Genomic DNA, 56,762 nt, shown 5'->3' with positions numbered 1-56,762 from the left:
TCTGGACGGCGCTGGCCGCCCGCCTCAGCGGGGTGCGGTTGTCCGCGGCGATCTGGTGGGGACTGGTGCTCGCCGTGCTCGGCGTCGCCCTGATCGCCGGGGTGGACGTCACCGTCAGCCTGCGGGCGCTGGCCGGCGACGGGCTGGCCCTGCTGGGGGCGATCTGCGCCGGCGGGTACGTGCTGGCCGGGGCGCGGGCGCGGCAGCGGCTGTCCACGTCGGCCTACGCGGTCGTCTGCTACTCCGTGTGCGCGGCGACGGTCGCCGTCGCGGCCGTCGTCGCCGGGGTGCCGCTCGAGGGCTTCGCCGCTCGGGACTGGCTGCTGATCGCCGCGATCACGTTCTGCGCCCAGCTGCTCGGGCACACGCTGCTCAACCTGGTGCTCTCCTCGGTCGGCCCGACGATGGTCAGCCTGGTGGTGCTCCTCGAGGTGCCGGGCGCACTGCTGTTCGCCCTGGTGCTGCTCGGCCAGGTGCCGCCGCTGCTGGCGCTGCCCGGGGTGCTGCTCGTCGTCCTCGGGGTGGCGCTGGTGGTGCGGGCCAGCCGGCCGGAGACCCTGGTCGAGCCCGCGACCTGAGCCACCTGCGGCCTGGCTACCCTCCGAGGACCGAACCGACCCCAGCCGTGTTGTCCGCCCACCCCACCATCCCGACGGAGGCACCGTGGCCGAGCTCCGATCCCGTCGTTCCAACCTCGCCGTGCCGGGCAGCAACCCCCGGTTCCTGGAGAAGGCGAAGGGCCTGGGGGCCGACCAGGTGTTCCTGGACCTGGAGGACGCCTGCGCGCCGCTGGCCAAGCCGGGGGCGCGGAAGAACATCGTCGCGGCGCTCAACGAGGGCGGCTGGGGCGAGAAGATCCGCACGGTCCGGGTCAACGACTGGACGACGGAGTGGACCTACCGCGACGTGGTCGAGGTCGTGGAGGGCGCCGGCGCGAACCTCGACTGCATCATGCTGCCCAAGGTCGTCGACGCGGCCCAGGTGCAGGCGCTGGACCTGCTGCTCACCCAGGTCGAGAAGGCCAACGGCCTCGAGGTCGGCCGGATCGGCATCGAGGCGCAGATCGAGAACGCCCAGGGCCTGATCAACGTCAACGCGATCGCGTTCGCCAGCCCGCGGATCGAGACGATCATCTTCGGGCCCGCCGACTTCATGGCCAGCATCAACATGAAGTCGCTGGTCGTCGGCGCCCTGCACCCGGACTACGCCGGCGACCCGTTCCACTACATCCTGATGCAGATCCTCATGGCCGCTCGCGCCCGCGGCGTGCAGGCCATCGACGGCCCGTTCCTGCAGGTCCGCGACGTCGACGCGTTCCGCGAGGTCGCCAAGCGCTCGGCGGTGCTCGGCTTCGACGGCAAGTGGGTGCTGCACCCGGGCCAGATCGACGCGGCCAACGAGATCTACGCGCCCTCCCAGGAGGACTACGACCACGCCGAGCTCATCCTCGACGCCTACGAGTGGCACACCTCCGAGGCTGGCGGTGCCAGGGGTTCGGCCATGCTCGGCGACGAGATGATCGACGAGGCCAGCCGCAAGATGGCGCTGGTCATCGCGGGCAAGGGGCGCGCCGCCGGCATGCGGCGGACGTCGTCGTTCACCCCGCCGGAGAGCTGAGCGCCCCGACGACGCGCGCCGGGGGCGCTCCCGCTGAAGTCCGGAGGCGCTCCCGGCGGCGTCGCGAGACGCTCCGGCGGCGCGGCGTAGTCCCACGGGGACGGCGGGGAGCCCTCCGGTCACTCGGGGTCACGGAACGGCGACCCTCCCCGTACGCCGGGACGAACTCCTCTGCCGTCTCCGACGGTCGTCCCGGAACCGTGTCGGTACCGGAACGGGAGCGGGGCTGTGCCGACGGAGGTGGGAGATGGCGGGCAACGTGTTCGCGGCCACCAGCCAGGACGCCGAGCGGTTGCTCCGGAGTTCCGGTGGCAGGCCCACGATCCAGATCGTCTTCGACATCGCTGAGGACGTCACCAGCATCCAGAGCGCCGGACTCGACGGTGCCGACGTCGTGCGGTTCCTGATCGCACTCGGCAGGAGCCTCGAGCGAGACGCCTGACCGACCGCCTCAGGGGCCGAAGGAGACGCTCGACAGTGACGCGAGCGCGACGAACCACAGCACGATGCCGAGCACCACCAGCGCGCAGGCGATCGCCCCGACGATGATGCCGGCGAGGGCCAGGCCGTCGCCCTCCTCGCCGGTCTCCCGGATCTGCCGGCGCGCCGCGATGCCGAGGACCAGCCCGGCCGGGGCGAAGACGAAGGCCATGACCAGCGCCAGGATGGCGAGGGTGTTGGTGGGGCGCCGGTAGAACCCGGGCGGAGGTCCGTAGCCGTAGCCCGGCGGCGGCCCGTAGCCGGGGGCGGGACCGTACCCGGGCGGGCCGTAGCCCGGCGGGGGCGGTGGAGGCGCCGGCGGGGGGTCGCCCCGGTACAGCCCGTCGTCCGTGGTGCTCATCGTGTCCTCTCGTCGCGGCCGGTCAGCGGTCGACCGCTGCGCCGGGGAGGGCGGCCATCCGGGCGGCGACGGCTCGTGCCGCCGTCGCGCCGACCGCAGGATCCTCCGCGATGAGCACCGACACCACCGCGCCACGCCCTTGGGCCAGGACGTCCTGCGTGGTGCCGTCCTCCAGTCGGTAACGCGCGAGCACCACGGTCCCCGCGAGGCCGTCGACGACCGGGGGCTCCACCAGGACCCGGTCGCCGGCCGGGCAGGACTCGAAGGCGTCGCGCAGCTCGGTCAGCGCCAGCTCGCCGGACGCGGCCGAGTCGTAGGCGATCGCCTCCGACACGACCGTCGCGGTGCCCTGGGGGTCGATCCCGACGACCGGGTGCTTGGTCGTCCGGTGCTCCTCGGAGGCGAAGGCGACGCCGCAGATGCCCGACAGGCTCGGGTCGTCGGACAGGTCGCCGTCGGCGACGGGGTTGGCCTGCACCGACCAGCCCGCCGGCAGGTCGGCCGCCCGCAGCGCGACCGCCAGGGCCGCCTCGTCGGGGGTGGTGACGGCCGCCGGGTCGGCCGACGCGGCGGCGGACTGCTCGGCCTCGGCCGGGGCGGGCTCCTCCGGTGGGGTGTCGTCGGCGGCGCCGCAGCCGGAGAGCAGCAGGGCGGCGGCGAGCGCGGCGGCCAGGGACCTCACCCCGGCGACGCTAACCCCGCCGCCCGGGGTGACCGGGACCACACCGGGCCGTCGGGGGCGGTGGCTCATACTCGCCGGTAACCACGGACACCGGAGTCCCGGAGGAGCGACGCGATGACCCGCCTGGCCCAGACCGCCGACCTGACCGACATCCAGCAGGAGATCCTGGCGACGGTCAGGCAGTTCGTGGACAAGGAGATCATCCCGAACGCGCAGGAGCTCGAGCACGGCGACGTCTACCCGCAGGAGATCGTCGACGGGCTCCGGGACCTGGGGGTCTTCGGGTTGACCATCCCCGAGGAGTACGGCGGCCTCGGTGAGTCACTGCTGACCTACGCGCTGGCGGTCGAGGAGATCGCCCGCGGCTGGATGAGCGTCTCCGGCGTCATCAACACCCACTTCATCGTGGCGTACATGGTGGTGCAGCACGGCACCGAGGAGCAGAAGCGGAGCCTGCTGCCGCGCATGGCCACCGGCGAGGTGCGCGGGGCGTTCTCCATGTCCGAGCCGGGGCTGGGGTCCGACGTCGCCGGCATCCGGACCCGGGCGGTGCGCGACGGCGACGGGTACGTCGTCGACGGCCAGAAGATGTGGCTGACCAACGGCGCGAGCTCGACGCTGGTCGCCGCGCTCGTGCGCACCGACGAGGGCGCCGAGAAGCCGCACCAGAACCTCACGACCCTCCTCGTGGAGAAGCCCGCGGGCTTCGGCGAGGTGCTCCCGGGGCTCGCCGTCCCCGGCAAGATCGACAAGATGGGCTACAAGGGCGTGGACACCACCGAGCTGGTGTTCGACGGCTTCCGCATCGGGGCCGAGCACGTCCTCGGGGGGACGCCGGGCCGCGGCTTCGCGCAGATGATGGACGGCGTCGAGGTGGGCCGGGTCAACGTCGCCGCCCGTGGCTGCGGCATCGCGCTGCGGGCCTTCGAGCTGGCCATCGACTACGCCCAGCAGCGGGAGACGTTCGGCAAGCCGATCGCCCAGCACCAGGCGATCGCGTTCAAGCTCGCCGAGATGGCCACCAAGGTCGAGGCCGCCCACGCGATGATGGTGCGGGCGGCACGGCTCAAGGACGCCGGCTCGCGGAACGACGTCGAGGCCGGCATGGCGAAGCTGCTGGCCAGCGAGTTCGCCGCCGAGGTGACCCAGGAGTCCTTCCGCATCCACGGCGGGTACGGCTACTCCAAGGAGTACGAGATCGAGCGGCTGATGCGCGAGGCGCCGTTCCTGCTCATCGGCGAGGGCACCAGCGAGATCCAGAAGACGATCATCAGTCGGGGCCTGCTCAAGGAGTACGCGATCGAGCGCTGACGACACGACCGCGGGCCCCCCCCCGCGGGGGCGGGGCCGGGGGGGGGGGGCGGGCGGGGGGGGGGGGGGGGTGGTGGGGGGGGGCGGCCGCGGCCCGACCCGCGGCCGCGGCGCCCCCCCCCCCCCCCACCCCCCCCCCCCCCCCCCCCCCCCCCCCGCCCCCCGCCCCCCCCCCCCCCCCCCCCCCCCCCCCCCCCCCCCCCCCCCCCCCCCCCCGGCGCCTGTCCGCGTCCAGGAGACCGCCCCCGGCTGTTGGGCTTGAGTCTCCGCCTCCCCCGCCGATGACCCCTCCGAAGCGCGTGCAGCGCCGGAGACGAGAGAGAAGAGCAACCGTGGACGGACTGGACGACATCGTCGAGGAGTTCCTGGTCGAGAGCCACGAGAACCTCGACCAGCTGGACACCGACCTGGTCGCCCTCGAGCAGGAGCCCGACTCCCGCGAGCGGCTGTCGAGCATCTTCCGCACGATCCACACGATCAAGGGGACCAGCGGCTTCCTGGCGTTCCACCGCCTGGAGGAGGTCACCCACGTCGGGGAGAACATGCTGTCCCGGCTGCGGGACGGCGCCCTGGCGCTGACCCCGCACCGGACGAGCGTGCTGCTCCAGATGGTCGACACGGTCCGCTCGCTGCTCGCCTCGATCGAGGCGACCGGCGGCGAGGGCTCGGTCGACGTCTCCGCCGTCGTCGCGGGGATCAGCGCCGCCATGGAGGACGGGCCCGCCCCCGAGCCGGCTGCTGCGCAGGCCGTCGTGGACGAGGTCGCCGACGAGCCCGTCGCCGAGGTCACCGACGAGCCGGCCCCCGAGGCGGCGGGCGGCACCGGCGCGACCGGCACCGAGCGCGCCACCACCGAGGCCACGAAGGCCACCGAGGCCACGAAGACCAGCACGGCCACGAAGACCAGCAAGGCCACGAGGACCAGCAAGGCCACGAGGACCACCGAGGCGCCGGCCGCCGAGGCCGCCGTCCCCGCCGCGGCGCCCATCGCTGAGGTGCCCGCCCCTCCGGCCGGACCCGCCGTCCCCGCCCCCCGGCCCGCCGTCGAGGCGACCACCCCCGAGCGGGACGCCGCCGAGGGCGACGCCGCCCCCGTGGCCGAGAACGGTGGCGGCCAGGCCCGCCGCGCCGTCGCCGACAGCACCATCCGCGTGGACGTCGACCTGCTCGACGAGCTGATGCTGCTCGTCGGGGAGCTGGTGCTCACCCGCAACCAGATCGTCCAGTACGTCGGCCGCTCCAACGACACCGACCTGGTGCGCGCCTCGCAGCGGCTCAACCTCATCGCCAGCGAGCTGCAGGAGGGCGTCATGAAGACGCGCATGCAGCCGATCGACCACATCTGGTCCAAGCTGCCGCGCGTCGTCCGCGACCTGGGCCTGCAGTGCGGCAAGTCCGTCCGCCTGGAGATGGAGGGTCGCGACACCGAGCTGGACAAGACGCTGCTCGAGGCGGTCAAGGACCCGCTGACCCACCTGGTCCGCAACTCCGTCGACCACGGCATCGAGGAGCCCGCGGTCCGCGCCCAGCTCGGCAAGCCGGCCGAGGGCGTGCTGTACCTGCGCGCCAAGCACGAGAGCGGCCAGGTCGTGGTCGAGGTGGCCGACGACGGCGCCGGCATCGACCCGGCCCGGGTCGGGGCCAAGGCCGTCGAGCGCGGCCTGGTGTCGCAGGAGGCCCTCAACCGGATGGGCCCGCAGGACGTCCTGCAGATGATCTTCCTGCCGGGCTTCTCCACCGCGGCCAAGGTCACCAACGTCTCCGGCCGCGGCGTCGGCATGGACGTGGTCAAGACCAACATCGAGGCGATCGGCGGCACGATCGAGGTCGAGTCGGTCCCGGGCAAGGGCACGGTCTGCCGGCTGCGGATCCCGCTGACCCTGGCGATCGTCCCCGCCCTCACCGTCGAGTGCGCCGGCGACCGCTACGCCATCCCGCAGATCAGCCTGCAGGAGCTCGTGTCGCTCGACGCCGAGAAGGCGGCCAACGCCGTGGAGGAGGTCGGCGGCGCACCGGTCTACCGGCTCCGCGGCGAGCTGCTCCCGCTGGTGCGGCTGACCGACGTCCTGGGGCTGACCTCCGACCGGCACGACGGCCACGTGGTCATCGCCGTCCTCCGGTCGGAGGGCCGGCGCTTCGGTCTCGTCGTCGACCGCGTCATCAACACCGAGGAGATCGTGGTCAAGGCCGTCGGCGGTCAGCTCAAGGCGATCGGCCTCTACTCCGGCGCGACCGTCCTGGGCGACGGCACCGTGGCGCTCATCCTCGACGTCCAGGCGCTGGCCCGGCGCGCCCTGCGCACCGAGACCACCGAGCGCCAGGAGTCCCGCGAGGCGGCCCTGCACGCCGCCGCGACCGACGCCGAGCGGCAGCGGATGCTGCTGGCCGCGATCGGCGGTGGCCGCCGCGTCGCCATCCCGCTGGACACCGTCACCCGCCTCGAGCAGGTGCGCACCGAGTCGGTGGAGCGGGTCGGCAACCGCGAGGTCGTCCAGTACCGCGGCGCGATCCTGCCGATCGTCCGGCTCGACCGGCACCTGGGTGCCTACGGCGAGACCGACCGCGAGGTGCTCGAGGTGATCGTCTACTCCGACCACGGCCGCAGCGTGGCCATCGTGGTCGAGGAGATCCTCGACATCGTCGACGGCGAGGCCGCCGTCCGCAGCGACATCGACGACCTGGGCCTGCTCGGCTCGGCCGTCCTCGGCGACAAGGTCACCGAGCTGCTCGACGTCCGTGCGGCGATCCTCGCCGCCGACCCCGCCTTCTACACCGCCACCGCGACGCCGGACGGCGTCCCCGGCTCCCTCCTGGAGGTCTGACGTGCCCGTTGCGACCGACCCGACCGCCCCGGCCATCGGCGGTCAGCTGGCCACCTTCTGGCTGGACGGCGACCTCTACGGCGTCGAGGTGGCGCACGTGCAGGAGGTGCTGCGCAGCCAGGGGCTGACCCGGGTGCCGCTGGCCCCTGCCGCCGTCGCCGGCCTGATCAACCTGCGCGGGCAGGTCGTCACCGCCATCGAGCTGCGGGAGCGGCTCGGCCGGCCGCCGCGGCCGGCCGACACCGACGCCGTGGTGATCGTCGTCCGGCTGCACGGTGAGGCGGTCAGCCTGCTCGTCGACGCGATCGCCGACGTCGTCGACGTCGACCCGGCCGACTTCGAGGCGCCGCCGGACACGCTCGACGGCTCCGCGCGCGAGCTGATCCGCGGGGCGTTCAAGCTCGACGGGCAGTTGCTGCTGGCCCTGGACGTGCAGAAGGCCGTCAGCGCCTGAAGGACCCCCCGCGGGCGCGGCCGGACTCCCCCGGCGGCCGACGCCCGACCCCCCCCGACCCCCGGTCGGGTGGCCTCCCTCCGAGGCCACCTGGCCGGGGGTCGCGGCGTTCCGGGGCGATCACACTGCGCGACCATGCGCTCACGCCTGCCCGCCGGACACGCAGGGAGCCCGCCCGGACCGTCGTGCGATCGGGTGACGGTGACGTGGCGCTCTCCCGCGATCACGGTCAGCATGGGTCGACCTCACCTCGGGGGATGTGGAAAGGGAGGCGCTGTCGTGCCGTACTCGCTGGTCAGTGCCGCCACACTCGGCTTCGACCTGGTCCGCCTGCCGGCCGGCCGGGACGTCGCCGACGCCCTGCTCGCCGGCCTGGCCGCCGACGCCGCCACCCTCGAGCACCTGGCCGGGGTGCACCCCGCCGCGGACCGCGACCGCGAGGAGCGTGCCGTGCTCGCCGTCCGCGCGCGCAAGGCCCGCGAGATGGCCGTCAGCACCCCGCACGTGCGCAACTTCGTCGTCGACCCGCTGGTCACCGACCGCGCCGCCGTGCTGGTCGACCAGCTGCAGCGCAGCACGATCGGCGACGCCGCCGCCCTGGAGCGGGTGCTGCGGGAGGACGTCCTCGGGCCCGAGCACCCTGCCGTCGCCCTGGTGGACGACGACACGCTGGCCGCCGCCGCCGACGTCCTGGCCGACGCCGCGATCGGCTCCTGGGCCGCCGCCGTCCTCCCGCCGCTGGTCCGCCGTCAGCTGACCGGCCCCCTCGCCGTCGCCAGGGCCGCCGGCATCGTCGGGACCCCCGCCCCGGACCTGGGCCCGGCCACCGGCGAGCTCGCGACGCTGCTCGACGACCTCCGCGGCCTGGACGCCGCCGGCCGCGCGCGGTGGCAGGCGGCCGTCGACGCCGCCCGGGCCGAGCGCCGGCCGTGGGCCACGGCCATGCACGAGGCGTCGTGGGCCGCGCACGTCTCCGGGCGCACCCGCACCCTGGCCACCGCGCAGCTGCTCGCCGTCCAGGCGTTCCTCGACGGGGGCTTCGACCCGGGCGCGGCCGCGGCAGGCACCTGGAACGCCGTCGCCGGCTGCGTGCAGGGCATCGTCATGGGCGACCTGCTGGGCAGTGACTCCCTCGCCGTCCTCGCCGCTCCGGTGAGCTGAGCACCCCCGCGCGCGGAATCTGCACAGTGGTGGCCATCAGCGGCTGACGGCCACCAGCGTGCAGATCTCGCGCACGACGGGGACCTGCCGAGCGGGAGCTCAGTCGCCGTCGGGGTCGGGGAGCCGGCTGCCGGCGGGCAGTTCGGCGCCGGCCTCCACCGCGGCCTCCCGGCCGACGAGGGTGATCTCGCCGTCGCCGCCGACCGACGCCCGCTCGCCGACGTCCACCCGGTCGTCGAGGACGGAGCGGACGACGGTGGCCCCGGCCCGCACCCGCGCGCCCGGCAGCAACACCGAGTCCACCACGGTGGCCCCGGCCTCGACGACGACGCCGGGGGAGAGGACCGAGCCGCTGACCCGGCCGGCCACGCGGGTGCCGCCGGAGACGAGGCTGTCCTCGACCTCCGCGCCCCGGAGCACCCGAGCGGCGCTGTGCCGACCGCCGCGGGTGTGCACCGGCCAGCGCGGGTCGTCGAGGTCCACCGGGGGTTCGGGGGACAGGAAGTCCTGGTGGGCGGCCCAGTAGGCGGGCACCGTCCCGACGTCGCGCCAGTAGCCGGTGAACGCGTGGGCGCGGGCCAGCCCGTCGCGGGTCTGGGCGGGCAGCAGGTGGGAGCCGAGGTCCTCGAGGCCGTCCTCGCCGTGCTCGGCCGCCAGCGCCTCCAGCCGGTCGAGCGTGGGGCGGGGGGAGAAGACGAAGACCTCGTTCGTGGCGGTGGTGGTGCGCGGCTCGTCGGGCTTGTAGGCGTAGTCGCGGACCCGGCCGTCGTCGGCCACCTCCACGACGCCGTAGCGGGCGGCGTCGTCCTCGGCGACCTCGGTGGTCACCATCGTGACCTCCGCCTCGGAGTCCAGGTGTCCCTCGACGACCTCGCGGTAGTCGAGCTTGTAGACCGCGTCGGCGCTGACGACGACGAGCGCGTCGGGGTCGAAGTCCCGTACCAGGGGCGCGTACCGCCACAGCGAGTTCGCCGTCCCCGACACCCACCCGGCGCGCTCGGTCCCCTGGTAGGGCGGCAGCACCAGCAGCCCGCCGGCGGTCCGGTCGAGGTCCCACGGCCGGCCGTTGGCCAGGTGCTGGGACAGCGACGTCGGGTGGTACTGCACCGAGACCCACACGTCGGCGACGTGCGAGTGCTGGCAGTTGCTCAGCGGGAAGTCGATGAGCCGGTAGACGCCGGCGAAGGGGACGGCGGGCTTGGCGCGCTGCTCGGTCAGCAGCTCGAGGCGACCTCCCGCGCCGCCGGCGAGGACGAGGACGAGCACACGGGGGAGGGCCATGGCCCCGGGCTACCCGGGATCGGGCCCTTCACCCACGCCGGCGCGACGGGCGGGCGGTCCGGGCCGGTGCTCAGGGGCGGTCGGTCAGGTAGCCGCAGGCGCGGTCCTCGTGCAGCCCTGCCCGGCACAGGGCAGCGACCAGGCCCGACACGAGCAGGGCGAGGAGGAGCCACACGATGGCGACGGCGAGCAGCACGGGCGCGAGGATGCCAGAGGCGGCCGACGCGCCGGTGACGCGGGGCTGAACTCCCCGCGAGCACCGAGGGCTCTCTGGCGCTCTCTCGCCGCAGCGCTGGAGAGCGCCGGACGGCCCTCGACCGCCCGTCCGGGGCCCCGGGCCCTCTGGCCGCCCGGCGCACGTGCCGTGACGCGCCGCGGGCGGGGTGCCACGCCGCGCCGGGGACGCGCCCCGGCCCCCGGGGGATGTGACGCGCCTCACGCGTGTCTCCCGGGGTCGGCGGCGCGCCGGTCCCATCCTCGGCGCCCCGGAACGAGGACGCGGAGGTCCCCATGCTCGCCAGCACCGCCCGGTCGACCTGCCCGACGACGACCCCCTCGTGGGTCCGCCACCCCGTGCCGACGCGGTGGCTGACCTTCGGGGACGACCTGGCCGCGGAGCTCGACCGGGCCACCGCCGGGCTGCGCCGTCCGGGGGACACGGTCGGGGTGAGCGAGAAGGTCGCCGTCCTGCTGACCGGTCGGGCCATCCCCAGCGAGCGGGTCGTCCCGGGCCGGCTGGCCCGGTTCCTCTCCCGGCACGTCCGGACCGTGGGCAGCAGCTGCGGGCTGTCCATCCCGGAGAAGATGCAGCTGGTCCTCCAGCGGCAGGGCCGCGTGCGGGTGCTCGCCGCGGCAGGCTGCTGCCTGCTGCTGCGGCCGCTGGGCCGGCACGGCTCCTTCTACCGGGTGGCGGGCGCCTTCGCCCGCGACCTCGACGGCATGCGGCCGCCCTACTTCGACCTGCTCCTGCCGCCCCTCGACCCGATGGCGGCCCGGTTGCTCGCCGAGCGGCTGGAGGGCCGGCTGGGCGTCGGGGTCGCGATCGTCGACGTCAACGACCGCGGCGGCTCGGTGCGAGCGGTCTCCGGCGGCGCGCTGCCGGCCGAGGAGCTCATGGCGGCGCTGCGGGACAACCCGATGGGGCAGGGCTCGGAGGGGCGGCCCTTCGTCGTCGTCCGGCGGTCACCGGCGGGTGACCAGCCCGCGGACGGCGCGTCCCAGCTCACCGAGCTCACGGCAGCGGAGGGCCCAGAGCACCAGCAGGTAGACCGCCACGCAGCTCGCCGCGGCCGCCGCCGTGCCGCCGAGTCCGCCCCAGTGCCGCGCCAGGAGCGCCGTCGGTACCGCGGCGCAGGCCGCCGCCGCGGCGACCTGGGCGCAGCAGCGGCCCAGGCCGGCCAGTGACAGCCCGCCGCCGGCGCTGCGCAGCCGCCACAGCGACAGCCCGGCGACGAGCAGCAGCGACACCGACGTCGACACCGCGAGCCCGACGACGCCGAACCGCAGCCCCAGGGTGAGGTCGCCGACCACGTTGACCACCATGCCCAGCACGCCCAGGGCCACCGGGGTCCGCGAGTCGCCGAGGGACAGGAACGCCCGGGTCGCCGGCTCGCGGAGGGCCAGCCCCACCAGCGCGGCGGCGTACCCGGTCACCGCCAGCGCGGTGAGCCGCACCGCCTCGGCGTCGAAGGCCCCGCGCTCGAACAGCAGGGCCACGACCGGCTCGGCGGCCGCGCACAGCAGCACCACGCACGGGGCGACCAGCACCAGCAGGACGCCGCTGCTCCGCCGCAGCAGGTCCTCGAGGTCGCGCGTCCGGCCGGGCCGGGCGGCCGCGGCGAGGGCGGGGTAGAGGGTGGTGGCCACCGTGGCCACGACGAGGGTGTCGGCCAGCCCCACCAGCCGCCACCCGTAGTTGAGCGCGGTGATCGCACCTTCCCCGACCGACGACCCGACCGCGCGGTCCACGAGCGTGTTCACCTGCGAGACGGCGCTGCCCACCAGCAGCGGCGGCACGAGCGCCAGCATCTCCCGGAAGCCGCGGTCGCGGACGTCCAGCGACGGGCGCAGCGACTGCCCGACGGCCAGCAGCGGCGGCAGCTGCACCAGCAGGCGCAGCCCGCTGCCCACCACGAACGCGACCGCCAGCGCCGTCACCCCGTAGGCCCGGCCGAACGCGACCGCGCCGACGATCAGCGCGAGGTTGAACGGGATCCCCTCCACCGCGGCCCAGCCGAACCGGCGGTGCCCCTGCGCCGCCCCGGCCAGCACGTTCGTCGCGGCGATCAGCGCGGTGGCCGCGACCACGATCCGGGTGAGCCGGACGGCCTCCTCGGTGGTCGCCGCGTCGAACCCGGGGGCGAGCGCCGCCACCAGCGGCCGGGCCAGCACCGCCATGACGACGGAGGCGCCCAGCATCACCAGCACGGTGACGGTCAGGGCGACGCGCACGCTGTGCTGCCCGCGTCCGGGGTCCCCGTCGGCGACCGAGCGCGCCACGGTGGGGACGACGGACTTCGCCACGGCGCCGGCCATGAGCGCCAGCACCAGGTTCATCAGGCCCTGGGCGACGAAGTAGGCGTCCAGCGACGAGCCGACCCCGAAGACCGCGGCGAGGACGACGTCCCGCAGGAACCCGAGGAGCTGGCTGCCGAACGTCAACCCGGCCACCAGCGCGGTCGAGCGGGCCAGACCTCCTCGGCTCACCCGGGGCATCCTGCCGCCCCACCGGGCCGACGGCGACGCCGGACCGGCCGGAGCGTGTCGGGCCGTGCCGGCCGAGTGGGGGACGCCGACCGGCCGATGGGCCGGGGACCTGTCGACAAATGCCGCGAAATGGTCGGTCAGCGCCATTCATGATCGCGCAGAAAATTGCTGGGAAAGGTGCCTGGATCGGCTCAAGTGCGAGAGCGGGACGGCCGACAACTCGGGGGACAGGCACCGTCTTCGGACGCCCGCCGCGGGAACTGCGGTGGCGCGCCCCCGCGCCGAGCGCGGCCTCCGGGCGACTGCCGGTACGGACAGACAGCGCAACCCCGTGGGTCGTCACGGGGAGACGGAGGACGCATGGACCCGATCCGGGTGATGGTCGTCGACGACTCGGTGGTCGTCCGCAAGATCGTGACCGACGTCCTCTCGGGGGACCCGGCGATCGAGGTGGTCGGGACCGCGGTCAACGGCCGCATCGCCGTGCAGAAGCTCGCCTCGCTCGAGCCGGACCTCGTGACCATGGACATCGAGATGCCGGAGATGAACGGCATCGAGGCGGTCCGTGCCATCCGGGCCACGCGCAGCCGCGTGCCGATCATCATGTTCAGCACGCTCACCGAGCGCGGCGCCGCGGCCACGCTCGACGCGCTGTCCTCCGGCGCGAACGACTACGTCACCAAGCCCGCCAACGTGGGCAGCGTCGCCGCGTCGATGGAGAGCGTGCGCGAGCAGCTCATCCCCAAGATCAAGGCGCTGACCGGCCGCCCGGTCACCCCCGGCCCGGCCCGCGCCGCCGCGCCCGCCCCGGTGCGCGTCGCCCCGCCGGCGCCCCGCCAGGGTGCGGTCAAGCACCCCGCCGTCCTCGTGATCGGCTCGTCCACCGGCGGTCCGGAGGCGCTGGCCCGGCTGCTGCCGGTGCTGCCCGCCTCACTGCCGGTGCCGGTGCTGCTCGTGCAACACATGCCCCCGGTGTTCACCCGCCAGTTCGCCCAGCGGCTGGACCGGCTCTGCGCGCTGCGCGTGGTCGAGGCCGTCGACGGCACCCCGCTGGCGCCCGGCACGGTGCACCTGGCCCCGGGTGACCACCACCTCACCATCCGCGGCACCGGCCGCGGCCTGGCCACCCGGCTCGACCAGGGCCCGCCCGAGAACTTCTGCCGGCCTGCCGTCGACCCGTTGTTCCGGTCCGCGGTCGACGCCTACGACGGCGCCGTCCTCGGTGTCGTGCTCACCGGCATGGGCTCGGACGGCCGGCTCGGCGCCGGTCGCGTCCGGGACGCCGGCGGCGCGGTCGTCGTCCAGGACCAGGCGACCTCCGTCGTGTGGGGCATGCCCGGAGCCGTCGCCTCGGCCGGCTTCGCCGACGAGGTCCTGCCGCTGGACCGGATCGCCGAGGCGATCACCCGGCGGCTCGCTCCTCCGCGCGCCACCGCCTCCGTCCCCGCGACCGCAGGAGGGCGGCGATGACCCTGACCGCCACCAGCTTCGACTGGGTCCGCCAGCTCGTGCACCGGGAGAGCGCGATCGTGCTCGCCCCGGGCAAGGAGTACCTGGTGGAGGCCCGGCTGCTGCCGATCGCCCGCCAGATGGGCCTGCCCGACGTCGGCCAGCTGGTCGACTCGGTCCGCACCCGGCCCAGCCCGGAGTCCACCCGCAGGATCGTCGAGGCGCTCACCACCAACGAGACCTCGTGGTTCCGCGACGGCGACCCGTTCACCGCGCTCACCTCCACGGTGATGCCCTCGCTGCTGGCCGCCCGCGGCCCGGCAGAGCGGCTGCAGATCTGGTCGGCGGCCTGCTCCAGCGGGCAGGAGCCGTACACGATCGCGATGCTTCTCGAGGACGCGCTGCCCAACGCCGCGACCCGGGTCGCCATCACCGCGACCGACATCTCGCGGGAGATGGTGCAGCGCACCCGGGCGGGCCGGTTCAGCCAGCTCGAGGTCAACCGCGGGCTGCCCGCGCCGATGCTGGTCCGCCACTTCACGCGGGCCGGCACCGAGTGGGAGGTCTCGCCGACCCTGCGCCGCATGGTGACCGCCAGCGAGTGCAACCTGGCCGCCCCGCTGCCGCGGATCGGCCCGTTCGACGTCGTGTACCTGCGCAACGTCCTCATCTACTTCGACCTGCCCACCAAGCAGGCGATCCTCCGCCGGGTGCGCGACCTCATGCGCCCCGACGGATGGCTCTTCCTCGGCGCCGCAGAGACCACCTTGGGCGTCGACGACTCCTGGGAGCGGGTCGTCATCGGCCGCAGCTCCGCCTACCGCCCGCTGAAGGGGGCCTGAACGTGCGTGCACTGGTGATCGACGACTCACGCGCCATGCGGCGCATCGTGAGCGGGACCCTCGAGGGGTTCGGCTACGAGACCCGGCAGGCCGGACACGGCCAGGAGGCACTCGACGTGCTGCACGAGGGCTGGGTGCCCGAGCTGTGCACGATCGACTGGAACATGCCGGTGATGGACGGCCTCCAGTTCGTCTCCGCCGTCCGGTCCAACCCCGCCTGGCGGGCGGTGACCCTGATGATGGTCACCTCCGAGGGCGAGCAGTCCCAGATCGTCCGTGCGCTGGCCGCCGGCGCGCACGAGTACGTGCTCAAGCCGTTCACCGCCGACGCCATCCGCGACAAGCTCGCGCTGCTCGGCCTGCTCCCCGAGGAGGTCGTGCTGTGACGGCGCCCGCCATCACCGAGCTGCTCGACGAGGCCACCGTCCAGGAGATCGCCGACCAGGCGTGGGCGGCCCTCGTCGGCGAGGACGAGGTCCTCGTGCCGCTGCCGGGGCAGCTGCCCGCCGACACGGTCAGCTCCTGGGTCGAGATCGTCGGCCCGTGGACCGGCACGGTCGTGCTCACCTGCGGGCGGGACACCGCCGAGCAGCTCGCCCGCGCCCTGCTGCGCGAGCACGCCCCCGACCAGCTCGAGGCCGAGGACGTCGACGACGCCCTCGGCGAGCTCGCCAACGTGGTGGGCGGCAACGTCAAGGCCGTCCTCCCCGGACCCTCCGTCCTCGGCCTGCCCGAGGTCGGCGTCGCGCCGCGCGTGCACTCGCCGGCCGACACCTGCCGCGTCGACGCCCAGTGGCGCGGCCAGCCGCTGACCATCTCCGTCCAGGGCGCCGTCCTGGACGCCGAGTCGAAGAACGAGGTGCCCCTGTGAAGATCCTGGTCGCCGACGACAGCCGCGTCATGCGGCAGATCGTCATCCGCACCCTGCGGCAGGCCGGTTACGACGACCACGACATCGTCGAGGCCGAGGACGGCCGCGACGCCTACGACAAGGTCCAGAGCGAGAGCCCGGACCTGGTCCTGTCCGACTGGAACATGCCGAACATGACCGGGCTGGAGTGCCTCCAGGCGCTGCGCTCGTCCGGCTCCGGCGTCCCGTTCGGCTTCGTCACCTCCGAGGGCTCGGCCGAGATGCGGGAGAAGGCCGCCGACGCCGGCGCGCTGTTCCTCATCGCCAAGCCCTTCACCGAGGAGACCTTCCGCGAGAACCTCGACGGGGTGATCGCGTGACGGCGCCGCTGACGGTCGTCCTGCCGGACACCAAGGCCGTCAAGGACATGCTGACCGGCCTGGTCGGCAAGCCGGTGGGGGTCACGCCCGGCCCGCCCGTGACCCCCACCGAGAAGAAGCCCGTGTCGGTGGCGGTGTACGTGTCGCCGTCGATGGACGTCAACGCCCTGTGCGTCATGGACCTGCCGCTGTCGGCCTGGACCGGCGGCGCGCTCGCGCTGCTGCCCCCCGGCGGCGTGCAGGACACCGTCGAGGAGGACGGCGAGCTGACGACCATGCTGACCGAGGCGCTGCACGAGGTCGTCAACGTCCTCTCCGCACTGTTCAACGTGCCCGGCGCGCCGCACAGCAAGCTGTACAAGCTGTACGCACCAGGCGAGGACCTGCCCGGTGACATCGCGGGCCGGCTGGCCGACTTCAACCGGCTCGACCTGGCGGTCGAGGTCCCCGGCTACGGCAAGGGCGGCCTCTCGCTCGTCATCCCCTCGGCAGGCTGAGCCCCGCAGGCTGCCCCGGGGCGGCGGGACCGACGTCCCGCCGCCCCGGGCGCATCCGGAGACGACGACGGCCCCGGGCACTGCCCGGGGCCGTCGTCGTTGCACGTGGAACAACCGCCCCCATCCCTCGCACGCTCGCGGCGGGACCCTGCAGGGGGGCGTTCAGCTCAGGGCGGGCTGGCGGTCCTCGATCGTGGTGGGCAGGCAGGCCCAGACGTGCTTGCAGCCGTCGTCGACGTACCAGCCGTGCGCGACCGACAGGCGCGCCACCAGGTAGAGGCCCAGCCCGCCCTGCGCGGGGTCGCGGTCGACGGCGGGAGCCGGCATCGTCTCCGGGTCCCGGTCGCTCACGTCGAGCAACCAGCCGCCGCTGCCGGCGATGACGGTCGCCACCACCGGGGACAACCCGTGCCGCAGCGCGTTCGAGGCGAGCTCGTCGAAGGCCAGGATCAGCCGCTCGGTCGCGTGTCCCTCGTCGTCCACCGGGAAGCCGACCCCGTCGAGCCGGGAGCGCAGACCAGCGCGCACCGACGGCAGCTCCGCCACCGACCGGAGATCCCAGCGCCACACCTCACCGCGGCCGTCCGGTAGCGGCCGCAACGGCCACGCCAGTCGACCCACTGTGCCACTCCCGTCCGTCGTCGGCTCCGACGTCTGAGAGGTGCCCAGGCGCTCGGGGCCTCAACCCTGCACGGCGGGCCGGGACTGCGGGATCTCGCCGCCCGGTCAGTCGGGTCGCACGCTGAGGGCCACGAGTGCGACGTCGTCCCCGGGCGTGCCGTCCACCATCCGCGTCAGCAGTTCGTCGCACAACCGGTCCAGCGGCAACCCGGCGAGCTCGGCGAGGTGCTCCCGCAGCCGGGTCACGCCCTCGTCCACGCCTGACTCCCGGCGCTCCACCAGCCCGTCGGTGTAGAGCAGGACCGTGGCCCCGGGCCGCAGCGGGACGACGACCTCCCGGCGGACCGTGTCGGGGTCCACCCCGAGCAGCAGGTCGCCGAGGGTGCCGCCGAGGACGGTGACCGTGCCGTCGGGTTCGATCACCAGTGGCGGCGGGTGTCCCGCGTTGGCGCACCGCAGCCGGGTCCCGCCGCGCTCGATCCGGGCGATGGCGGCCGTGGCCAGCGTGCCGGTGTGCATGGCCGTGATCGCGGCGTCCAGGCCCCGGAGCACCTCCGCCGGGCCGGCCCCGCTGTAGTGGGCGATGCCCCGCAGCAGGCCGCGCAGCTGGCCCATCTCCGCGGCGGCCGCGGTGTCGTGGCCCGCGACGTCGCCGATCACGACCACCGGCTCCCCGCCGGGCTGCAGGAAGGCGTCGTACCAGTCCCCGCCGACCTGCGCGGCCTCGGCGGCCGGCACGTACCGCACGACGACGCGGACACCGGGGATCACCGGTGGGTCGGTGAGCAGGCTGCGCTGCAGCGCCTCGGCCAGCTGCGCCTGCCGGCTCTGGCGGTGCACCCGGTCCACTGCCTCGCCGGCCCGGGAGGCCACCTCCCGGGCGGCGGCGAGGTCGTCGGCGTCCAGCCTGCGGCCCGGGTCCTGGTACAGAGTCAGGACACCGACGGTGCGCTCCTCGGCGTGCAGGGGCAGCACGACGGCCGACGCCGACCCGAGGGCGCGCAGCAGGTCGCGGGCCGGTCCCGGGGCCATGAGGGCGAGGACGGCGTCGACCGACTCCCACGCGGAGGTGCCGGTGCGCAGGGCCTCGGCCACCGGCGAGGCCTCGGGCATGGTGTCCATCCGGACCTGCGCGTACCGGGCCATCAGCTCGCGGCGGGCCGGGTCGGCGTGCCAGGAGCCGACGTCGCGGGCCCGTCCCTCGCGGTCGACGACGGTGACGATGCAGGCGTCGGCCAGCTCGGGCACCACCAGCCTCGCGAGGCTGCCGAGCGCCGACTCGCCGTCCAGGGCCCCGGAGAGCTCGGCGGTCACCGCGGCGAGCAGCGCCATGCGCGCGCCCGCCCGCTCGGCGGCCCGCTGCGCGCGCTCCGCCGCCTCCTGGGCCGCCCGCCGGGCGCTGATGTCGACGACGGCGACGGCCACGCCCGCCGGCACCGGCCAGGCGTGCAGGGCGATCCAGCCCGGCCCGGAGCCGCGCGCCGGGAGCTCGGTCGCAACGGGGCCGCCGGTGGCGGCGGCCTCCGCGCAGGCGGCGGTGACCGTCGCGGCGACGTCCGGGGACAGCAGGTCGGCCACCCGCTGCCCGGTCATCTCCGCGGCGCTCCTGCCCAGGAGGCGCTCGGCGGCGCGGTTGGCGTACTCCACCCGCCCGGACGGGGAGAGGCGCCACAGCGCGGCCGGCATGGCGTCGAGGACCCGGGACGCGCCGTCCTCAGCGGCGGGCGGCGACGCCGGCGCGGCGACCACCCGGGGCTCCCGCGGTCCCGTTCGGCACTGCTCCACGGGCCACCCCCCACCGCGACGAGCGCCTGCGTGCCCCGTCCGGGGCGCCCCCCGCCCGCAGGCCGTGGAGGGGTGCTCGGATCGTGGCAGTGGCGGAGGGCGCTGCCAAGGATCCCCGCGACGGCGGCGTACCCCGTTCGGGCGCGGCCGCGCCCGGCGTGCGGGCGGGGGATCGGCGATGAGGCAGAGTGATCACCATGACCCGGGAGACCGCGCCTCCGACGCCCTCGGACCTGCTCGCGCAGGCCGTGGAGGGCATGGACCGGCCGCTGTTCGTCCTGGGTGCCGACTGGCGGTTCCGCTACGTCAACCCCGCGGGCGCGCGGGTGCTGGACCGGACCGTCGCGGAGCTGGTCGGCCGGGAGATCTGGGCGGAGTTCCCCGAGGCCGTGGGCGGGCCGTTCGAGGAGCTGTACCGGCGCGTCCGGGAGACGGGGGAGTCCGGGACGACCGAGGCGTGGTTCGGTCCGCTGGGCACGTGGTTCCGCGCCGACGCCTTCCTCACCGACGCCGGGCTGGTCGTCTCCTACGACGACGTCACCGAGCGGCGGCGCACCGAGGAGGAGCGGGCGGACGCCGTCGCCGCGCGGGAGGAGTCGGTGCGCTCCGCGGCCGCTGCCGCCGCGGAGGCCGAGCAGGCCGGCCGGCACCTGATGCTGCTGGGCGACATCAACCTGGCGATGACCTCCACCGTCGACGTCGACGAGGCGGTCGACCGCTTCGCGCACCTGGTCGTCCCCCTGCTGGCCGACTGGTGCCTGGTCAGCGTCGTCGACCCCGACGGCACCCGCCGTGACGTCGGTCGGGCCCACAGCGACCCGGGGATGGCCGACGCGATGCACCGGTACGCCGACGCCCGGGTCGTGAGCAACGCCCCCACCGCTCCGGTGCCCGCGTCGCTGCGCAGCGGTCGCCCGGTGGTCATCGCGGCCCTCACCGACGCGGACGTGGACGCGATGGTCAGCACCGAGGCCGCGCGGGAGGCCCTCGCCCCGCTGCGGCCCTCGGCGGTGGCCACGTTCCCCCTGATCGCCCGGGGGGAGACCTTCGGCGCCTTCACCCTGGTCAACGGCGCCCAGCGCGGGCCGCACACCGAGGCCGAGCTGCGGACGGCGGAGATCGCCTCGCGGCGGGCCGCGCTCGCCCTCGACAACGCGCGGCTGGCCGTGGCCAACCAGCAGGTGGCCGAGCGGCTGCAGCTGAGCCTGCTCTCCCCGCCGGTGCAGCCCGACCACCTGGAGCTCGCGGTGGGCTACCGCGCCGCGACCCGCGGGGTCTCCATCGGCGGGGACTGGTACGACGCCTTCCTCCAGCCCGACGGGGACACCGTGGTCGTCATCGGCGACGTGATGGGGCACGACATCGAGGCCGCCGCCGCGATGGGGCAGGTGAAGACCCTGGTGCGGGCGATCGCGTTCGACCGGCTGGAGGAGCCGGCCGGGGTGCTGCGCCGGGTCGACCACGCCCTCGTCGGGCTGGCCGTGCCCACCATGGCCACCGCCCTCGTCTGCCGCGTCGAGCAGACCCCGGCCGAGCACGCGCTCGGGCTGCGCCGCGTGCGCTGGTCCACGGCCGGCCACCCCGAGCCGATGCTGCTGTCCCCCGACGGGACGGTCGTCGACCTCTCGGCTCCGGTCGGGCCGCCGCTGGGCATCGGCTGGCGCGGGCCGCGCGCCGACGGCACGGCCACCCTCCCGGAGGGCGCCACCCTCCTGCTGTTCACCGACGGGCTCTTCGAGCGCCGTGGCGTGCCGCTCGACGAGAGCCGCGACCAGCTGCGCAGGCTGCTCGCCGGTTCGGCGGAGGAGCCGCTCGACGCCCTCTGCGACCGGCTGCTCGCCGGGATGCTCGGTTCCGGCGCCGAGGACGACGTCGCGCTGCTCGCCGTCCGCGCCCACCCGGTCACGTGGGAGCGGCCGCCCGCGTCCGGGCCCGAGCTGGTGCAGCCGGTGTCGGCCCGGCCCGCCTGACCTCAGCTGCGCGCCGCGGCCTCCCGGACGGCGGCCGCGATCGCCGCCACCCCCTCGGGCGACCAGACGATGGAGTAGTGGTTGGTGCCGGGCACCTCGCGGGCGGTGATCCCCGACGGTCCCAGCCCGAGCCCGGCCAGCCGCGTCTCGTCGTAGAGGCCGGGGGTCTGGTCCAGCAGGCCGCGCGAGGCCCACAGGAGGGTGGCCGGCACCGGCAGGTCGGCGGTGGCCTCGAGCACCCGCTCGTTGAGCAGCACGTCCCCGCCGTCCACGCGGATCGCGTCCGGGACGCACGCGCTGCGCAGGGCCGGCGGCTCGCCCTGCAGGTCGCGGGTCAGGTAGGCGGTCACCGCCGGGTCGTCGACCCAGGGGCCGACCGCGGGGTGCTGCGCCCAGAACGCCCGCACCGCCGCCAGATCCGGGAAGGTCATCGTCAGCCGGTCCAGCGAGGGGCCGAGGACCGCGGCCAGCATCGCGTCGACGTCGGCACCCGGAGGCTGGGGGAGGGCCAGCCCGCCGTCGACCAGGACCAGGCCGTGCACCCGGTCCCGTGCCTGACCTGCCGTCGCCAGCGCCGCGACGAAGGCGCCCATCGAGTGCCCGACCAGGACGGTGACCTCCGCACCAGCCTCGGCGTCGGCCCCGAAGGCGTCGAGCAGCGCGGTCAGGTCGGCCGCGTGCGCGTCCAGGCCGTAGGGACCGGGCAGCCCGGCGGACCCGGCCCGGCCGCGCAGGTCCGGCGCCACGACCTCGAACTCGCCGGCCAGGGCCTCGGCGACCCGTGCCCACGCCATCGCGTTGGCGGTGATGCCGTGGACGAGCACGGCGAGGGGCGCGCCGGGGGCGTCGGCCGGCCAGTGCAGGACGGCGAGGTCCCCTCCGGCGACGGGGACGGCGATCTGCTGCGGTTGGTCCACGAGCCCACCCTGCCGGGGACCGGCCGTGCCCGCACCGTCAGGCGGACGCACCGGCGCCGGGCACCTGGGGGACCGACCCCCTCCCCGTGGGTGCTCGTGCTCTGCCTGCTCCGGGCATGCAGAGCACGAGCACTCGGGAGAGGGAGGTCACCGGTCGTCCGCGGCTCCGCTCGCTGCCGGCCGCGGTGCTCCCGCGGCCGTCGTCCCCGGCCGTCCGGGGGACGACCCCGTCCCCGTGGGCGCTCGTGCTCTGCCTGCTCCGGGCATGCAGAGCACGAGCACTCGGGGGAGGGAGGTCGACGTACGTCCGCAGCCCGCTCCCGCCCGCCGGCACGGTCACGCGACCTCGATGGCGAACGCCACGAGGAACCCCAGCGTGGTGATGACGCCGGTCCAGGTCCGCGTCCGCTCGAACGCCTCCGGGATCATCGTGTCGGCGATCATGGTGAGGATCGCGCCGGCCGCGACGGCGGTGATGACCGCGATCGCCTCCGGCGGTGCCCCGCCGAGGGCGGCGTGACCGACCAGCGCGGCCAGGCCGCTCGCCACGGCGATCCCGCCCCACACCCCGAACACGTACCCGGCGGACCGGCCGTTGGCCTTCATCCCTGCGGCGGACGAGAGCCCCTCGGGCACGTTGGAGATGAAGACCGCGGCCAGCACCGAGGCGCTCACCGACCCGCCACCGAGCAGCCCGAGCCCCAGGACCACCGACTCCGGGACGCCGTCGAGCAGCGCGCCGATCGCGATCGCGGCCCCGCTGCCGGACTGCTGGTCCTCCGAGGGCTGCTGGGACCCCGACCGCTTGCGGTGCCGCGCCCCGCGCCGTGCCAGTGCCTCGTTGGCCGCGAGATAGGCCAGCGCACCGCCGACGAACCCGATCGAGGTGGGCAGCAGCCCGCCGGTGTCGGCCGCCTCGGCCATGAGGTCGAAGGCGACCGCCGAGATCAGGACCCCGGACCCGAAGGCCATCACCGAGGCGATGACGGTCTGCGGCACCCGCACGAACCAGGCGACCAGCGCGCCGAGCACCAGCGCCCCGCCGCCCAGCAGGCCCCACAGCCCGGCCTCCAGCCACGTCGGCACGGCGTCCCCGTTCCTCGTCCCCGGCCTCCCTGCCCCAGGGAGGCCGGGGTCCGCCCTGCCCACGCAGCCGCTCGGTCAACCACCCCGGACAGCTGGCCGACGCCGGGCGCCCGTCGGGGTGCGCGCGGCCGGCGTCGGCCACCCGCTCAGGAGGAGGGCGCCACCGGACGGTCCGACCCGTGCAGCCCGGCGGTCACCCGGTCGGGATAGGTGGCGGTGAACCGCACCATCGCCCAGATCACGCCGATCGGCACGACCCAGTCGAGCAGGAGTTCGGCGAGGTGGCTGCTGGAGGTGTCCGTCGCGTCGACGCCCAGCGCGGTGGCCAGGGCGGACGCGGCTCCCATCAGCATGATGGCCACCGCCCAGGCGGCGCTGAGGACCCGGTTGATGCGGGTGAACGTCGGGGAGTCCCAGTACTCGCGCGGCGTGGTCTGGCGGGCGTACTCCGCGGTGAACGGCAGCACCGGCACGGTCAGCAGCAGGTACAGCCCCAGGGCCACGCCGACCAGCGGCCTGCCCCACTCGTACAGCCACCGGTCGACGCCGGGCCCGCCGGCGAACCCGGCGACGGCGACGACCGCGAACAGGCCGAGCGAGCCGAGGCCGAGGATGCGGGGTCCGTGGTGGCGGCTGTCCCGGACCACCAGGACCGCCGCCACCACCACCGCGACCAGCGCACCCCAGGCGACGCCGTCGGCGGCGATCCGCTGCGCGACGAAGGAGAAGGCGATCCACGGCAGGAAGCCGACGACGAGGCTCAGGGGGGTGAGCCCGGGCGGCGTGGACCGCCCCGGGTGTGCCGGTGCCGGTGCTGGAGTCGCTGTCATCAGGTGCCCCGATCGGGACGAGGGGATGGTCGTGGGTGGTGGGACCGCGGTGGGCGAGCCCGTGCGGCGCCGGCCCGGCCGAGTGGTCGGGACGGTGTGGCGGCGGTCCCGCGCCGGTCCATGCTGGTCCGCCCGGTCACGACTCGACCAGGGCACTTCGACCGGTCCCTGCAGTGCGTGGGCGGCCTACCGTGGCCCGGCGGGGACCGCCGGCGAGGAGGCGTCATGACCGGGACCGAGGCTCTCCGACCCGACACCGTCGCGGTACCCGGCGGGCTGCGACTGCAGGTCGTGGAGCAGGGGGACCCCGCCGGGACGCCGGTCGTCCTCGTCCACGGCTGGCCGGACTCCTGGTTCTCGTGGAGCCACGTCCTCCCGCACCTGGACCGGCGGCTGCGCGCCGTCGCCTACACCCAGCGCGGGTTCGGCGAGTCCGACCACCCGCGGGCCGGCTACACCATCGACCGGTTCGCCGACGACCTGGTGGCCCTGTGCGACGCGCTCGGCCTGGCGCGGACGCACCTGGTGGGGCACTCCTACGGCAGCTTCGTCGTCCGCCGGATGGCCGAGCAGCACGCGGATCGCGTCGACCGGGTGGTGCTGATCGGCTCGGGCGACCGGCTGGGCGACCGGCTCGCCGAGGAGGTGCGCACGGCGATCGCCGACCTGCCCGACGAGGTACCCGAGGACTTCGCCCGGGAGTTCGCCGCGAGCACCGTCCACCGGCCGGTGCCGCCGGAGTTCTTCGACGCGCTGGTCGCCGAGAGCCGCAAGGCTCCGGGGTGGGTGTACCGGGACTCCTGGGAGGCGCTCGTCGCAGCCGACGACCGGGACCGGCTCCGGGACGTGGCCGCGCCCACCCTGGTGCTGTGGGGCGACTCCGACGCCCTCTTCGACCGGGGCCAGCAGGACCGGCTCGTGGCGGCGCTCCCGCGGGCCGAGCTGCACGTCCTCGAGGACACCGGGCACTGCCCGAACTGGGAGCGGCCGGAGGACGTCGCCGCCGAGCTGGACGCCTTCCTCCTCAGTCGGGGTGGCTGAGCAGGTAGCGCCCGAAGTGGGGGACGGTGAAGGCGATCTGCCCGCGCTCGGCGGAGTAGACCAGCCCCTTCTTGATCAGCGAGTCGCGCGCGGGGGACAGGGACGCGGGCTTGCGGCCCAGCGACACCGCCACCTCCGAGGTCGCCACCGCGGACCCGTTCGGCCCGCCCAGCTCGGCCATCGCGTGCATGTACTCGCGCTCGGCCGGTGTGGCCCGGTCGTAGCGGGAGCCGAAGAACCCGACCGCGAGCTCGGCCTCGGCGACGGGGGCGGCCATGGCGACGTCCGCCGCGGTGATCGGGGAGGCCGCGGCGACGTCCCAGGTGACCTTGCCGTAGGCCTGCACGAAGTAGGGGTAGCCGTCGGCGGCCGCGTAGAGCGCGTCGAGGGCCTCCGGCTCGAAGGTGACCTCCTCCCGCTCGGCCGGGGCGAGCAGCGCCCGGTCGGCGGCGGCCCGGTCGAGCCGGTCGATGCGCAGGTAGCGGAACAGCCGCTCGGAGTAGCTCTTGGACGCGCTCAGCACGGCGGGCAGGTGGGGGAGGCCGGCGCCGACGACGATCAGCGGCGCGCCCTGCTGGGAGAGCTCGTGGCAGGCGGCGCAGATCGCCGAGACGTCGGGGGCCTGGACGTCCTGCATCTCGTCGATGAACAGCGCGACGCCCTTGCCGACGTCGGCGGCCAGGCCTGCGGCGTCGCTGAGCAGCTCGACCAGGTCGATCTCCATGTCCCCGGAGTCGGCCCGCCCGGAGGCCGCGGGGACGTCGATGCCCGGCTGCCACCGGTCGCGCACCTTGGCCGGCGGCGACGACTCCGCCGACTGCCGCAGGGCGAAGGCCTTGAGCACCCCCAGGACGGCGTCCATCGAGTCCTGGTCGGGGTGGCGGAGCTCGCGCAGCGCCATGTGCAGCGCCGAGGAGACCGGCCGGCGCAGCGACTGGTCCGGGCGCGCCTCGATCTTGCCGGTGCCCCACCCGCGGCTGATCGCCGCCGAGCGCAGCTGGTTGAGCAGCACGGTCTTGCCGACCCCGCGCAGACCGGTGAGGACGAGGGAGCGCTCGGGGCGGCCGTGCCCGATCCGCTCGAGGACGACGTCGAAGGCCGACAGCTCGGTGTCGCGGCCGGCCAGCTCCGGCGGGCGCTGGCCGGCGCCGGGCGCGTACGGGTTCCGCACGGGGTCCATGTCGAGCACCGTATGGGCTCGTCTAGTCCCCGCCGTAGAGATCGGTAGAACCGGCTAGGGCGTGTCGCCCTCCGGGTCCTCGGCCGCCAGGGCGCCGATCCGCTCCGCCCGGCGCTCGGCCCGCTCGGCGGCGCGCAGGTGTGCCGTGCGGTCGCCGGCCTCCTCGGTGTCGAGCTCGGCGAGCCGCCGGTGCACGGCGGCGATCTCCAGGAGCTTGGAGGCGGCGTTGTAGATCGCGCTCTCGACCGCCTGGCGCTGGGCGTCCAGGAGCGTCTGCGCGGTCCAGCTGTGCCCGACGTGGCAGGTGTAGCTGGCCGTGTTGTCCGGGACCGTCTCGAACATCCCGCCCTGGCACTCGGGGCAGCCCACGGCCGCGGGCGTGCCCAGGTCGGTGACCGCGGTCGGTCCGCCCTCCATGGACCTGCTCCTCTGCTCGTCGGTGGTTTTCGTCGGTGCGGGGACGGGCAGGGGCCGGCAGACCAGCTCCTGCACGGCGGCCCCGAGTCGAGCGGCGGGGAGGGCCCGCGCGCGGCGGACGCCGGCCAGCGCGGCCCGCGGCATCGCCGACACCCGGGCCTCGGCCGGGTCCTGGACCAGGACCGCGCCCTCCTGCGCCGCCACGGCCGCGGCCCCGACCGCGCCGTCGTCCAGGGCGCCGGAGAGGACCACGGCGACGACCCCCGGCCCGTAGGACTGCGCGGCGCTGCGGAACAGCGGGTCGATCGCCGGCCGCTGGCGGTTCTGCCGCGGGCCGCGGGACAGCCGCACCCGGGAGTCGCGCACCAGCAGGTGGTGGTCGGGCCGCGCGACCAGGATCGTGCCCGGGGTCAACCGCTCGCCCTCCTCCGCCTGGCGGGCGGGCAGGCGGCCGCTGCGGGCCAGCAGCCGGGACAGGTGGCTGTCGGCCGTCGACGGCAGGTGCAGCACCACCAGGACGGCGGCGGGCAGGTCCTCGGGCAGCGCGGCGACCAGCTCCTGCAGCGGGGGGAGGCCACCCGCGCTCGCCCCGACCACCACCAGTCGGTCCATGTCGTCCGCCTCTCCGGTCCTCCGCGGGAGGGGTGTGCCCCGGAGGGACCCGGTCGATGCCCGGGACGTGTCGACCCCCGTCTGCCCGTGTCTAGCCGCCAGGCTAGAGGTCGGTAGAGGGCCCGACACGGGTCGGATCGTGATCACCCGCGGCTAGCGTGGACGGCGTGCTGAGGTTCCTGGTCAAGGTCGTCCTCATGGCCGGCGTCTTCTACGGCGTCGCCTACCTGCTCCAGGGCATCGAGGTGATCCCCAACCCGAACGGCCCGCTCGGTGAGCCCGGGACCTACCTCTGGATCGCGCTCATCTTCGCCGTGGTGAACGCGGTCGTCGGGCCGATCCTGCGGCTGCTGTCGTTCCCGTTCGTCCTGCTCACCCTCGGTCTGTTCCTGCTCGTGGTGAACGCGGCCCTGCTCGGCATCACCGCGGCGCTCACCGACCGCCTCCAGGTCGACGGCTTCGGCAGCGCGGTCGTCGGGGGGCTGCTGCTGGCCATCGGTGGCTGGGTCGCCGACCAGCTGACCGCCAAGCGCTGACCCCGGCCGCGTCGCTGTGACGGAGTGCACCGTGCCGGGATAGCGTCAGCTGCCATGGCCAGCACCACCGGCACCGTCCCGGCGACCCCGGGAGCGGGCCCCGAGGCCGGCGCGTCACCCGCAGCCGTCGCCAGCGAGCTGGCCGCCCTCGAGGCGGCCCGTCAGGAGAAGTCCCGGCTCCTCGAGCGCGCGGCCCAGGCCGCGCTCGAGTCCGGCGCGGGGTTGCCGTCCGGCTGCGGGTCGACCGACGTCCCGGCCCTCCTCCAGCGCTACTACTGGAGCGAGCCGGCCGCCGAGGTGGTCGAGCACCACCCGGCCGACCTCGCCGCCCTGGCGCTCGTGCACCTCCGGCTCGCGGAGGTCCGCCCGCAGGGCGCGGCGACCGTCGACGTCCAGCGGCTGCCCGACCGCCCCGGGGCCCGGCCCCGCTCGGTGGTCCTCGTCGTCACCGACGACATGCCCTACCTGGTCGACTCGGTCACCGCCGAGGTGGTCCGCCAGGGCTTCCGCCTCGAGCACGTCGTCCACCCGGTCGTGGTGGTCCGCCGCGACCTCGCCGGCCGGATCCGCGCCTTCTGCGACAGCGGGGACCCCGCCACCTGCGGGCCCGACGCGCTGGCCGAGTCGTGGATGGCCGTCGTCCTCGACGGGCCGCTGGACGAGGAGGCCACCGGCGACCTGGTCTCGGGACTGCGGACGGTGCTCGCCGACGTCCGCGCCGTCGACGAGGACGCCACCCGCATGCGCGCCCGCGCGCTGGAGCTGGCCGAGCGCCTCGACCGGGAACAGCCGGCGCAGGACGACGACCCCTCGGCCGACCCGGCCGAGGCGGCGGCCCTGCTGCGCTGGCTGACCGACGGCAACTTCGTCTTCCTCGGTGCCCGCGACGTCGACCTGGTGCAGGTGGGCGGGCGGACGACGGTCCGCGCGGTGCCGGGCAGCGGGCTGGGCGTGCTGCGCAGCGACGTCGAGACCGCGCCGGTCCCCGAGGGGACCCCGAGCCCGGCCCTGCTGACCGTCACCAAGGCCGACGCCCGCTCGACGGTCCACCGCCGCGCCTGGCTGGACCTGGTCACCGTGACCCTCCCGGCCGAGGACGGCGGCCCCGTGCGGCAGCGCCGGCTGGTCGGGCTGTTCCCCACCGCGGCGGCGGCGCACAGCGTCCGCGAGGTGCCGCTGGCGCGCCGGCGGGTGGCCGAGGTGCTGGCCCGCTCCGGGGCGCCGACCGACAGCCACACCGGCAAGGAGCTGCTCGACGTCCTGGAGACCTACCCCCGCGACGAGCTGTTCCAGGTCGGCGCCGACGAGCTGCTGCCGGTGGCGCTGGCCGTGCTGCGCCTTCAGGAGCGCCGGCAGACCCGGCTGTTCCTCCGCCGGGACCCGTGGAACCGGTTCTGGTCGGCGATCGTCTTCCTGCCCCGCGACCGGTACACGACCGAGGTGCGCCTGGCCGTCCAGCAGCTGCTGCTGGAGCGGCTGGGCGGCACGAGCATCGAGTACAGCGCCCGGGTCACCGAGTCGGTGCTGGCCCGGCTGCACTTCGTCGTCCGCCCCCCGGTGGCCCGCAGCGGGAAGCCGGCGCTGCCCGACGTCGACGTGGCGGCACTGCAGGCCGCGCTGGCCGCCGTCGTCCGCAGCTGGACCGACGACCTCGCCGACGCGCTGGCGGCCCGGTACGGCGCCGACGCCGAGCGGCGGCTGGCCCGGGTCGCCGACGCCTTCCCGGCGTCCTACCAGGAGGACTTCCCCGCGTCGGTCGCCGTCGAGGACCTCGAGCGGCTCGACGCCCTGGCTGAGGGCGAGATCGGCCTGGTGCTCCGCCGCCCGGCCGGCGCCTCGGCGACCGAGCCGCGGCTGGCCGTCTACCGCGTGGGGGAGCGGCTGCTGCTCTCCGACGTGCTGCCGATGCTCCAGCACATGGGCGTCGACGTCATCGACGAGCGGCCCTACGAGGTCGACCGGATCGGCGCGCCGCTGGCCTGGATCTACGACTTCGGGCTCACCGCCCCGGTCGGGGAGCTGCCCTTCCCCGGCTCGCTGCCGGAGCGGTTCACCGACGCGCTCTCGGCGGTGTGGCGGGGCGAGGCCGAGGACGACGGCCTGGGCGCCCTGGTGCTGCTGGCCGGGCTCAACTGGCGGCAGGTCTCCGTCGTCCGTGCCTACGTGCAGTGGCTGCGCCAGGCCGGGCTGCCCTTCGGCCAGCGGTACGTGGAGACCACCCTGGCCGGGCACCCGGACGTCGTCGCGCGGCTGGTCGCGCTGTTCGAGACCCGGTTCTCCCCGGGCCGGGACGCGGGGCGGGACCGCCGCCAGGAGCAGCTCGTCGAGTCGCTCCAGGCGGCCATCGGGCAGGTGGAGTCCCTCGACGCCGACCGGGTGCTCACCGCGCTGCTCGCTGCCGTGACCGCGACCGTCCGGACGACCTACTACGCGGGATCCGGGCCGCTGGCCCTCAAGCTGCGCCCCGCCTCGGTGCCCGACCTGCCCGAGCCGCGGCCGGACCGCGAGGTGTGGGTAAGCTCGCCCCGGGTGGCCGGCGTGCACCTGCGCTTCGGCGCGGTCGCCCGCGGCGGGCTGCGCTGGTCGGACCGGCACGAGGACCTCCGGACCGAGGTCCTGGGGCTGGTCAAGGCGCAGATGGTCAAGAACACCGTCATCGTGCCCACCGGCGCCAAGGGCGGGTTCGTCGTCCGCCGGCCCCCGCCCGAGAGCGCCGGCCGGGACGCGTGGCTCGCCGAGGGGCAGGCCTGCTACCGGCTGTTCATCGGCGCGCTGCTGTCCCTCACCGACGACCTGGTCGACGGCAGGGTGGTGCCGCCGGAGCGGGTGGTCCGGCACGACGGCGACGACACCTACCTCGTGGTCGCGGCCGACAAGGGGACGGCGACCTTCTCCGACCTGGCCAACGCCGTGGCGCTGGAGCGCGGCTTCTGGCTGGGCGACGCCTTCGCCTCCGGCGGCTCGGTGGGCTACGACCACAAGGCCATGGGCATCACCGCCCGCGGCGCCTGGGAGTCGGTCACCCGCCACTTCCGTGAACTCGCCCTCGACGTGCAGCGCCAGGACTTCACGGTCGTGGGCATCGGCGACATGTCCGGGGACGTCTTCGGCAACGGGATGCTGCTGTCGGAGCACATCCGGCTGGTGGCCGCCTTCGACCACCGGCACGTCTTCGTCGACCCGACGCCGGACGCCGCCAGCTCCTTCGCCGAGCGGCGCCGGCTGTTCGACCTGCCGCGCTCGTCGTGGGCCGACTACGACCCCGCGCTGATCAGCCCCGGCGGCGGGGTCTGGCCACGGACGGCGAAGGCGATCCCGGTCAGCGAGCCGATGCGGGCCGCGCTGGGGCTGCCCGCCACGGTGGACACCCTCTCGCCGGTCGAGCTCATCCGCGCCGTCCTGACCGCCCCGGTGGACCTGCTGTTTAACGGCGGGATCGGCACCTACGTCAAGGCGTCCACCGAGAGCGCCCTCGACGTCGGGGACAAGGCCAACGACGCGGTCCGCGTCGACGGCCGCGACCTGCGGGTGCGGGTGGTGGGGGAGGGCGGCAACCTCGGCCTCACCCAGCGGGGCCGGGTCGAGTACGCGCTGGCCGGCGGCCGGGTCAACACCGACGCCATCGACAACTCCGCCGGCGTGGACACCTCCGACCACGAGGTCAACATCAAGATCGCCCTGGACCGGGTGGTCGAGGCCGGGGAGCTGGACGCCGGGGGCCGGGCCGCGCTGCTGGGCGACATGACCGAGGAGGTCGCCGCCGACGTCCTCACCGACAACCACGCGCAGAACGCGGCGCTGGCCGTCGAGGTCACCTCCGCGCGCAGCCTGCTCGACGCCCACCAGCGGTTCATGCGCGCCCTGGAGCGCTCCGGCCGGCTGGTGCGCAGCGTCGAGGCGCTGCCCGACGACCGTGCGCTGACCGAGCGCCGCCGCGACGGACAGGCGCTGACCGGCCCCGAGCTGTCGGTGCTGCTGGCCTACGCCAAGCTCGAGACCGGGGACGCCGTCCTGGCCTCCGACCTGCCCGACGACCCCGCGCTGGAGGACCTGCTCGTCGGGTACTTCCCGGCCGAGCTGCGCCGGCGCTATCCCGAGGCGGTCACCGCGCACCCGCTGCGCCGGGAGATCGTCGGCACCGTGCTCACCAACCGCGCGGTCAACGTGGCCGGGGTGACCGGCCTGTTCCGCCTGGGCGAGGAGACCGGCGTCTCCCTGGCCGGTGTGGTGCGGGCGCACGCGGTCGCCCGCGCGGTCTTCGGCGTGGACCGGCTCTGGGACGCCGTCCGCCCGCTGGACAACCGGGTGCCGGCGGCCACCCAGGTGGAGCTGCGCACCGAGGCGACGCGGCTGGCCGAGCGGGCGACCCGCTGGCTGCTGGCCCTGCCCGCGCTGACCGGGCAGGACGCCGCCCCGATCGGGGAGGTGACGGAGCGGTTCGCCGCGCCCGTGGCCGCCGTGCGGGCGGGGCTGCCGTCGTGGCTGCTCGGGAAGGAGGCGGCGGGGTACGCCGAGCGGGCGGCGCGGCTGCAGGAGCGCGGTGTGCCCGAGGAGCTCGCCGCCGAGGTGGCCGCGGCTCCGCTGCTGCCCGCCGCGCTCGACCTCGCCGTGGTCGCCGAGCGCACCCGCGCCCCGATCGACCTCGCCGGCCGGGTGCAGCAGGCCCTCGGCGAGCGGCTGAGCCTCGTGCCGCTGCGCGAGCACGTGATCGCCCTCCCGCGGGACCGCCGCTGGCCGTCGATGGCGCGGGCGGCGCTGCGCGACGACCTGGCCGCGGAGCAGGCGGCGCTCACCGCGGAGGTCCTCGGTGGACGGCGGGCCGACACCGAGCCCGCCGACACGCTGGTGGCCCGCTGGGTGGAGGGCTGGGACGGCACGCAGCAGCGCGCGGCCGCCCACCTGGTCGACATCGCCGCGGGGGACCGGCACGAGCTGGCCGAGCTGCTGGTCGCGGTCCGGACACTGCGGGGCCTGCGCCGCCGCACGTGACCTGCGGCCGGGACCCGGTCCCCTGATCCTCGCGTGTCCTCCCTCGCCGTGGGCGGTGGGGGCGGACGCGCTCGGGCGAGCTGCGCCTCCCCGCGCTTCGCCCGATGGCGTCGACCCGCCCACCGGGCACCCGTCGAGGGTCGTCTGCGTCTCTCTAGGACAGGTCCTAGACGGCGTCAGACTCGGCGAGAGGGGCGTCCGCTCGTCGACCGCCTAGTCGGGTTCGGACGACGGCGTCGGCTCGCGGTCACCGCGCAGGGAGAGCACCAGCGCCAGCGCCACTCCACAGAACAGCGCGATGTCGGCGACGTTGCCGACGAACAGGCCCACGTAGTCGATGAAGTCCACGACGTGCCCGCGGCCGAAGCCCGGCGCGCGCAGCAAGCGGTCCCCGAAGTGCGTCGTCGCGCCGCCGAGCAGCAGACCCAGCGCGACCGCCCACGCCGTCGAGGAGACCCGGCGCGCGTACCAGGCCAGCGCGACCACGGCGACGCCCGACACCACGGTGAACACCCAGGTGGCGCCGCTGCCGATCGAGAAGGCGGCCCCGGGGTTGTACAGCAGCCGCAGCCCCAGCAGGTCCCCCGCCAGGTCGATCCGCCGGCCGTCGCCGAGCGCCGCCTCCGCCCACGCCTTGGTGACCTGGTCCACGACCAGGACGACGGCGGCGACACCGAACACCCACCCGTAGCGGCGACGCGGCTCCCCGGTCACAGGGGCGGAAGGCGGTCGCCGAACCGGGTGGCCTGCTCGAACGCGTGCCCCACCTCGAGCACCCGGCGGTCGGCCCGCGGCGCGGCGACCACCTGCAGCCCCACCGGCAGCCCGTCGTCGGTGAACCCGCCCGGGACCGACAGCGCCGGGCAGCCGGTCGGTGTGATCAGCGTGCAGGCGCGCATCCACTCCAGGTAGTTCTCCAGCGGCACCCCGCCGATCTCGGTCGGGTACTCCTGCTCGACCGGGAAGGGCAGCACCTGCGTCGTCGGCGCCAGCAGGACGTCGTAGCGCTCGAAGAACCCGACCACCCGCTCGTACAGCGCGGTGTGCGCGGCCTCGGCGCGGGCCAGGTCGGAACCGGACAGCTTCGCGCCCATCTCGGCGTTCCAGCGGATCGACTCCTTGACCTGCTCGGGGTGCTGGCGGGCGAGGTCGGAGAAGGCGGCGTCGAACAGCCACGCGCGCAGCGTGCCGAACACGTCGTCGGCGCCGGAGAGATCGGGGCAGTCGGCCTCGACGGTGGCGCCGAGCTCCTCGAAGACCCGCACCGACCCGTCCAGCACCGCGGTGATCGCCGGGTCCACCCGGACCCGGCCGCCGAGGTCGGGCGCCCAGGCCACCCGGAGCCCGTCGAGGCGCTCGGGCAGCGGGGCGGCGAACGGTGCGCCCGGGTCGTCCAGCGCGATCGGCACCCGGCGGTCGGGCCCGGCGACGGCGGAGAGGACCAGGGCCACGTCGGCGACGGTGCGACCCATCGGCCCCTGCACCGAGAGCTGCGACCAGCCGATCGGCGCTGGCCAGGTCGGCACCCGGCCCGGGGTCGGCCGCAGCCCGACGACGTTGCAGAACGCCGCGGGGTTGCGCAGCGAGCCGCCCATGTCGCTGCCCTCGGCCACCGGCACGAACCCCGCGGCCAGCGCCGCGGCCGCGCCGCCGCTGGAGCCGCCCGCGGACAGGCCGTGCCGGTAGGGGTTGTGGGTCGCGCCGAACAGCGTGTTGAAGGTGTGCGACCCCGCGGCGAACTCGGGCACGTTGGTCTTCCCCACCCGGACGGCGCCCGCCGCCCGCAGCCGGGCGACCACCAGCTCGTCCCGCTCGGGGACGGTGTCGGCGTGCAGCGGCGATCCCCAGGTGGTGCGCATGCCCCCGGTCTCGTGGGTGTCCTTGTGCGCGACCGGCAGTCCGTGCAGGGGGCCGACCTCCTCGCCCGCGGCCAGGGCGGCGTCAGCGGCGTCGGCGGCCGCCCGCGCGCCGTCGGCGTCGAGGGTGACGACGGCGTTCACCTGGGGGTCGAGCCGCTCGATCCGGTCCAGGCAGGCGTCGGTCAGCTCCCGGGCGGACAGCTGCCGGGAGCGGATCAGCGCGGCCAGCTCGGTCGCGGGGCGCAGGCAGAGCTCGTCGGTGGAGGTCACGGTCACATCGTCGTCCTACCGGACGACACCGCCACCAAGGGGTGTCCCGGCTCTGGCTGAGCCGGACCGTCGCACCCGCCGGGGACCCTCCGGGCCCGCCGCCGGGCCGGACCGTCGGTCAGGCCGGCTCGTCCGGGACGACGTCCGGCACCACGTTGGGCCCGGCCTCGGGCGGCCGCGGCCGGTCCTGCGGGTGCAGCCGGACGGCGACCAGCGCGACGTCGTCCTCCGGCCGGCCCTCGACCAGCCGGTCAATCACCTGGTCGAGCAGCTCCTCCAGCGGCAGGTCGGCCAGCTGGGTCAGCGCCTCCCGCAGGCGCACCATGCCGGCATCGAGGTCGGCGTCGCGCCGCTCCACCAGGCCGTCGGTGAACAGCAGCACCGTCGAGCCCCGGTCCAGGGTCACCACCGACTCCTGCCGACGCGTCTCGGCCTCCACGCCCAGGAGCAGGTCGCCCTTCCAGGCCGCCAGCTCGGCCACCGTCCCGTCGGGGTTGATCACCAGCGGCGGCAGGTGCCCGGCGTTCGCCCAGCGCATGCGGGTGACCCCGCGCGCCCGCTCGTCGTCGGTCTGCTCGAACCGGGCCACCGCCGCGGTGGCCAGCACCCGCGTCTGCAGCACGGCCATCGAGGCGTCCAGCCCGCGCAGGACCTCGACCGGCGGCGCGTCGCTGTAGGTCGCGATACCGCGCAGCAGGCCGCGGAGCTGGCCCATGGCCGCGGCGGCCTCGGTGTCGTGCCCGACGACGTCGCCGATGACCAGCATCGTCGCCCCGCCCGGCTGGAGGAAGGCGTCGTACCAGTCGCCGCCGACCCGGGCCGCCTCCACGGCCGGCAGGTAGCGGACGGCGATCTGCGCGTGGTCCGGCTCCGGCGGGTCGGTGAGCAGGCTGCGCTGCAGGCCCTCCGCCAGCTGCTGCTGCTGGGCGTAGAGGCGCGCGTTGTCCAGGGCCAACCCGGCCCGGTCGGCGACGTCCTGGGCGACGACGACGTCCTCCGGGGTCGGCGCGTGCCCGTCGGCGTAGAAGAGGGTGAGCAGGCCGATGGTCCTGCCGCGGGCACGAAGCGGGAGGGCGACCTCGGTGGTCGGCGCCAGGACCGCCAGGAGGTCCTTGGCCTGGCCGGGGGGCAGCACGTCGAGGACGTCGTCCCCGGCGAAGGTGACCGCCTCCCCGGTGTGCAGGGCGCGGGCGACGGGCGCGGTGACCGGCATGACGTCCATGCGCACCTCGGCGTACCGCTCCAGGACCGAGCGGCTGGCCGGGTCGATGTGCCAGCTCCCGACGTCGCGCGGCCGGCCGTCGGGCTGGATGACGGTCAGGATGCAGAAGTCGCTGAGCGCCGGCACGACCAGCCGCGGCAGGCGGCCGGTCGCGGCCTCGACGTCCAGGGTGCCGGCGAGCTCGGCGCTGACCTGCGCGAGCAGGGCGAGCTGCTGGGCGGACCGCTCGGCGCGCTCGCGCACCCGACGCCGCTCGGTGATCTCGGTGAAGTACACCGAGAGCCCCTCGGGGGTGGGCCAGGCGCGCAGCTCGTACCAGCCGTCGAGCGGCGCCGGGTAGTAGGCGTCGAAGTTGACCGGCTGCCCCGTGCGGACGGCGTCGCGGTAGCTCTCCTCGAAGATGCTGCGGGTCGCGGCCGGGAAGGACGTCCACAGCACCTGACCGAGCAGGTCCTCGCGGGAGCGGCCCAGCAGCCGTTCGGCCTCGGCGTTCACGTGGGTGAACCGCCACTGGTGGTCGAGGGAGTAGAAGCCGGCCGGCATCGCCTCGAGCACGCGGGCCACGCGGGCCTGCGCGCTGCGGTCCTCGGTGGTGTCGTGGGCCGCGCCCAGCAGCCGGACCGTCGTCCCGCCGGGACCGGCCAGCGCGCGGCCCCTGGCCTGCACCCAGCGGGTGTCCCCGTCCGGACGGACCACGCGGTACTCCGCCTCGAACTCGCCCACGGTCTCGATCGACATCCGCAGCGCCTCGCTCACCCGGGGCAGGTCGTCGGGGTGCAGGCGGCGGTTGAACGCGTCGATCGTGCCGTCGAAGTCCTCGGCGGTGTAGCCGAACATCGTCATCAGCGGCTCGTCCCAGACGAGCTCGCCGGTGCGCAGGTCCCAGTCGAAGGTGGCGACCCCGCCGGCGTCCATCGCCAGGATCCAGCGCACCCGCTGGCGCTCGTGCTCCCCGGCCAGCGCCGCGTACTCGAGCTCGGTGACGACCGCGGCGGCCAGCTGGGCCAGCGTCGCGATGTCGCTGTCCGACCACGGGTGCGGCTCGGCGTCGAAGGCGCACAGGGTGCCGACGGCGTGCCCCGCCTCGTCGGTGAGCGGCACGCCCAGATAGGCCCCCACGATCCCCGAGGTGACCGGGGCGAGGTCGCGGACCCGCTCGTCGGCGCGGGCATCGGGGATCACCAGCGGGGCGCGCATCACGGCGGCGAGGGCGCAGGGGGACTGGTCCAGCGGGGACTCCTGGCCGCGACCACCCGGCGGGATCCCGGCGATGCCGGCGACCGTGTGGTTGTCGTCCAGGATGGAGATCTGCGCGGAGGGGGCCCCGACCAGGCGCGCGGCCAGCTCGACGAGGCGGTCGAGGGCGGCGCTGCCGGTGTCGGAGACGCGCAGCCGCCGCGCCGCGCGGACGCGGGCGGGGTCGCTGCGCAGCAGGGCAGCTGCACGGGCAGCGTCCAGCGTGCGCGCGGCCTCCTGCCGCGAGGATGTCTCCACCAGAACCCTTCCGCCCGGCCAGGGCCAGGGTGTTGCGCGCGCAAGCCACGCTCTTCGAGCCACGCGCTCCCGAGGTTATGTCATGCGGTGTCCGATACGGGCAACCATCGCGACACAGATCACCGTCATCGACACGAACAGTGACGGTTCAGCGGGTCACGTTCTCCGCGGGGACGACCAGGGTCAGGGCCGTCCCCACGTCGTGTTCCACGTGCAACCCCGCCCGCCGGAGCAGCGCCCGCAGCCGGACGACGTCCGCGGGCTCGGCCGTGGTCGTGGCCAGCAGCCGGGCGATCCGGCCCTTGTGCGCCTTGTTGAAGTGGCTGACCACCGCGCGGGTCCCGTCCGGCCGCTCGCTGAGCACGTCCACGGTGACCGCGCCCAGGACCGGCGCGAGCGCGGCGTAGGAGCCGCTGCGCAGGTCGACGACGAGCTCGTCGACCGCGGCCAGCACCGGGCCGAGCACGGGCCTCCACAGCGTGCGCAGGGTCGGCAGGCCGGGCAGCGCCGAGCCGGCCGACAACCGGTAGGCGGGGATGGCGTCGGTGCCCCGGACCAGGCCGAACAGCGCCGAGCCGACCGCCAGTCGCCGGTCGGCGCGCGATCGCTGGGCCCGGGTCAGCGAGCGGATGTCGAGGGCGTCGTAGAGCACCCCGGTGTAGCGCTCCAGCGCCGGCATGGTCGGGCCGGTGAACAGCGCGGCGTTGCGTGCGATCTCGTCGTCCTGCTTCGCGGACAGCCCGAGCGCGGCGCGCGAGGCCGGGAGGTCGGCGGCCAGGTCGGCCAGCGTCTTCGCCAGCTCGGTACGGACCGGCGTCAGCTCGGGGGAGGACAGCGCGTGGAGGTCGAGCGGGTCGCCGTCCCCGCCGGGGGCCTTCGTCTCCGACGGCGGCAGCAGCACGAGCACGAGGAGCCAGGGTACGAGGGTGACCTCAGTGCCCGCCGTCGGCCGCGTCCCGTGGGGAGGACGAGGGCTCCGTCAGGTCCAGTAGAGCAGGCGGGCGCCGGGCAGCCGGTCGGCCACCGCGGCCTCGAACCAGCCACGCAGCTCGGCCATCGTCTCCCGCGGGTAGACGTGCTTGACCGACCCGAACTTCCCGCGCTTGGCGGTGCGGCGGGACTCCTCCATCTCGAGCCTCGTCCGCGGGTACCACTCGGTGAGCGTGGCCTTGCTGCCGGGCGTGAACCGGTGGGTGATGCACTCGACGGTGAGGTCGGCGCCGGCGGGCAGCGCCCCGGCCACGGCATCGAGCAGCTCGCCGTACTCCTCGCGCCAGCCCTCGACGGGCATGATCGGCGCGATGGTCAGCCCGACCGGGTACCCGGCGCGGGCGACGGCGGCCAACGCGGCGACACGGCCGGCGACGGGGGAGGTGGCCCCCTCGAACCGGCGCGCCACCGAGGCGGCGTTGACCGAGAAGCGCAGCCGGGTGCGCCCGCCGTGCGGCAGGTCGAGCAGTCCCGTGACGTCGTCGAACTTCGTCGTCGCGCGCAGCTGGACCGGCCCGGGCCACTCGTGGGTGCCGAAGTGGGTGATCGCCGTGGCCAGCCCACCGGTGAGGTGTTCGAGGGCCAGCGGGTCGGTGTAGCAGGAGGCCTCGAACGTCGTCCCCTCGCCACCGCGCTCGACCGTGCCCGAGGTGACCGAGCCGTGCCCGACGTACCGGTCCAGGCCGGCGAGGACGTCGTCGAGGTCGGCGAAGACGCGGGTGACCGGCGGGCCGGACAGCGAGCCGGCGAGGTAGCAGTACTGGCAGTGGGCCGGGCAGCCCTCGGCCAGGTCGAACCGCCAGTCCGCGGACGGCGGGATCGGCTGCAGCCGGCGGCGGGACGGGGCGCCGACGACGACGGCGAGGGTGTCCTTGGCGCGCATGAACGCCGCGCGGTCGCCGTCCCCGCGCAGGTTGGGCAACCGGTCGCCGCGCAGCATCTCGACGTCGGAGACGCCGGCGGCCTCGAGGCGGGCGAGGATGCGCCGGCCGTGCGGACGCTCGGCGGCTGAGCGGGTCACCAGGACGCGCGACGGCGTCCAGAGGCGGGTGGGGACGGGGGCGTCGAGGACGGGGGTCATCACCCCGTACAACACCCGCGGAGCCGGCGTCGGTGCAGCTCAGTCCGTGAGGTCGACCACCACGGGCGCGTGGTCGCTGGCGCCCTTGCCCTTGCGCTCCTCGCGGTCGATGCGCGCGCCGGTGACGCGGCCGGCCAGCGCGGGGGAGCCGAGGACGAAGTCGATCCGCATGCCCTCGCGGCGGGGGAAGCGCAGCTGGGTGTAGTCCCAGTAGGTGTAGACGCCGGGCCCCGGGGCGTACCCGCGGACGACGTCGGCGTACCCGGCGTCGACGACGGCCCGGAAGGCCGCGCGCTCGGGCTCGGAGACGTGCGTGGAGTGGGCGAACACCCGCATGTCCCACACGTCGTCGTCCTGCGGGGCGATGTTCCAGTCGCCGACCAGCGCGACCGGTGCGGCGGGGTCCTCGACGAGCCAGTCGGCCGCCGTCGTCCGCAGCGCCTCCAGCCAGCGCAGCTTGTACTCGTAGTGCGGGTCGGTGAGCGTCCGGCCGTTGGGCACGTAGAGGCTCCACACCCGGACCCCGCCGCAGGTGGCGCCCAGCGCGCGCGCCTCGGTGTCGGGGTCCTCACCCCAGCAGGGCTGGCCGGGGAACCCGATCTCGACGTCGTCCAGGCCGACCCGGGACAGGATCGCCACGCCGTTCCACTGCGAGTAGCCCACGTGGGCGACCTGGTAGCCGAGGTCGGTGAAGCGCGACTCGGGGAACTGGTCGTCGCGGCACTTGGTCTCCTGCAGCGCGAGGACGTCGACGTCCGAGCGCTGCAGCCAGGCGACCACCCGGTCGGCACGGCTGCGGATGGAGTTCACGTTCCAGGTCGCCAGGCGCACGGCGTCATTGTCGGCCTACCGGCCGACACCGCGGCCAGGTGCCCCGGGACCCGCGTCGAGCCCTGCGGACCTGCGTTCCTCGGGGACCCTGCGGGCCCCGCTCGTCACTGGACCGGAGCGGGACGTGGTCGTCGGGGCGACGAGCCGCCTCCCGCGCTGACCTCCCTCGGACGGTGGGCGGGTGGGAACGGCGTCACGCCTCGGGTACCCCGTTCGGGAACGCCCGGGGTGGGGCGCGAGCGACGGGCGGTACAGGTGGGGTAGGAGTGGGACCATGGCCGGATGACCCGGATCCGTCCTGCGGAGGCGTGCCCGTGAGCGAGCACGAGGACGCGACCCGTCCCATCGGGCCCAAGAGACCCCTCCCGCCGCCGCACGGGCCGGTCTACGACCGTACGGGCGAGGAGCGGCGACCCTTCCGGTCCGTGCTGGGTCTGACCGTCCTCGGCGCGATCCTGCCGGGGACGGCGTTCCTCGCGGCGGGCCGGCGCAAGCTCGGCGCCGTCGTCCTCGCGCTGTTCGTCCTCCTCGTCGGCGCAGCGGCCTGGCTGGCCACCGCCGGACGGCGCACCGCGGTGCAGATCGCCGTCGACTCGGCCTCCCTGACCTGGGTGCTGACCGGGGTCGTCGCGGTGGCGTTGCTGTGGATGATCGTCGTCGTCGCCGGTTACCGGTCGCTGCTGCCGGAGCGCACGTCCGGTGGCCGGAAGTTCCTCGGCGCGGTGGTCGTCCTGGCACTCGTCGCCGGGATCGGCTACCCCGCGTTCAAGGTCACCGAGGTCGCGATGGCCCAGCGCGGGTTGCTCGACGACGTGTTCGCCGACGACCGGCGGTCGGCGACGGTCGAGGACACCCCCGACCCGTTCGGCGACCAGGAGCGGGTCAACGTGCTGCTGCTCGGCGGGGACGGCGGGGTGGGCCGCGAGGGCGTCCGCACCGACACGGTCATCGTGGCGAGCATCGACACCGACACCGGTGACACGACACTGTTCAGCCTGCCGCGCAACCTCGAGGACCTGCCCTTCCCGGCGGACAGCCCGCTGGCCGAGGTCTACCCCGACGGCTTCGACGGCGGCAGCGAGAGCGAGAGCCTGCTCAACGCCATCTACCGCAACGGCCCGGCCGCCCACCCCGACATCCTGGGCCCGACCGACGACCCGGGTGCGGACTTCCTCAAGCTCGGCGTCGGCGAGGCCCTCGGCCTGCACATCGACTACTTCGTCCTGGTCAACCTCGACGGGTTCAGCCGGCTGGTCGACGCGCTCGGCGGGATCACCGTCAACGTCAACTACTACGTGCCGATCAACGGGATCACCGGCCAGGAACTGCCGGACGACTACATCGAGCCGGGGCCGAACCAGCACATGGACGGGTTCACCGCGCTGCAGTTCGCCCGCGGCCGCTACGGCCTCACCGACTACGACCGCATGGCCCGGCAGCGCTGCACCATCAACGCGATCATCGAGGCCGCGGACCCGGTCACCCTGCTGGAGCGCTACCAGGAGCTGGCGGCGACGACGCAGGACATCGTGAGCACCGACATCCCGCGGTCGGCGCTGGGTGAGTTCGTCGACCTGGGTTTCCTGGTGAAGGACGCCGAGGTCCGCAGCGTCGTGTTCGACGACAGCGTGATCAGCCCGGCCTACCCCGACTACGACCTCATGCGGCAGATCGTGCAGGACGCCCTGGCCCCCGCCCCGGCTCCCGCCCCGGCCCCCGACGACGCGGCGGACGGGGAAACCGCGGACGGCGGTGCTGCGGACGCGCCGGCGACGCAGACCCCGCCGCCGGCGGGAACGCCCGAGGGCGACGCCCAGGCGGTGACCGACGTCGGGGACGCCTGCGCCTACGACCCCGTGCAGGCGCAGGCTGCCCGGGACGCGGGGGAACCGCCGAACCGGGCCGGGTGACGCCGGCGGCCGAGGGCGCGGTCGAGGGCCCGACGCCGTGGCCCGGAGCGGGACGACGGGCACGCGGAGGCCCGCCGGACGGGGTCCTAGGGTCGAGCGCATGAACTCACCCCGACCGGCGGCGCGCCGCGAGCGACAGGTGGCCCTGCTGGTCGCAGGGGTCGCCGTCGTCCTGCTGGTGTCCTCGCCGACCTGGTTCGCCAGCGACCAGGCCGGCGTCGGCGTCGCCCAGCTGCTCCTCGCCGTCGTCCTCGCCGGGGTCGCGGCCTTCCTGTACCGGCGCGCGCAGCGTCGCTGACCGGCGCCGGCGTCCGCCCGGCGGGACGGCGCACGACCCCCGCGTCGCCGACGTTGCGGTGACGGGTGACCCGGCCCACGCTGGACCGCGTCTGTCGGCGACCGAGCGGAGGTCAGGCGTGAAGTTGGACAAGCAGGAGCTGCTGCGGCTGCTGCGCACCGAGGGCGACAACCACACCGCGGAGAAGGTCGAGGCGCAGCTGCCCGACGAGATCGACACCGACCGGGACGGCGACGCGCTGGCCGCCGTCGGCCTGGACCGCACCCAGCTGATGGCGAAGCTGGCCGGGGGCGGGTTCGGCTCGACGCTGACCCCCTGAGCGGGGTGCCGGGGGCGAGGGCCTCGCTCCCGGCACCCGCCGGCGGTCGGTTCAGCCGCGCCAGGCCCCCCGGGCGGCCGCGGCGCGCGCGTAGTCCTGGAACCGCCTGGGGGCCCGCCCGGTGACCCGGCGGACGGCGTCGCCCGGCTGGTCGTCCCCGCGGGCGCGCAGCGCGGAGAACGCGGCGACCTCGGCCTCGACCTCGCCCGGGTCCCGGCCGAGGGCCAGCTGCACGTGGCGGTACTCGGCGGGCTCGCCGGTGAACCGCACCGGGCGGCCGCCGGACTTGGCGACCACCGCCAGCGCCTCGGCGAAGGAGAGCGCCCGCGGCCCGTGCAGCTCGTAGGTCCGGCCGCCGTGCCCCTCGGTGGTCAACGCGACTGCGGCGACCGCGGCGATGTCGCCGGCGTCGACGAAGGCCTGGCGCAGGTCGCCGACGGGCAGCGCGAGCTCGCCGGCGAGCACGGCCTCGCGGAAGACCCCCTCGTCGAAGTCCTGGTCGAACCAGCTCGGACGCAGCACCGTCCACTCCGCCCCGGAGCCGCGCACCGTCCGCTCGGCGTCCAGGAGGCGGGTGTCGCCCATCTCCTCGACCGCGGCACTGGAGAGCAGCACGATCCGGCGCACACCACGGTCGACGGCGAGCGCCACGAAGCGGGGGTCGACCCGGACGCCGTCGGGCGCCATGAGGTACACGGCGCGCACGCCGTCCAGCGCGGGCTCCCAGGTCTCCGGTGCCGACCAGTCGAACCGCGTGGCGCTGCTGGGGGAGGCCGGCCGCACCGGGTGCCCGGCCTCCCGCAGGGCTCGGGTCACGCGCCGGCCGGTGATCCCGGTGGCGCCGAGGACGAGGACCGGCCCGCTCACCGGGCCCGCCCTGCAGCGCCCAGCTCGACGGCGAGGTCCAGGAACGCGGTCACGACCTCCGCGTCGACGTCCGCCGGGTCGGAGACGTCGAGCGCGCGCACCTGCCGGCCGGTGCCGGACAGGCGGCCCTCCGGGTCGGGCAGCCGGGCGCCGTGCTCGAAGACCAGGTGGACCCGGTCGGCCACCGGGAACAGTGCACAGACGAACCCGGCCACGGGATCGCGGTAGTTGAGCGAGTGCCAGCCCCGCCGCACCCGCTCCTCGAGCTGGGGGTGGGCGTCGAGGAGCACTGCGCGCAGCCGCCGGGCGGTCGCGGCCACGGCGTCGGTGTGCTCGGCCAGCAGGTCGTCTGCTCCCGGGTCTCTCGGCACGGGCGCACCGTGGCACGGGGGTCGGACAGTCCCGACTCCCAGCGGAGTGTGGGGAGCGAGGGATCCTCGCTCCCCGCACTCCGCTGCCGGCTCAGCCCACGTGGGGGCGTTCCCGGCCCAGCTCCTCACGGGCGACGGAGCGCAGGTGGACGGCGTCCGGGCCGTCGGCGATGCGCAGCGTGCGCGCCGAGGCGTAGAAGCGGGCGAGCACCGTGTCCTCGCTGACGCCCGCGCCGCCGTGCACCTGGATCGCCCGGTCGATGACCTCGCAGGCCACTCGTGGCGCGACCACCTTGATGCCGGCGATCTCGGTGCGAGCGCCCTTGGCGCCGTACCGGTCGATCAGGTCGGCGGTCTTGAGCACCAGCAGCCGGGCCTGGTCGATCTCCAGCCGGGACAGCGCGATCAGCTCGCGGACGGTGCCCTGCTCGGCGAGCGCCCGGCCGAAGGCCACCCGGTTCTGCGCCCGGTCGACCATCAGCGCCAGGGCCCGCTCGGCCATGCCGAGCGCGCGCATGCAGTGGTGGATGCGCCCGGGGCCGAGCCGGGCCTGGGCGATCATGAACCCGTCGCCCTCGCCCGCCAGGATGTTGGTCGCGGGCACCCGGACGTCGGTGAAGACCAGCTCCGAGTGGCCGTGCTGGTCCTGGTACCCGAACACCGGCAGGTGCCGGACGATCTCCAGCCCCGGGGTGTCGCGGGGCACCAGGACCATCGACTGCTGCCGGTGCGGAGGGCCGTCGGGGTCGGTCTTCCCCATCACGATGAAGACCTGGCAGCGCTCGTCGGCGGCGCCGCTGGTCCACCACTTCCGGCCGTTGACGACGTACTGGTCGCCGTCCCGGACGATCGAGGTCTGGATGTTGCGGGCGTCGGACGACGCGACGTCCGGCTCGGTCATCGCGAAGCCGGAGCGGATCTCCCCCTCGAGCAGCGGCGCGAGCCAGCGCTCCTTCTGCTCGGGCGTGCCGAACAGCATGAGCGTCTCCATGTTGCCGGTGTCCGGCGCCCCGCAGTTGGTGACCTCGGGGGCGATCGTCGGGCTCCAGCCCATGATCTCGGCGACGGAGGCGTACTCGAGGTTGGTCAGCCCGCCGAGCTCGGGGGAGAACAGGTTCCACAGCCCCCGCTTGCGGGCCTCGACCTTCAGGTCCTCGAGCACCGGCGGGTGGGCGTGGTCGTCGTGGCCGCGCTCGGCGCGCCACTGGGCGTAGACGGGTTCGGCGGGGAAGACCTGCTCACGCATGAAGTCCCACATCCGGCCGCAGACGTCCTCGGCTCGGGCGGAGAGGGAGAAGTCCATGCCGGCAACCTAGAGGGGCCGGCCGACGTCGGTCACCGTGCCGGCAGGGACCTCGGGCGGTGCGCCGTCGGACAGGCCGGAGGCCGGGTCCCGGCTCGGGACCCGGCCTCCGGGTGCTGCGACGACCCCGCTCCGGGCCGGCCCCGTCCCGGCCCCGCCCTGAGCTCGCGCAGGGCGGGGAGGACGGGTCCTCCTTCAGACGCGGGTGGAGCGGCCGCCCACGGCGGAGCGCACCGGACCCAGCGCGATGACCAGGCCGACCACGGCGGTCAGGATGTGGAGCACGTTGTCGGCGGCGTTGATGCTCAGGAAGTCCCAGGTCTTCCCGATCGCGATCAGGCCGTAGATGAAGGCCGCGCCGTAGCCGACCGCCAGCAGCCAGCCGTAGGTGCGCGCCCCGGCCAGGGTGCGGGCCAGGAGCAGGCCCGCCACGCCGATCACGATGTGCACGACGTTGTGCATGCCGTTGATCTCGAAGCCGAGCAGGGTCTTGCCGGTGTCGTGGGCGAAGAAGCCCTCGAAGCCGGTGATGAAGAAGCCGATGATGCCGACGATCAGGTAGATCGCCCCGAAGGCCAGCGCCAGCATCTGGGGCCAGGTCATGGCCCCCCGGCCGGTGCCGGCGTCGCCGGGTGCTGCGGACATGGTGGTCCTCCCAGGTGCTACGGGCCCGCCCTGTCTTGGACGGTCCGGAGCCGGAATACCCCCTGGTCGGAGGTCGGTAACGGCCGTCCCCCGTTCGGGGGGCGACCGTTACCGGACCGTCACCTGGGCGGGCCCGGCTCCGTCACCTGGTGTTCGACGCGGGTCCGCCGGGCGGTTCAGCGCGGCGTGGGAACGGGACGCCGGACGACGAACGGGCCGATCGCGAGCAGGTCCACCGGAGCCGAGCCGAAGCACTCGAGGGCGTCGCGCGGGTCGTCGACCATCGGCCGGCCGGCGGTGTTCAGGCTGGTGTTGACCACCACCGGCAGCCCGGTGCGCCGCTCGAAGCACTCCAGCATGCGGGCGACCAGCGGCTTCTCGGTGCGGTCGACGGTCTGGATCCGCGCCGTCCCGTCGACGTGGGTGACCGTCGGGATGCGCTCGCGCCACTCGGGGGCGACGTCGTGCACGAACAGCATGTAGCGGGACGGGATGGGGCCGCGGCTGAAGATCTCCGGCGCCCGCTCGGCGAGCACCATCGGCGCGACCGGGCGGAACTGCTCGCGGCCCTTCACGTTGTTCATCCGCTCGAGGTTGGCCTCGTAGCCGGGGTGGGCCAGCAGCGACCGGTGGCCCAGCGCCCGGGGGCCGTACTCGCTGCGGCCCTGGAACCACGCCACGATCCCGTTGTCCGCGAGCACCTGGGCCACGGCGTCGGCGACGTCACGCGGCCGCTCGTAGTCGATCGCCGCCGTCCGCAGCCACTGCTCGATCTCGTCGTCGGACCAGCCGCGGCCGAGGTCGGCGCCCGGCATGGGCTCGGTCTGCTCGCCGAGCACGCGGGCCACGTGCAGGGCGCTGCCCAGCGCCGTGCCGGCGTCCCCGGCTGCCGGCTGCACCCACACGTTCTCGAACGGGGTCTCGGCGTAGATGCGGGTGTTGGCCACACAGTTCAGCGCCGTGCCGCCGGCGAGGGTGAGCGTGCGCTCACCGGTCTGCTCGTGCAGCCAGCGGGCGAGGTCGAGCAGGACCTCCTCCAGCCGCTGCTGGACCGAGGCCGCGAGGTCGGCGTGGTCCGGGGTCCAGTCGTCGCCCTTGCCGAGGCGGGGCGCGAACTCGGAGAAGTCGATCTCCTCCGTGCGGAAACCGCCGTCGTCGGTGGCCCGGATGAGCTCGGTCAGGTCGCCGAGGAAGCGCGGCTTGCCGTAGGAGGCCATCGCCATGACCTTGAACTCGTCGCTGCTGCGCAGGAACCCGAGGTGGTCGGTGAGGTCCTCGTACATCAGGCCGAGGGAGTGCGGCAGCGCCTGGCCGGCCAGGACCTCCAGCTGGCCGTCGACGTAGCGGCCGGCCAGGTGGCTGTGCGCCTCGCCGCGGCCGTCGAGCACGAGCACCGCGTTGGTCGGCGTGGGTGCGGCCAGCCCGGCGGAGGCGGCGTGCGCCACGTGGTGCTTGACGAAGCGGACCTTCGCCGGGTCGAGGCCGGGCAGGGCATGGGCGAGGAACTCGGGTGCCTTCTGCGCGTACATCTTGCGCATGACGTCGCCCTCGTCGAAGAGGCCGGACTCCTCCGGCGTCCCCATGAGGGCGGGGTCGAAGGAGTAGGCGACGGCGTCGAGCTCCTCCGGGTGGATGCCGGCCTCGGCCAGGCACCACGCCGCCGACAGCTCGGGCAGCTCCCAGGCGCTCCAGGGCAGCGGGCGCTTGCCGTGCTTGCGCCGGCTGAAGCGCTCTTCCTCCGCGGCGGCCACGACCCGGCCGTCGACGACGAGCGCCGCCGCGGGGTCGTGGTAGATCGCGTTGATGCCGAGGACCTTCACCCGTGTACTCCTCCCGCCGGGCAGGGACCGCCCGGTCTCGTGCTTGATCATCGAGCCGGTGACCTTGGTCCGCATGGCGAACGGCGCACGGTCACCCGCTCGTGGCCCCGCGCGGCCTGGCATCGGCCCTGCTGCAGGGACCCGCGCCGAGCTCGCGAGGCGTGGGGGCAGCAGGGTCCTCCTTCAGTCGCGGCGGCGCAGCAGGTCGTGCTCGGTGACGGCGGCCAGCGCCAGCGTCTTGTAGCCGACCTCCTCGAAGAGGACGACGACCCGGTCGTCCTCCACCCGCATCACCACACCCGGACCCCACTCGGCGTGCTCGACCGGCGTCTGCGCGGGGAAGGGGGTGTCGTCGTCGGCGGCCGGTTGCTCCTGGGAGAGCCCCGCCGAGCAGTTGTCGCAGTTGCCACAGGGCTGCTCGAGCTGCTCGCCGAAGTAGCCGAGCAGGAACTGCCGCCGGCACTCGGTGGTCTCGGCGTACCCCCGCATCATCTCGACCCGGCTCTGGTCCACCCGCTCGTGGTGTTCGGCCAGCTCGCGGGCGGCGGCCGCGGCCTCGCCGGGGTCGGGTGCGTCCGCGGCAGGGTGGGCGGCACCCTCCTCGTCGAGCACCACCGCCGACACCTGCTCGAGCAGGTTCAGGTCGCGGGCCAGCGGGGTGGCCGCCCGGCCGGTCTCCTCGCGCAGCTGCTTGACGTGGACGCCGTCGTCGATGCCCGCCGCCTCGGCGGCCGCGACCAGGCCGGCGACCTGCTGCAGCTCCTCCTCCGGCGGGATCCCCGCGGCGAAGAACTTCCGCACGCCGAGGTCCTCCTGCCGGTACACCAGCACGGCCAGTGCCGGCTGACCGTCGCGGCCGGCCCGGCCGATCTCCTGGTAGTAGCTGTCGATGGAGTCGGCGGGCTCGGCGTGGACGACGAAGCGGGTGTCGGGCTTGTCGATGCCCATGCCGAAGGCGGTGGTGGCGACGACGACGTCCAGCTCGTCGTCCATGAACGCCCGCTGGGTCTCCTCGCGCTCGGCCTTGCGCAGCCCCGCGTGGTAGGCGGCGGCACGCAGCCCGCGCTCCCCGAGCTCGGCGGCGAGCTCCTCGGTGCCCTTGCGGGTGGCGCTGTAGACGATGCCCGGCGTGCGCCCCTCCCCGACCTCGCCGAGCACGCGGTCGAGCACGGCCTGCTGCTTGCCGTGGGCATCGGGGTGCTGGTCGACCTCCAGCCGGATCTCCGGGCGGTCGAAGCCCGCGACGACGGTGCGGGGGTCGCGCATGCCCAGCCGCTCGAGGATCTCCGCCCGCACCGGCGGCGCCGCGGTCGCGGTGAGGGCGAGCACGGTCGGGTGGCCCAGCTGCTCCACGACCGAGCCCAGCCGCAGGTAGTCCGGCCGGAAGTCGTGCCCCCACGCGGAGACGCAGTGCGCCTCGTCCACGACGAACAGCGCCGGGCGTGCCTCGGCGATGGCCTCCACGACCTCGGGCTTGGTGAGCTGCTCGGGGGCGAGGAACAGGTAGCGGACCGTTCCCTCCGCCAGGCCCTCGAGGGCGCCGCGCTGGTCGCCGGCCGACAGGGCCGAGTTGAGCTGCGCGGCCTCGCCGTCGAGGCCGTCGAGCTCCTCGAGCCGGTCGACCTGGTCGCGCTGCAGGGCGATGAGCGGGGAGACGACCAGCACCGGACCGTCGGCGAGCTGGCCGGCGACCTGGTAGACCGCGGACTTCCCGGCGCCCGAGGGCAGCACGGCCAGGGTGTCCCGCCCGGAGACGACGGCCTGCATCGCCTCCTCCTGGCCGGGCCGGAACTCCTCGATGCCGAGGAGGTCGCGGGCCACCTCGCGGATGCGGCGGGTGCGGACGGAGGCGGACGCCCCGGCGGGGTGGTCCTCGTTCTTGCGGGGCACCGGCTCCCGCTGCCCGTGCCCCGAGATCGGCAAACGGAACGCCGGTGTGCTCTCCCGCGCAGCCGGTCCCGCCGGGACGCCGGGCGGTGCCACGTCTCCGCAGCTGCGCCTCGCGCGACCGGGAACCGCCGCGGCTGCGGCTAGGCTCGGGCGGTGGCCGCCTCCTACCGCATCGCCGAGGCCGCCGAGCTGCTCGGCGTCAGCGACGACACGGTGCGCCGCTGGATCGACAGCGGCCGGCTGCCGGCCCGCCGCGACGGGAGCGGCCCGGCGCAGGTGGACGGCGCGGACCTCGCCCGGGTCGCCACCCGCCTCCACGAGGCCCCCGAGCCCGGGACCACGCGGCACTCGTCGGCCCGCAACCGGCTCACCGGCATCGTCACCCGCGTCGTCCGGGACACCGTCATGGCCCAGGTGGAGATCCAGGCCGGGCCGTTCCGGGTCGTCTCGCTCATGTCCCGCGAGGCGGCCGACGAGCTCGGCCTGGACGTCGGCGTGCGAGCGGTGGCGACGGTCAAGGCCACCCAGGTCAGCGTCGACGTCCCGTAGCCGCACCCTCGGTGTGGCGCCGAGTACGCGGTCCGCACGTGCGCCGGTCCAGCGGCTACAGTCCCGCAGGTGCGGACACGGACCCCACTGCTCGCGGCGGTACTCCTCCTGGCCGGCTGCGGCGGCGCGCCGGACGACGGTGCGACGGCCGCGACGTCGGCGACGGGCGGCGGGCTCACCGGCACCCTCACCGTCTTCGCCGCGGCGTCGCTGACCGACGTCTTCACCGGGCTGGGGGAGGCGCTGGAGGACCAGCAGCCCGGCCTGGACGTGCAGTTCAACTTCGCCGGCAGCTCCGCGCTGGCCACGCAGGTCACGCAGGGCGCGCCGGCGGACGTGTTCGCCTCGGCCAACCAGCCGCAGATGACCGTGGTGACCGACGCCGGGCTGGCCGAGGGCGACCCGGCGGTGTTCACGTCCAACGTGCTGGAGATCGCCGTCCCCGCGGGCAACCCGGCGGGCGTGACCGGGCTGGCCGACCTCGCGCGGGAGGACCTCGCCGTCGCCCTGTGCGCGCCCGAGGTGCCGTGCGGCGCCGCGGCCGAGGACGTCCTGGCCGGCGCGGGCGTGACCGCCGCGCCCGACACGCTGGAGGAGGACGTCCGCGCCGCGCTGACCAAGGTCGAGCTCGGCGAGGTCGACGCCGCCCTGGTCTACGCCAGCGACGTCGCCGCCGCGGGCGACGCGGTCGAGGGGATCGCGTTCCCCGAGGCCGAGGACGCGGTCAACGACTACCCGATCGTCGCCCTGGCCGACGCGCCCAACCCCGAGGCGGCGGCCGCCTTCGTCGACCTGGTGCAGTCCGAGGAGGGGCAGCGGGCGCTCGCCGACGCCGGCTTCCGGGCCCCGTGAGCGGACAGCGGCGGGAGGCCGGCGTCCCGCTGCCGCTGCTGGTGCCGGCGGCGCTCGGGGTCGCCTTCCTCGTCCTGCCGCTCGTCGGCCTCGTCGTCCGGGCGCCGTGGGGCGCGTTGTGGCCGCAGCTGACCTCGCCGGCCGTCGGCCAGGCGCTGCGGCTCTCGCTGGTCTCGGCGACGCTGGCGACCGCGGTCTCCCTGCTGCTCGGCGTGCCGCTGGCCTGGGTGCTGGCCCGCTCGCGTGCCCGCGGCCGGTCGGTGCTGCGCGCCCTGGTGACCGTCCCGCTGGTGCTGCCGCCGGTCGTCGGCGGGGTCGCGCTGTTCCTCGTGCTGGGCCGGCAGGGGATCGTCGGCCGCTGGCTGGACCAGGCCTTCGACGTCACGATCCCGTTCACCACGACCGCCGTCGTGATCGCCGAGACGTTCGTGGCGATGCCGTTCCTCGTCATCAGCGTGGAGGGGGCGCTGCGCGCGGCCGACGCCCGGTTCGAGGACGCCGCGGCCACCCTCGGCGCCGACCGCTGGACGACGTTCCGCCGGGTCACCCTCCCGTTGGTGGCCCCGGGCATCGCCGCCGGCGCGGTGCTCTGCTGGGCCCGCGCGCTGGGCGAGTTCGGCGCGACGATCACCTTCGCCGGCAACTTCCCGGGGACGACGCAGACGATGCCGCTGGCCGTGTACCTGGCGCTGCAGCAGGACCCCGAGGCGGCGATCGTCCTCTCCCTGGTGCTGCTCGTCGTCTCGCTGGCCACGCTGCTCCTGCTGCGGGACCGCTGGCTGTCGCGGGCGGGGGCATGACCCTGACGGCCGACGTCCGCGTGACCCGCGGCGCCACGACCGTCGACGTGGCCGTCGAGGTCGCCGACGGCGAGGTGCTCGCCGTCCTGGGGCCGAACGGAGCCGGCAAGTCCACGCTGCTGCGGGTGCTGGCCGGCCTGCTGCGCCCGGACGACGGCCGGGTGGTGGTCGAGGGCCGCGAGGTCTGGGACGACGTCGCCGCCGGCGTGCACGTGCCCGCGCACGGGCGCCGGCTGGGGATGGTGTTCCAGGACCACCTGCTCTTCCCGCACCTGTCGGTCGCCGACAACGTCGCCTTCGGCCTGCGCACGCGCGGGGCGCGGAAGGCCTCGGCGCGGGCGACGGCGGGGGAGTGGCTGGCGCGGGTGGGGCTCGAGGGCCTCGGCGACCGCCGGCCGGGGCAGCTCTCCGGCGGGCAGGCGCAGCGGGCGGCGCTGGCGCGGGCGCTGGTCGGCGACCCCGCCGTCCTGCTGCTCGACGAGCCGCTCTCGGCGCTGGACGCGCGCACCCGGCTCACCGTCCGCGCGGAGCTGCGCCGGCACCTGGCCGGCTTCGGGGGCAGCACGGTCCTGGTCACCCACGACCCGGTCGACGCCATGGCGCTGGCCGACCGGGTCGTGGTCGTCGAGGAGGGCCGGGTGGTGCAGACCGGGACGCCGGCCGACGTCAGCCGGCACCCGCGGACGGACTACGTCGCCCGGCTGGTGGGGCTGGCGCTGCTGCCGGGCACCGGGGCCGGCACGTCGGTGCGGCTGGACGGCGGGGGCGCGGTGGCGGTGGCCGAGGAGACCGCCGGACCGGTGTTCGTCGCCGTCCGCCCCGAGTCGGTGGCGCTGTACCTGAGCGCGCCGCACGGCAGCCCGCGCAACGTCTGGCCCGCCCGGCTGGTGTCGGCCACGCCGCACGGGGCCACGGTGCGCTGCGAGCTGGACGGCGAGGTGCCGCTGGTCGCCGACGTCACCGCGACCGCCTTCGCCGAGCTGGGCCTCGCGCCCGGGTCGGCGGTGTGGGCGACGGTGAAGGCCTCCGAGGTCGCCGTCTACGCGCGCTGAGAGGCTGGACCCATGAGCGCAGTCGCGGGTCTGGTCCTCGCCGCGGGCGGCGGCCGCCGCTACGGGATGCCCAAGGCGCTGGCCGAGTACGAGGGCAGCCTGCTGGTCGAGCGGGCGGTCCGGACGGCGCGTGAGGTGTGCGACCCGGTGCTGGTCGTGCTCGGCGCCCGCGCGGTCGACGTCTGGCGGACCGCCGACCTCGACGGCGCGACGGTGCTGGCCAACCGCGAGTGGGAGACCGGCATGGCGTCGTCGCTGCGCACCGGGCTGGAGGGGCTGCGGGGCTGGCCGGGGAGGGTGGACGCCGCGCTCGTGCTGCTGGTCGACATGCCGGGCATGACCCCGGCCGCGCTGTCCCGGATGGCCGAGCACGCCGCACCCGACGCGCTGGCCGTCGCGACCTACGACGGCGTCCGCGGGCACCCGGTGCTGCTCGGCCGCGACCACTGGGCCGGCGTCGCCGAGACGGCGACCGGCGACGAGGGCGCCCGCCGCTACCTGGCCACGCACCCGGTCACCGAGGTGGACTGCACCGGCCTGGCCGACCCCACCGACCTCGACATCCCGCCTCCGGGCTCCGCCTCCGGGGTACCGTCGGCGCCGTGATCGCCCGGGTCGTGGACACGCCGCTGTCGGTCGCCGAGCACGAGGACGCCGTGGCGGACAAGGCGGCCGGCGCGGTCGTCTCCTTCGCCGGCGTGGTGCGCGACCACGACGGCGGCCGGTCGGTGACCGAGCTCGAGTACGTCGGCCACCCGACGGCGCAGGACGTCATCGTCGAGCTGGCCGAGGAGTTCGCCGCCCGGCCCGAGGTGCACGCCGTGGCGGTGTCGCACCGCATCGGGATGCTGGGCATCGGCGACGTCGCCCTGGCCTGCGCGGTCAGCGCCTCCCACCGCGGCGAGGCCTTCGCGGTCTGCGCCGAGCTCGTCGACGAGGTGAAGAAGCGGCTGCCGATCTGGAAGCGGCAGGTCTTCACCGACGGCGACGAGGAGTGGGTCGCCTGCCCCTGAGGGCCGCGTCCCGGCCCCGCCCGGAGGCTCGCCGCGAGCCTGCGGGTGGTGAGGAGGACGGGGTCCCCGTTCAGTCGTCGACCAGCACGACCTCGTACTGGTCGGCGGTCGGCGGGATCCCGGTGTCGAACTTGGCGTTGACCACGGCGAGCACGCCGTCGGAGCGGATCGCGGTCGCCGGCGACTGGAAGCGCGGGTCGGTGATCTCCTCCACCACGGTCCCCGACGCCAGGTCGTCGGCCAGCCGCACCTCGGTGACCGTGTTGGCCGGGTTGCGGACCACCCAGACGCGGTCGCCGGCCAGGACGATGCCGTCGGCGCCCGGCACGCTGACCCCCTCGATCCGCGCGCTCTGCCCGGTCTCGGGGTCCACGGTGGCCAGCTCCCCGGTGCCCGAGTGCGCGACGACCAGCGTCTCCCCGGAGCGGGTCGCGGCGATCCCGTTGAGGTCGAACTCCCCGCTGGTGTCGGCCGCGGGGCCGCTCAGGGTCAGCACCTCGGCCTCGCCGGGGACGCCGTCGTCCACGGGCACGAAGTACAGCCGGGGCTGGAAGCTGTCGGTGAACCAGGCGCCCTCGGGGGTGACCGTGACGTCGTTGACGAACGACGTGGCCGGGTCGCCGAGCTGGTAGCTGGCCACCGTGTCGCCGGTCCGGGTGTCGTAGACGTGGGCGGCACCCGGCCCGCCGGCGACGAACAGCAGCCGGTGCCGGCGGTCGGTGTCCATGCCGACGGCCATCCGTGCGGGCTGGTCGGGGACGTCGATGAACAGCTCGGCCGTCCCCTCCTCCAGGTCGCCGCGGAAGACGTCCCCGCGGTACAGGTCCCCGGCGTAGAAGGTGGCGCCCTGTCCCTCGGCGATCCCCTCGGCCGAGCTCGCACCGGGCAGGACGATGACGCCGTCCGGCGGGGCGGCCGCAGCCGGGCCGGCCGCCCCCACCACGAGGGCCAGGACGGCGGCCAGGGGGATGGTCGGGGAGCGGGGGAGAGCGGACCTGGGCATGGTGCCTCCTGGTCGCGGCCGCGTCGGCACGGTCGGGCCGAGCGGGGCGCACCGGCCCGGGGGCTCCACGATGGCACCCCCCGCCGACGGTGGGAAGGGCCCGCGGTCAGAGCTCCCCTGCCTCCGGCGCGGGCTGAGGCGGCGCGACCGGCGTCATCCCGGAGGCCATGAGGGTGCTCAGCAGGCGCGCCACGGACTCGACCAGCGGCAGGTCCCGTGCGGCGCTGCGTGGACGGGCGCGGAACCCCCAGGCGCACAGCGTGCCGAACACCTCCCCGTCAGGGGTGAGGAGCGGGACGCCGAGGTAGGCGGCGATCCGCGAGACCGGTCCGGTCATGCGCTTGGCGTACGCCGGGACGGCCGCGGTCACCGTGGCCGCCCGTGGGGCCTCCCCGGCGATCATCGAGCGGCAGAACGTGTCCGCCCACGGCAGCCAGGTCCCGGGACGGATCACGTCCGGAGGGTGGGCGTGCAGCACCACCTGCCGCTCGTCCACCACCTGGGTCACGACCCACACGTCCCAGCCGAGGCGCTCGTGCAGGGCGGCCAGCGCCCCGCAGGCCGCGGCGTGGAAGTCCCGCCACGGGACGACGTCCGCGACGGCTGGAGCGACCATGTCCCCATCGTCCTCGCTGGGCGCCAGTTACGGAACAGGATCGGGCGTAGCCTCAGCGGATCGGGGCCGCGCCCTCGTCGGGGTGCTGCCGGGCGGCCTCCTCGCGGTCGGCGGCCTCCTCCTCGGCCTCGCCCTCGAGGCGCCGCGCCTCGCCGGCGACCTGCGCCGCGGCGTCCCCGTGCGACTCGCCGTAGACCTCCTCGGCCCGGCCGATCAGCTCCTCGGCCTTCGCCTTGGCCTTGTCCCAGATGCTCATGCGCCCATTCTCGACCGTCCGCCGTCCCGGGGCGTGGTCAGCGGTGTGCGGGGGATCAGCCTCCAGCGAACGGGGGCAGCACGTCGACGACCGCCCCGGGCTGCAGGGCCAGCGACCGGTCGCGCGTCTGGGTCCCGTCGACGAGGAACGAGCAGGCGGTGAGCACCCGCTCCAGCTTCTCGCCGTGGGTGTCGACGATCTGCCCGACGAGCTCCTCCAGGGAGCCAGCGGTGCGCGTCTCGCTGTCCACGCCGGCGGCGGCGCGCGCTCCGGCGAAGTACCGCACCGTGACGGCGGCCGTGCTCATCGCTCGCCCCGCTCCTCGCTCGCAGAGCTCGCTGCGATGCTCACTCCCTGTCGGCTCACAGTGCTCATGGTTCGCCTCCGCGCTCGCTCCGCTCCTCGCTCGCAGAGCTCGCTGCGATGCTCACTCCCTGTCGGCTCACAGTGCTCATGGTTCGCCTCCGCGCTCGCTCCGCTCCTCGCTCGCAGAGCTCGCTGCGATGCTCACTCGCTGTCGGCTCACGGTGCTCATGGTTCGCCTCCGCGCTCGCTCCGCTCCTCGCTCGCAGAG

General features: G+C 75.2%; 54 protein-coding genes and 1 pseudogene (1 of these 55 running past the window's edge). 27 read left to right on the top strand and 28 right to left on the bottom strand.

The genetic code is table 11. From position 1 onward, the window contains the following. The 3 genes from ACI79I_RS04680 to ACI79I_RS04670 form a co-directional block, all read left to right on the top strand. Window positions 1–578: the 3' portion of a DMT family transporter gene (locus tag ACI79I_RS04680; protein ID WP_456991112.1), read on the top strand. Its footprint begins 283 nt before the window's first position; only the last 578 of its 861 coding nucleotides appear in the window; its start codon lies off the left edge, out of view; its stop codon occupies window positions 576–578. 85 nt (window positions 579–663) lie between these two features. Continuing rightward, the gene (locus tag ACI79I_RS04675; RefSeq protein WP_456991111.1) at window positions 664–1,617 is read left to right on the top strand and encodes an HpcH/HpaI aldolase/citrate lyase family protein; all 954 of its coding nucleotides are present in this window, start codon (window positions 664–666) and stop codon (window positions 1,615–1,617) included. Between the two features lie 247 nt (window positions 1,618–1,864). Further along, on the top strand, window positions 1,865–2,059 hold the full coding sequence (locus ACI79I_RS04670) for a hypothetical protein (RefSeq protein WP_456991110.1): 195 nt from the start codon (window positions 1,865–1,867) through the stop codon (window positions 2,057–2,059). A gap of 9 nt (window positions 2,060–2,068) precedes the next feature. On the opposite strand, the gene ACI79I_RS04665 is transcribed toward ACI79I_RS04670, so the two are convergent. Both ACI79I_RS04665 and ACI79I_RS04660 read right to left on the bottom strand, forming a co-directional pair. Further along, entirely contained in the window at window positions 2,069–2,458 is a 390-nt protein-coding gene (locus ACI79I_RS04665; RefSeq protein WP_456991109.1) for a DUF4190 domain-containing protein, read from the bottom strand. Window positions 2,459–2,480: 22 nt separating this feature from the next. Beyond that, the gene (locus ACI79I_RS04660; RefSeq protein WP_456991108.1) at window positions 2,481–3,140 is read right to left on the bottom strand and encodes a hypothetical protein; all 660 of its coding nucleotides are present in this window, start codon (window positions 3,138–3,140) and stop codon (window positions 2,481–2,483) included. A gap of 114 nt (window positions 3,141–3,254) precedes the next feature. On the opposite strand from ACI79I_RS04660, the gene ACI79I_RS04655 reads away from it, so the two are divergent. From ACI79I_RS04655 to ACI79I_RS04640, 4 genes are all read left to right on the top strand, one after another. Continuing rightward, on the top strand, window positions 3,255–4,451 hold the full coding sequence (locus ACI79I_RS04655) for an acyl-CoA dehydrogenase family protein (RefSeq protein ID WP_456991107.1): 1,197 nt from the start codon (window positions 3,255–3,257) through the stop codon (window positions 4,449–4,451). A gap of 332 nt (window positions 4,452–4,783) precedes the next feature. Next, window positions 4,784–7,273: a chemotaxis protein CheA gene (locus tag ACI79I_RS04650; RefSeq protein ID WP_456991106.1), complete on the top strand. Its 2,490-nt coding sequence runs from the start codon at window positions 4,784–4,786 to the stop codon at window positions 7,271–7,273. Between the two features lies 1 nt (window position 7,274). Continuing rightward, the gene (locus ACI79I_RS04645; protein ID WP_456991105.1) at window positions 7,275–7,727 is read left to right on the top strand and encodes a chemotaxis protein CheW; all 453 of its coding nucleotides are present in this window, start codon (window positions 7,275–7,277) and stop codon (window positions 7,725–7,727) included. 279 nt (window positions 7,728–8,006) lie between these two features. Further along, window positions 8,007–8,888, top strand: coding sequence for a hypothetical protein (locus ACI79I_RS04640; RefSeq protein WP_456991104.1), 882 nt, complete (start codon window positions 8,007–8,009; stop codon window positions 8,886–8,888). Window positions 8,889–8,987: 99 nt separating this feature from the next. Here the strand turns inward: ACI79I_RS04640 and ACI79I_RS04635 are convergent, their stop codons facing one another. The 3 genes from ACI79I_RS04635 to murJ form a co-directional block, all read right to left on the bottom strand. Continuing rightward, window positions 8,988–10,169, bottom strand: a complete 1,182-nt coding sequence (locus ACI79I_RS04635; protein WP_456991103.1) for a glucose-1-phosphate adenylyltransferase family protein — start codon at window positions 10,167–10,169, stop codon at window positions 8,988–8,990. A gap of 70 nt (window positions 10,170–10,239) precedes the next feature. After that, window positions 10,240–10,365, bottom strand: coding sequence for a hypothetical protein (locus ACI79I_RS04630; RefSeq protein WP_456991102.1), 126 nt, complete (start codon window positions 10,363–10,365; stop codon window positions 10,240–10,242). A 986-nt stretch (window positions 10,366–11,351) separates the two neighbouring features. Beyond that, complete coding sequence (gene murJ, locus ACI79I_RS04625; protein WP_456991101.1) at window positions 11,352–12,875, bottom strand: murein biosynthesis integral membrane protein MurJ; 1,524 nt, start codon at window positions 12,873–12,875, stop codon at window positions 11,352–11,354. A 360-nt stretch (window positions 12,876–13,235) separates the two neighbouring features. Here murJ and ACI79I_RS04620 point away from each other — a divergent pair, with 360 nt between their 5' ends. Genes ACI79I_RS04620 through ACI79I_RS04595 form a run of 6 tightly spaced genes read left to right on the top strand, consistent with a single transcriptional unit; the run spans window position 13,236 to window position 16,893 of the window. Beyond that, window positions 13,236–14,345, top strand: coding sequence for a protein-glutamate methylesterase/protein-glutamine glutaminase (locus tag ACI79I_RS04620; RefSeq protein WP_456991100.1), 1,110 nt, complete (start codon window positions 13,236–13,238; stop codon window positions 14,343–14,345). Beyond that, window positions 14,342–15,166, top strand: a complete 825-nt coding sequence (locus ACI79I_RS04615; RefSeq protein ID WP_456991099.1) for a CheR family methyltransferase — start codon at window positions 14,342–14,344, stop codon at window positions 15,164–15,166. Before ACI79I_RS04620 ends, ACI79I_RS04615 begins: the two co-directional genes overlap by 4 nt. 2 nt (window positions 15,167–15,168) lie before the next feature. After that, on the top strand, window positions 15,169–15,552 hold the full coding sequence (locus ACI79I_RS04610; protein WP_456948302.1) for a response regulator: 384 nt from the start codon (window positions 15,169–15,171) through the stop codon (window positions 15,550–15,552). After that, window positions 15,549–16,037: a chemotaxis protein CheX gene (locus tag ACI79I_RS04605; protein WP_456991098.1), complete on the top strand. Its 489-nt coding sequence runs from the start codon at window positions 15,549–15,551 to the stop codon at window positions 16,035–16,037. The genes ACI79I_RS04610 and ACI79I_RS04605 overlap by 4 nt, the downstream gene beginning before the upstream one ends. After that, entirely contained in the window at window positions 16,034–16,396 is a 363-nt protein-coding gene (locus tag ACI79I_RS04600) for a response regulator (protein ID WP_456920731.1), read from the top strand. Before ACI79I_RS04605 ends, ACI79I_RS04600 begins: the two co-directional genes overlap by 4 nt. Continuing rightward, window positions 16,393–16,893: a hypothetical protein gene (locus ACI79I_RS04595; RefSeq protein ID WP_456991097.1), complete on the top strand. Its 501-nt coding sequence runs from the start codon at window positions 16,393–16,395 to the stop codon at window positions 16,891–16,893. The genes ACI79I_RS04600 and ACI79I_RS04595 overlap by 4 nt, the downstream gene beginning before the upstream one ends. A 162-nt stretch (window positions 16,894–17,055) precedes the next feature. Here ACI79I_RS04595 and ACI79I_RS04590 read toward each other — a convergent pair whose 3' ends face one another. Next, on the bottom strand, window positions 17,056–17,439 hold the full coding sequence (locus tag ACI79I_RS04590) for an ATP-binding protein (RefSeq protein WP_456991096.1): 384 nt from the start codon (window positions 17,437–17,439) through the stop codon (window positions 17,056–17,058). 180 nt (window positions 17,440–17,619) lie between these two features. Beyond that, entirely contained in the window at window positions 17,620–19,263 is a 1,644-nt protein-coding gene (locus ACI79I_RS04585; RefSeq protein WP_456991095.1) for a SpoIIE family protein phosphatase, read from the bottom strand. Between the two features lie 233 nt (window positions 19,264–19,496). On the opposite strand from ACI79I_RS04585, the gene ACI79I_RS04580 reads away from it, so the two are divergent. Continuing rightward, a complete protein-coding gene (locus ACI79I_RS04580; RefSeq protein WP_456991094.1) occupies window positions 19,497–21,269 on the top strand; it encodes a SpoIIE family protein phosphatase in 1,773 nt (590 codons plus the stop codon). Window positions 21,270–21,271: 2 nt separating this feature from the next. Here the strand turns inward: ACI79I_RS04580 and ACI79I_RS04575 are convergent, their stop codons facing one another. From ACI79I_RS04575 to ACI79I_RS04565, 3 genes are all read right to left on the bottom strand, one after another. Then, window positions 21,272–22,186 carry an alpha/beta fold hydrolase gene (locus ACI79I_RS04575; protein WP_456991092.1) on the bottom strand — a complete coding sequence of 305 codons (915 nt, stop codon included), beginning with the start codon at window positions 22,184–22,186 and terminating at the stop codon, window positions 21,272–21,274. Between the two features lie 336 nt (window positions 22,187–22,522). Continuing rightward, the gene (locus ACI79I_RS04570) at window positions 22,523–23,272 is read right to left on the bottom strand and encodes a ZIP family metal transporter (RefSeq protein WP_456991091.1); all 750 of its coding nucleotides are present in this window, start codon (window positions 23,270–23,272) and stop codon (window positions 22,523–22,525) included. A gap of 146 nt (window positions 23,273–23,418) precedes the next feature. Further along, complete coding sequence (locus ACI79I_RS04565; protein ID WP_456991090.1) at window positions 23,419–24,102, bottom strand: hypothetical protein; 684 nt, start codon at window positions 24,100–24,102, stop codon at window positions 23,419–23,421. A 225-nt stretch (window positions 24,103–24,327) separates the two neighbouring features. On the opposite strand from ACI79I_RS04565, the gene ACI79I_RS04560 reads away from it, so the two are divergent. Beyond that, window positions 24,328–25,143, top strand: a complete 816-nt coding sequence (locus tag ACI79I_RS04560; protein ID WP_456991089.1) for an alpha/beta fold hydrolase — start codon at window positions 24,328–24,330, stop codon at window positions 25,141–25,143. Here ACI79I_RS04560 and ACI79I_RS04555 read toward each other — a convergent pair. Continuing rightward, the gene (locus ACI79I_RS04555; RefSeq protein ID WP_456991088.1) at window positions 25,127–26,323 is read right to left on the bottom strand and encodes an AAA family ATPase; all 1,197 of its coding nucleotides are present in this window, start codon (window positions 26,321–26,323) and stop codon (window positions 25,127–25,129) included. The genes ACI79I_RS04560 and ACI79I_RS04555 overlap by 17 nt on opposite strands. A gap of 54 nt (window positions 26,324–26,377) precedes the next feature. Further along, entirely contained in the window at window positions 26,378–27,352 is a 975-nt protein-coding gene (locus ACI79I_RS04550; RefSeq protein WP_456991087.1) for a chemotaxis protein CheB, read from the bottom strand. Between the two features lie 167 nt (window positions 27,353–27,519). Here ACI79I_RS04550 and ACI79I_RS04545 point away from each other — a divergent pair, with 167 nt between their 5' ends. Beyond that, entirely contained in the window at window positions 27,520–27,888 is a 369-nt protein-coding gene (locus ACI79I_RS04545; protein ID WP_456991086.1) for a phage holin family protein, read from the top strand. Window positions 27,889–27,942: 54 nt separating this feature from the next. Next, entirely contained in the window at window positions 27,943–32,877 is a 4,935-nt protein-coding gene (locus ACI79I_RS04540; protein ID WP_456991085.1) for an NAD-glutamate dehydrogenase, read from the top strand. Between the two features lie 213 nt (window positions 32,878–33,090). Here the strand turns inward: ACI79I_RS04540 and ACI79I_RS04535 are convergent, their stop codons facing one another. The 6 genes from ACI79I_RS04535 to ACI79I_RS04510 form a co-directional block, all read right to left on the bottom strand. Continuing rightward, window positions 33,091–33,591 (bottom strand): signal peptidase II, encoded by a 501-nt coding sequence (locus ACI79I_RS04535; protein ID WP_456991084.1) that lies wholly within the window; start codon window positions 33,589–33,591, stop codon window positions 33,091–33,093. Next, window positions 33,588–35,006 carry an amidase gene (locus tag ACI79I_RS04530; protein ID WP_456991083.1) on the bottom strand — a complete coding sequence of 473 codons (1,419 nt, stop codon included), beginning with the start codon at window positions 35,004–35,006 and terminating at the stop codon, window positions 33,588–33,590. The genes ACI79I_RS04535 and ACI79I_RS04530 overlap by 4 nt, the downstream gene beginning before the upstream one ends. A 118-nt stretch (window positions 35,007–35,124) precedes the next feature. Next, a complete protein-coding gene (locus tag ACI79I_RS04525) occupies window positions 35,125–37,722 on the bottom strand; it encodes a SpoIIE family protein phosphatase (RefSeq protein WP_456991082.1) in 2,598 nt (865 codons plus the stop codon). 148 nt (window positions 37,723–37,870) lie between these two features. Further along, a complete protein-coding gene (gene yaaA, locus ACI79I_RS04520; protein ID WP_456991081.1) occupies window positions 37,871–38,629 on the bottom strand; it encodes a peroxide stress protein YaaA in 759 nt (252 codons plus the stop codon). A gap of 72 nt (window positions 38,630–38,701) precedes the next feature. Next, window positions 38,702–39,808, bottom strand: coding sequence for a spore photoproduct lyase family protein (locus ACI79I_RS04515; protein WP_456991079.1), 1,107 nt, complete (start codon window positions 39,806–39,808; stop codon window positions 38,702–38,704). Between the two features lie 24 nt (window positions 39,809–39,832). After that, on the bottom strand, window positions 39,833–40,624 hold the full coding sequence (locus tag ACI79I_RS04510) for an exodeoxyribonuclease III (RefSeq protein ID WP_456991078.1): 792 nt from the start codon (window positions 40,622–40,624) through the stop codon (window positions 39,833–39,835). 425 nt (window positions 40,625–41,049) lie between these two features. Here ACI79I_RS04510 and ACI79I_RS04505 point away from each other — a divergent pair, with 425 nt between their 5' ends. From ACI79I_RS04505 to ACI79I_RS04495, 3 genes are all read left to right on the top strand, one after another. After that, a complete protein-coding gene (locus ACI79I_RS04505) occupies window positions 41,050–42,534 on the top strand; it encodes an LCP family protein (protein ID WP_456991077.1) in 1,485 nt (494 codons plus the stop codon). A gap of 100 nt (window positions 42,535–42,634) precedes the next feature. Next, window positions 42,635–42,832 (top strand): hypothetical protein, encoded by a 198-nt coding sequence (locus ACI79I_RS04500; protein WP_456991076.1) that lies wholly within the window; start codon window positions 42,635–42,637, stop codon window positions 42,830–42,832. A 118-nt stretch (window positions 42,833–42,950) separates the two neighbouring features. Next, window positions 42,951–43,151, top strand: a complete 201-nt coding sequence (locus ACI79I_RS04495; protein ID WP_456991075.1) for a hypothetical protein — start codon at window positions 42,951–42,953, stop codon at window positions 43,149–43,151. 51 nt (window positions 43,152–43,202) lie between these two features. Here the strand turns inward: ACI79I_RS04495 and ACI79I_RS04490 are convergent, their stop codons facing one another. The 6 genes from ACI79I_RS04490 to ACI79I_RS04465 form a co-directional block, all read right to left on the bottom strand. Beyond that, window positions 43,203–44,018 carry an NAD(P)H-binding protein gene (locus tag ACI79I_RS04490; protein ID WP_456991074.1) on the bottom strand — a complete coding sequence of 272 codons (816 nt, stop codon included), beginning with the start codon at window positions 44,016–44,018 and terminating at the stop codon, window positions 43,203–43,205. After that, window positions 44,015–44,389 carry a DUF1801 domain-containing protein gene (locus tag ACI79I_RS04485; protein ID WP_456991073.1) on the bottom strand — a complete coding sequence of 125 codons (375 nt, stop codon included), beginning with the start codon at window positions 44,387–44,389 and terminating at the stop codon, window positions 44,015–44,017. The genes ACI79I_RS04490 and ACI79I_RS04485 overlap by 4 nt, the downstream gene beginning before the upstream one ends. 91 nt (window positions 44,390–44,480) lie before the next feature. Next, window positions 44,481–45,692, bottom strand: a complete 1,212-nt coding sequence (locus ACI79I_RS04480; RefSeq protein ID WP_456991072.1) for an acyl-CoA dehydrogenase family protein — start codon at window positions 45,690–45,692, stop codon at window positions 44,481–44,483. A gap of 195 nt (window positions 45,693–45,887) precedes the next feature. After that, window positions 45,888–46,337 (bottom strand): DUF4383 domain-containing protein, encoded by a 450-nt coding sequence (locus ACI79I_RS04475; protein WP_456991071.1) that lies wholly within the window; start codon window positions 46,335–46,337, stop codon window positions 45,888–45,890. Window positions 46,338–46,513: 176 nt separating this feature from the next. Continuing rightward, entirely contained in the window at window positions 46,514–48,232 is a 1,719-nt protein-coding gene (locus ACI79I_RS04470) for a carbamoyltransferase family protein (RefSeq protein ID WP_456991070.1), read from the bottom strand. Between the two features lie 108 nt (window positions 48,233–48,340). Continuing rightward, window positions 48,341–50,047 (bottom strand): RecQ family ATP-dependent DNA helicase, encoded by a 1,707-nt coding sequence (locus tag ACI79I_RS04465; protein ID WP_456991069.1) that lies wholly within the window; start codon window positions 50,045–50,047, stop codon window positions 48,341–48,343. 153 nt (window positions 50,048–50,200) lie between these two features. Between ACI79I_RS04465 and ACI79I_RS04460 the strand changes: the two genes are divergently transcribed. The 7 genes and pseudogenes from ACI79I_RS04460 to ACI79I_RS04430 all read left to right on the top strand — a co-directional run bounded on the left by ACI79I_RS04460 (window position 50,201) and on the right by ACI79I_RS04430 (window position 54,313). Continuing rightward, a complete protein-coding gene (locus tag ACI79I_RS04460; protein WP_456991068.1) occupies window positions 50,201–50,596 on the top strand; it encodes a TOBE domain-containing protein in 396 nt (131 codons plus the stop codon). A 69-nt stretch (window positions 50,597–50,665) separates the two neighbouring features. Next, the gene (gene modA, locus ACI79I_RS04455) at window positions 50,666–51,448 is read left to right on the top strand and encodes a molybdate ABC transporter substrate-binding protein (protein WP_456991067.1); all 783 of its coding nucleotides are present in this window, start codon (window positions 50,666–50,668) and stop codon (window positions 51,446–51,448) included. Next, window positions 51,445–52,248: an ABC transporter permease gene (locus ACI79I_RS04450; protein WP_456991066.1), complete on the top strand. Its 804-nt coding sequence runs from the start codon at window positions 51,445–51,447 to the stop codon at window positions 52,246–52,248. The genes modA and ACI79I_RS04450 overlap by 4 nt, the downstream gene beginning before the upstream one ends. A gap of 11 nt (window positions 52,249–52,259) precedes the next feature. Beyond that, window positions 52,260–52,724 (top strand): annotated as a pseudogene (locus ACI79I_RS04445) (ATP-binding cassette domain-containing protein); the annotation flags it as partial. Window positions 52,725–52,844: 120 nt separating this feature from the next. Further along, complete coding sequence (locus tag ACI79I_RS04440; RefSeq protein ID WP_456991315.1) at window positions 52,845–53,300, top strand: TOBE-like domain-containing protein; 456 nt, start codon at window positions 52,845–52,847, stop codon at window positions 53,298–53,300. Window positions 53,301–53,312: 12 nt separating this feature from the next. Continuing rightward, window positions 53,313–53,906: a nucleotidyltransferase family protein gene (locus ACI79I_RS04435; RefSeq protein WP_456991065.1), complete on the top strand. Its 594-nt coding sequence runs from the start codon at window positions 53,313–53,315 to the stop codon at window positions 53,904–53,906. Next, window positions 53,903–54,313: a molybdenum cofactor biosynthesis protein MoaE gene (locus ACI79I_RS04430; protein WP_456991064.1), complete on the top strand. Its 411-nt coding sequence runs from the start codon at window positions 53,903–53,905 to the stop codon at window positions 54,311–54,313. The genes ACI79I_RS04435 and ACI79I_RS04430 overlap by 4 nt, the downstream gene beginning before the upstream one ends. 70 nt (window positions 54,314–54,383) lie before the next feature. Here ACI79I_RS04430 and ACI79I_RS04425 read toward each other — a convergent pair whose 3' ends face one another. From ACI79I_RS04425 to ACI79I_RS04410, 4 genes are all read right to left on the bottom strand, one after another. Then, window positions 54,384–55,316, bottom strand: coding sequence for an SMP-30/gluconolactonase/LRE family protein (locus ACI79I_RS04425; RefSeq protein ID WP_456991063.1), 933 nt, complete (start codon window positions 55,314–55,316; stop codon window positions 54,384–54,386). A gap of 106 nt (window positions 55,317–55,422) precedes the next feature. Continuing rightward, a complete protein-coding gene (locus ACI79I_RS04420; protein WP_456991061.1) occupies window positions 55,423–55,932 on the bottom strand; it encodes a GAF domain-containing protein in 510 nt (169 codons plus the stop codon). Between the two features lie 52 nt (window positions 55,933–55,984). Beyond that, the gene (locus ACI79I_RS04415; RefSeq protein WP_456945880.1) at window positions 55,985–56,188 is read right to left on the bottom strand and encodes a hypothetical protein; all 204 of its coding nucleotides are present in this window, start codon (window positions 56,186–56,188) and stop codon (window positions 55,985–55,987) included. A gap of 55 nt (window positions 56,189–56,243) precedes the next feature. Continuing rightward, complete coding sequence (locus tag ACI79I_RS04410) at window positions 56,244–56,495, bottom strand: MoaD/ThiS family protein (protein ID WP_456945879.1); 252 nt, start codon at window positions 56,493–56,495, stop codon at window positions 56,244–56,246. Between the last annotated feature and the right edge of the window lie 267 nt (window positions 56,496–56,762).

The organism is Geodermatophilus sp. SYSU D01105 (assembly GCF_054050095.1).
Note: the sequence above shows the minus strand (reverse complement) of the source record. Positions and strands in the feature narration are given on the sequence as shown.

Coding starts and splice junctions, on each gene's coding strand:
- ACI79I_RS04670 (WP_456991110.1), top strand. CDS start 1,865: ATGGCGGGCAACGTGTTCGCGGCCACCAGCCAGGACGCCGAGCGGTTG.
- ACI79I_RS04665 (WP_456991109.1), bottom strand. CDS start 2,458: ATGAGCACCACGGACGACGGGCTGTACCGGGGCGACCCCCCGCCGGCG.
- ACI79I_RS04655 (WP_456991107.1), top strand. CDS start 3,255: ATGACCCGCCTGGCCCAGACCGCCGACCTGACCGACATCCAGCAGGAG.
- ACI79I_RS04635 (WP_456991103.1), bottom strand. CDS start 10,169: ATGGCCCTCCCCCGTGTGCTCGTCCTCGTCCTCGCCGGCGGCGCGGGA.
- ACI79I_RS04620 (WP_456991100.1), top strand. CDS start 13,236: ATGGACCCGATCCGGGTGATGGTCGTCGACGACTCGGTGGTCGTCCGC.
- ACI79I_RS04615 (WP_456991099.1), top strand. CDS start 14,342: ATGACCCTGACCGCCACCAGCTTCGACTGGGTCCGCCAGCTCGTGCAC.
- ACI79I_RS04580 (WP_456991094.1), top strand. CDS start 19,497: ATGACCCGGGAGACCGCGCCTCCGACGCCCTCGGACCTGCTCGCGCAG.
- ACI79I_RS04565 (WP_456991090.1), bottom strand. CDS start 24,102: ATGACAGCGACTCCAGCACCGGCACCGGCACACCCGGGGCGGTCCACG.
- ACI79I_RS04560 (WP_456991089.1), top strand. CDS start 24,328: ATGACCGGGACCGAGGCTCTCCGACCCGACACCGTCGCGGTACCCGGC.
- ACI79I_RS04555 (WP_456991088.1), bottom strand. CDS start 26,323: ATGGACCCCGTGCGGAACCCGTACGCGCCCGGCGCCGGCCAGCGCCCG.
- ACI79I_RS04550 (WP_456991087.1), bottom strand. CDS start 27,352: ATGGACCGACTGGTGGTGGTCGGGGCGAGCGCGGGTGGCCTCCCCCCG.
- ACI79I_RS04540 (WP_456991085.1), top strand. CDS start 27,943: ATGGCCAGCACCACCGGCACCGTCCCGGCGACCCCGGGAGCGGGCCCC.
- ACI79I_RS04500 (WP_456991076.1), top strand. CDS start 42,635: ATGAACTCACCCCGACCGGCGGCGCGCCGCGAGCGACAGGTGGCCCTG.
- ACI79I_RS04480 (WP_456991072.1), bottom strand. CDS start 45,692: ATGGACTTCTCCCTCTCCGCCCGAGCCGAGGACGTCTGCGGCCGGATG.
- ACI79I_RS04475 (WP_456991071.1), bottom strand. CDS start 46,337: ATGTCCGCAGCACCCGGCGACGCCGGCACCGGCCGGGGGGCCATGACC.
- ACI79I_RS04470 (WP_456991070.1), bottom strand. CDS start 48,232: ATGCGGACCAAGGTCACCGGCTCGATGATCAAGCACGAGACCGGGCGG.
- ACI79I_RS04440 (WP_456991315.1), top strand. CDS start 52,845: ATGGCGCTGGCCGACCGGGTCGTGGTCGTCGAGGAGGGCCGGGTGGTG.
- ACI79I_RS04435 (WP_456991065.1), top strand. CDS start 53,313: ATGAGCGCAGTCGCGGGTCTGGTCCTCGCCGCGGGCGGCGGCCGCCGC.
- ACI79I_RS04425 (WP_456991063.1), bottom strand. CDS start 55,316: ATGCCCAGGTCCGCTCTCCCCCGCTCCCCGACCATCCCCCTGGCCGCC.
- ACI79I_RS04420 (WP_456991061.1), bottom strand. CDS start 55,932: ATGGTCGCTCCAGCCGTCGCGGACGTCGTCCCGTGGCGGGACTTCCAC.
- ACI79I_RS04415 (WP_456945880.1), bottom strand. CDS start 56,188: ATGAGCATCTGGGACAAGGCCAAGGCGAAGGCCGAGGAGCTGATCGGC.
- ACI79I_RS04410 (WP_456945879.1), bottom strand. CDS start 56,495: ATGAGCACGGCCGCCGTCACGGTGCGGTACTTCGCCGGAGCGCGCGCC.